We start from the raw sequence: 55,828 nt of genomic DNA on the forward strand, positions 1-55,828 counted from the left end.
TTCCAGAAGTCGCGCACGTCGTCGCGGAACTTCCCGTTCCACTCGGACCAGCTCGCGGGGAAGCCACCGACCTGGTAGCCGGCGGTGTCCCACGGCTCGGCGATCATCTTGATCGGGGCGAGCACCGGGTCCTGCTCGATGAGCGAGAGGAACGCACTGTGGATCTCGGCGGAACCGTCCTGGCGGGTCAGCGTCGTCGCGAGGTCGAAGCGGAAGCCGTCGACGTGCATCTCGGTCACCCAGTAGCGCAGGGAGTCCATGATGAGGCCGAGCGCCGCGGGGTGGCCGACGTTGACGCTGTTGCCCGTGCCCGTGGTATCGAAGTAGTGCTCGCGGTCCTCGTCGACGAGACGGTAGTAGGCCGCGTTGTCGATGCCCTTGAACGACAGGGTCGGGCCCATGTGGTTGCCCTCGGCCGTGTGGTTGTAGACGACGTCGAGGATGACCTCGAGGCCGGCGGCGTGCATCGCCTTGACCATGGCCTTGAACTCGTCGACCTGCCCACCGGTGTCGCCGGCGGCCGCGTACTCGCCGTGCGGGGCGAAGAAGCCGATGGAGTTGTAGCCCCAGTAGTTGCGGAGCCCCTTCTCCTCGAGGTGGCTGTCCTGCACGAACTGGTGCACCGGGAGGAGTTCGACCGCGGTCACGCCGAGGTCGGTGAGGTAGCGGATGGCTGCCGGGTGGGCGAGGCCGGCGTAGGTGCCGCGGATCTCCTCGGGCACCTCGGCGAGCTGCTTGGTGAAGCCTTTCACGTGAACCTCGTACACGATCGTCTCGGCGAGCGGGATGCGCGGGGCGACGTCCTGTCCGTCGGCGTCCCAGTCGAACGAGGACGGGTCGGTGACCACGCCGAGCGCGACGTGGCCCGCGGAGTCGGTGTCGTCCATCGACTCCGGCGCGTCGAGACGGTGGCTGAACTGCGCCTGGCCGAGGTCGTATCGCCCCGTGACCGCCGTCGCGTGCGGATCGAGCAGCACCTTGGCCGGGTTGTGACGGAGACCGTTCGCCGGATCCCAGGGGCCGTCGACGCGGATGCCGTACCGCGTCCCGGGGACGAGGCCCTCGACCAGCCCGTGGAACACGTGTCCGGTGCGCTGTTCGAGGCGCGTCTGCTGCTCCTCCCCGCCCTCGGGGAAGATGCACACGGTGACGGCGTCGGCGGTCTCCGAGTAGATGGCGACGTTCGCACCATCGCCCCGAAGGGTGACGCCGAGCGGATAGGGGGTCGAGAGCGTCATGGCGCCCTTTCACTCGAAGGGATCGATCGTTGTTGAGACGGTACACCGGCCGGATGACTTCCCCGGTTCCGGACGAAACGTGGTAATGGGCCGATCAGAACGCGAAGATGCCGACCGCGACGCCGATGGCGAGCCCCGCGGCGGCCGTCGCGGCGGCGAGGAGCAATGCGATCCGGGGGTCGACGCCCTGGTCGACGACGAGACCGAGGCGCGCACGCACCCGGCGGACCCGGCGCACGCGCGACTCCGACCAGATCTCGCGCAGGCTGGCCGCGACCTCGTGGGCGGCGGGTCGGTCCTCCGGCTTGCGGGCGGTCATCGACCGCAGCAGCGGGTGCCAGGCGGCGGGGAGCTCGGGCGGGATCACCGGGTCACGGTGCAGGCGTGCGATGGCGGCCTCGACGAGACCGCCGTCGAACTCCCGGCGACCGGTCACGGCCTCGAGCAGGACGAGGCCGAGCGAGTAGATGTCCGTCTCGGTGCCGACGGTGTCGCCGAGCGCCTGCTCGGGCGAGAGGTAGGACGCCGTGCCGGAGATGGCCTCGGTGTTCGTGAGGCGCGACCCGCCCACGAAGTGCGCGATCCCGAAGTCGGACAGCTTCACGAGGTTCGCATGGCCGAACGCGGCGATGTCGCTGAAGAGCATGTTGTCGGGCTTGATGTCGCGGTGCACGATCGACCGCGTGTGGATGAAGGACAGCGCGTCGGCGACCTGCGCACCGAGGGCGGCTGCGTCACGCGGGAGCATCGGGCCGGCCTGCAGCTTGTCGGTGAGCGTGGCGCCCGGGATGTACTCCATGACGAGGAACCGGTGCTCGACGCCGCGGTGGACGACGGAACCGGAGTCGTAGAGCTCGACGAGGCCCGGGTGGCGGAGTTCCCCGAGCAGACGGATCTCCCGCTCCTGACGCAGCCGGTCGTTCGCGGTCGCGGCCTCGTCGCGGAAGAGCTTCACGGCGACGGGGCGCGAGAGCAGCTCGTCGCGTGCGCGGTAGACGTTGGCGGACCCGCCGGAGCCGAGCTGCTCACCGATGCTGTAACGCCCGTTCGACAGGCTGACGCCGGTGACGACCGTCTCGGTGTGCTCGGTGAACATCGCAGCTGGATCGGTGATCGATCCGGCGTGTGCCGGCGGTCGGTGCAGGGAGTCGCTCACGGCCGCCCCCTTCACGGTGCAGTCGATGTTGGCCGCGCCACCGTGTTCTCGGCAGGCTGTTCCAGCAACCACGTTACAAGGCGTTCGTCGTTCAGGCGGATTCGTGTCGGAGTGTTGAGAACGGCTAGCGCACCTGGTAGGCGTCTGCAAGACCCCGATGCTCCCTTGCGGGCCCCGAACCGCGACGAGGACCATGGAGAGGGCCGGGGAACCCGGGCCGAGTCGTCTGCTGCGAGGAGCACCCATGTCCACTGTCGCTGAAACCGTCGTCGCCACCCTCCAGGCCAGCGGTGTACAACGCGTCTACGGCCTCCCCGGCGACTCCCTGAACGGCTTCACCGATGCTCTCCGCTCCTCCGGCGGCATCGACTGGGTGCACGTGCGCCACGAGGAGGCGGCCGCCTTCGCCGCGGCGGCGGAAGCGGAGCTGACCGGCGAGCTGGCGGTCGTCGCGGCGAGCTGCGGCCCCGGCAACCTGCACCTCATCAACGGCCTCTTCGACGCGAACCGCTCACGGGTACCGGTGCTCGCGATCGCCGCCCACATCCCGAGCTCCGAGATCGGGACCACCTACTTCCAGGAGACCCACCCGCAGGAGCTGTTCCGTGAGTGCAGCGTCTACGTGGAACTCGTCTCCCAGCCGGAGCAACTGCCGCGGGTGCTCGAGATCGCGATGCGCACCGCGGTCGAGCGCCGCGGCGTGGCCGTCGTGGTCGTCCCGGGCGACGTCATGCTCCAGCACGCGGTCTCGGAGCACGTCGCCGCCATCCGGGCGACGCGACCCCGGATCCTGCCGTCGGAGCACGAACTCGACGAGGCCGCTCGCCTGCTCAACGGCGGCAAGCGGGTCACCATCCTTGCCGGAGCCGGAGTCGCCGGAGCGCACGAGCAGCTCATCGCGACCGCGGACGCGCTCGGCGCCCCCATCGTCCACGCCCTGCGCGGCAAGGAGCACGTCGAGTACGACAACCCGTTCGACGTCGGCATGACCGGCCTCCTCGGATTCGCCAGCGGCTACCACGCCATGCTCTCGTGCGACGTCCTCCTCATGCTGGGCACCGACTTCCCCTATCCGCAGTTCTTCCCCGAGCACGCGACCGTCATCCAGGTCGACATCCGCGGTGAGCAGATCGGCCGGCGGCACCCGGTCGACCTGCCGCTCGTCGGGACCGTCCGGGACACGCTCGACGCGCTGCTGCCGAAGCTCGAGCGCAAGACGCACCGCAAGCACCTGGAGGAGTCGCTCAAGCACTACCGCAGCTCGCGGAAGGGCCTCGACGACCTCGCGACCGCGGACCACGACGGCCAGGCGATCCACCCGCAGTACCTCGCGAAGGTCGTCGACCAGCTGGCGACGGACGACGCCGTGTTCATCCCCGACGTCGGCTCCCCCGTCGTCTGGGCCTCGCGCTACCTCACCATGAACGGGCGGCGTCGACTCATCGGTTCGTTCAGCCACGGCAGCATGGCGAACGCCGTCTCCCACGGGCTCGGCGCGCAAGCGTCCCACCCCGGCCGTCAGGTCATCGCGCTCGCTGGCGACGGCGGACTCACCATGCTGCTCGGCGAACTCATCTCGCTCACCCAGAACAAGCTGCCCGTGAAGATCATCGTCATCAACAACTCCTCGCTCAACTTCGTGGAGCTGGAGATGAAGGCCGCCGGGTTCGTCAACTTCGGCACCGACCTTGTGAACCCCGACTTCTCGCGTGTGGCGGAGGGCATGGGGATCCACGGCGAACGCGTCGAGCGGGCGAGCGAGTTGGAGGGCGCCATCCGTCGGGCCTTCGATCACGACGGTCCGGCGCTCGTCGACGTCGTGACCGCCAGGCAGGAACTGTCGATCCCGCCGACGATCACCGCCGAGCAGATGAAGGGGTTCACCCTGTACGCGCTCCGGACGGTCATGTCGGGCCGCGGCGACGAACTGCTCGACCTCGCGAACACGAACCTGCTGCGCCGCATCCTGCCCGGTCACTGAGCGACGGCCGGATTCCCCCGCGGTATCCAGAGACCGCCGGGTAGACTCGTCTACCGTGTCCAGACTTCTCGTTACCGGCGGCGCCGGATTCATCGGCTCGAACTTCGTCCACTACGTCCTGAACAACACCGATCACTCGGTGACCGTCCTCGACAAGATGACCTACGCGGGCAATCGCGCCTCACTCGACGGCCTCCCGGCCGATCGTTTCGAGCTCGTCGTCGGCGACATCCAGGACGCGACGCTCGTCGACGAGCTCTTCGCCCGTCACGACGCCGTCGTGCACTACGCGGCGGAGTCGCACAACGACAACTCCCTGCACGACCCGCGCCCGTTCCTCGACACGAACATCATCGGCACGTACACGCTGCTCGAGGCGGCTCGCAAGCATGGCACCCGGTTCCACCACATCTCGACCGACGAGGTCTACGGCGACCTCGAGCTCGACGACCCGGAGCGCTTCACCGAGCAGACGCCGTACAACCCGTCGAGCCCGTACTCCTCGACGAAGGCCGGCAGCGACCTCCTCGTCCGCGCGTGGGTGCGTTCCTTCGGCGTCAAGGCGACCATCTCGAACTGCTCCAACAACTACGGCCCGTACCAGCACGTGGAGAAGTTCATCCCGCGCCAGATCACGAACGTGCTCGGCGGGGAGCGCCCGAAGCTGTACGGCACGGGCGAGAACGTACGCGACTGGATCCACGCGAACGACCACTCGTCCGCCGTCCTCACGATCCTCGACAAGGGGGTCATCGGCGAGACGTACCTCATCGGTGCCGACGGCGAGAAGAACAACAAGGACGTCGTCGAGCTCATCCTCACCCAGCTCGGTCAGCCGGCGGACGCCTACGATCACGTGAACGACCGTCCGGGCCACGACCTCCGCTACGCGATCGACTCGTCGAAGCTGCGCACGGAGCTCGGATGGACCCCGGCGTTCAGCGACTTCGAGTCCGGCCTCGCCGACACGATCGCCTGGTACCGCGACAACGAGTCGTGGTGGAAGCCGCAGAAGGCCGCCACCGAGGCGAAGTACCAGGAGCAGGGTCAGTAGCCCTCAGACACCGTCACGAAGGCCCGTCCGGCATCAGCCGGGCGGGCCTTCGTCGTTCCGTGCCCCGACCCCCGAGCCCCAACCCCGGGTTCCCTGAGGCCCCGAGCCTGGAGACCCGGTCCCTGAGCCTGTCGAAGGGCGGCGTACCACGTGGGCACTTCGACAAGCTCAGTGACCGAAGGAAGTACGCCGCACCACACGAGAACCCCATCCGCAGTCTCGGACACCCACCCCGGTCCCTGAGCCTGTCGAAGGGCACCCGCCCTCGGGGTGAAAACACGACTGCCCCGCCCGGAGTCGGGCGAGGCAGTCAATTCACTGGGTTCCGTGGCGTCAGTCGACGTTCGCGTAGAGCCACTCGAGCGGGTCGACCCAGGTGACGCCGTCGAGTCGGATCTCGAAGTGGAGGTGCGGGCCCGTGGACATGCCCGTGCTGCCGGTGAGGCCGAGGATGGTGCCGACCTTGATCGCCTGCCCCTCGACGACGCGGACCGAGCCGTGCTGCATGTGCGCGTAGACGCTCGAGACGAGGCGGCCGTTGATGGTGTGGTCGACGATGACGTTGACGCCGAGCGAGCCTTCGCCGTCTTCGACGTGGCGGACGACGCCGTCGGCGATGACCTGGATGGGTGCGCCGTTGCCGGGGTTGAAGTCCTGGCCGTGGTGGTCGCTCGAGCAGCCGGCGCAGTCGCGGGCACCGAAGCGGTCACCGATGGTGACCCCGACCGCGAACGGCCATTGGATGGTCCCGTTCGGGTTGTTCGTGAAGGTGTTCGCGGGGCGGATGCCCATCGCGGCGGCGGCTTCCTCGACGGTGCTCGTCGTGTAGTCGTCGCGGGTGAAGGTCAGCTCAGCCGATCCCTCGCTGTCGAGCGACTGCGACGCCTGGTTGCTCAGCCCGTTGCCGTCGCCGAGCTCGGCCTGCGAGGCCTCGGCCACCGACGTCGCGACGTCTTCAGCGGTGAGCAGCGCGTTGGCGGGCACCGAGGTGGCCACGGCCATGAGGGCGACGAAGCCCATCGCGGCACCCGCGAAGATCTTGGTGGTGATGCGACGCTTGCGCGCGATGGTCGTCGGGCGGGGCGACGCCGGTGCGGCGGACGGACGGGACGATGCGCGGGGCTTCGAGGCCGGCTTCGGTGCAGCTGCGCGGCGTGCACGGGGAGCGTCGACGGTGGACGCGTCGACCGTCACCGTGATGGACTCGGTGGCCGGAGTGGTGTCGGAGGCCACGGCCGGTTCGGCGATGAGCGGCTCTGCCTCGACCGGCGCGATGTCGGCGACGTCGGGGGTGTGCACGGCGTCGATCGCCTCGGCGATCATCTGGTCGACCGGGTCGATGGCCGCGGCCGTCTCCTCCTGGTCGGCGCTGGCCTCATGCGTCGGCTCCTGCAGCACGGACTCCTGGTGCTCCAGGGCGGCCGCCGCCTGACGCTCACGTTCGCGGAGTTCACGGCGGCTGAGCGGCGGCGTCTGCACGGGTGCAGCGCTGTTCTCGACAGACGTGTTCTGCGGGTCCTGAGGGTCGGGGAGCACAGGGGTGTCCTCAGGGCTTGCATGGCGTGACAAGGGGGCGGGGGCCTTTCAATGGGCTAACAGGAAGATCTCGAGGTCCGTCCGCGCGGGGGAACGCGAAGGTAACGAATGCATAAATGCTAGCAACGGGAGGCTGAAAAAGCCATGGCAGTGCTCGGTTTTACCCACTAAATCCCTGGTCAGAGAGCATATGAGAGTTCTCTTATGAACGAGTCGCCACCGGAGCGCTACCGCGAGCGGCGGCAGCGCGCATGGAGTGTCACCCGATCGGCGTCGCGAAGCCCTGCTCGACGAGGAGCCGTTCGAGGACCGCGAGCAGCGGTGCATCGGCGGCCATGATGAGCTGCGTGGTGGCCGGAGCACCGTCGAAGCCGGCGACCGTCGCGCCCGCCTCGGCAGCGATGAGCGCGCCCGCGACCTGGTCCCACGGCTTCAGGCCGCTCTCGTAGTAGGCGTCGAGGCGGCCGGAGGCGACGCTGCAGAGGTCGAGTGCGGCGGAGCCGATCCGCCGGACGTCGCGGAAGGTCCCGAGGAGGGCGCCGAGCACGGCTGCCTGCTCCATGCGACGCGAGGCGGTGTAGGAGAAGCCCGTGCCGAGCAGCGCCACGTTCGGTGCCACGCCTCGGTTGACCTCGAGGGCGCGGCCGTTCAGTCGCGCTCCACCGCCGCGGGAGGCGGTGTAGTGCTCACCCAGGACCGGGTTCACCACAGCCCCGGCGAGGGCGGTCCAGGTGGCCGGGTCCGGTTCACCTTCGACGACCCCGATGCTGACGGCGTACGCGGGGATGTCGTAGAGGTAGTTGACGGTGCCGTCGATGGGGTCGACGACCCAGGTCAGGCCGGAGGTCCCCGTCGCGCCGCCTTCCTTGCCGGTCTCCTCGCCGAGGAATCCGTCGTCCGGTCGTGCAGCGTGGAGGCGGTCGCGGATGAACTGCTCGGACTCGCGGTCGGCTCGGGTCACGACGTCCTCGACCGACGACTTGCTCGCCGCGATCTCGACGCCCTCCCGGCGTCGGCGCAGGATCAGTTCGCCGGCCTCTGCGGCGATGTCGGTGGCGATCTGGAGGAGTTCTTCGTGTCCGGTCACCCCACCACCCTATGGCGGCCCCTCCTGCCCTTCGACACGTCGACCGCCTCAGTGCGCTGCAGCTCAGGGACCGGAGCGAACCCGGGCACACGTCCGCCGCAGACCGAGGCGGCACGACCTGAGTGCCCTTCGACAAGCTCAGGGACCGAATCGGTTCCGGGCACACCTCTCCCCGCTCACCGAGGCAGCGCAACCCGAGTGCCCTTCGACAAGCTCAGGGACCGGTGCCTCCCGGGCAAGCCTCTCCCGGTCACTGAGCCTGTCGAAGTGCCCACGAAGACGCCTCATCGTTCCGGTCATACCCCTCCCGGTCACTGAGCTTGTCGAAGTGCCCACGAGGAACCCTTCGACAAGCTCAGGGACCGGCGGGGATCAGAACGGCGCGGGGTCCGGTTCGGTCCGGTGGTGTTTGCCGTCGGGTGTGGTCCAGTCGAGGACCCCGCCGGGCCCGTGGTCGAGGTTCCATCCCGGGAGGTGTTTCATGCGGTGATGATGTCGGCAGAGACAGGCGAGATTGCCGACATCCGTTGCCCCGCCGTCTTCCCACGCGACCGAGTGGTCGAGGTCGCACGCTCTGGCTCGCCTGCCGCAACCGGGTGCGCGACAGGTGCCGTCCCGAAGGCGGACTGCCCGTTGCAGATCGGCCGGGACCCGGTACTGGCTGCGCCCGACGGAGAGCACCGCACCCGTCTCTCGCTGGACGAGGATCCGGGTGAAGCTCGGGGCGTTCACCGCGATGCGCGACGCGATCTCAGGATCGATCGGGCCGTACCCGTCGAGCGTCGCCGGGGCATCGCTCACACCGGCCATGCTCAACGCCGGGACCGTGATCTGGACGGTCGGCTTGATGTGCTCCTGCACCTCGATCGGATGCGGGAGCACCGAGCTCGACATCACGTCTTCCGGGGTCACGCCGGTCAGGGCGAGCGCCGCCAGGGCGTCCGCCTGCAGCTGTCCGCAGGCGCGAGTGTCGCCAGCTGCGCGTGACTCCACTGCCGCGGCCTCGACGCGCTCCATGATGCCCTGCGCGATCGGCGCCGTGGTGAACAAGTGCACCCACGCCATGCCGTCCGCGGCGGGCTCGAACTCGACCCGGCGGTCCGCTTCTGAGCGGGTTGCGCGCGCCGTGATGGACTCGGGGTGGAGGCGCTCGCAGAGCACACGGGCGCGCCTGCGGAGGTTCGCGTTGGTCAGCTGCTCCGCGGCCGGCAACACAGCCTCCAGGAACGCCGCCCGCCCCGCGGTCGGCACGTCACTGAGTTGGTCGATGATCGTCTGCGCGTGCCGGGCCGAGATGCGACCGGCCTTGAGGGACTCGAGCACGGCGGGTGCGTCGTTCACGAGACGCTCGGCGTCGTTCGTCGCCCGCTGCACGGTCCGCTCGGGCGTGCGGGTCGCCATCGCGAGGGCTGCGCAGGTCGACCGGCGGGAGAGCGCCTGCCGTTCCGAGGGTGGGAAGACGGCCGGAACCGTGACGTCCGCGAAGGCGTCCGCGTAGGCGGCAGAGCGAGCGAGCAACCGAGCCTCCTCGGCGTCCAGAGCAGCACGCCGTCGCTGGATGTCCGCGTAGTGGTCCGAGAACTCCGCGAGCTGCGCGGCGTACTCGTCGCTCGCGCGGATCGCGGTGAGGGTGGTCTCGGTCATGGAACAAGTCCACCATGGACCACTGACATTCCAGATGGTGAGTCTTCTCGGATGTGGGAGCCTCCTCGTGTGCCCTTCGACAGGCTCAGGGACCGGAGAAGGCGTGCCGCAGCGAGATGTTCCTCGTGGCCCTTCGACAAGCTCAGGGACCGGAGAAGGCGTGCCGCAGCGAGATGTTCCTCGTGGCCCTTCGACAGGCTCAGGGACCGGAGAGGGGTGGTCAGGGACCGGAGAGGGGTGGTCAGGGTCCGGAGGAGGCATCTCTGGTCCGTGGGGTTCTCCGTGGGTACTGCGACACTTCGACAGGCTCAGTGCGACGCAGCCCAGGGACCGGCAGTCCACTCCCGCCCGGCTCTCCGGCACGACGAAAAATCGCCCCATCCTGAGGATGAGGCGATTTGTCCGTGGCGAGTGAGGGATTCGAACCCCCGAAGGCTGAGCCGTCTGATTTACAGTCAGATCCCTTTGGCCGCTAGGGTAACTCGCCAAGCGCGCCCGACCGACTTTCGAACAGCCAACCGAAAGCGCTTGACCAATATAGCCGTCAGACCGCCGGACGCGAAATCAGCATCGGCATCCGTCACCGGGCCGCTCAGCGCTCGTCGGACGGCACGGCCTCGGCGTACTCGTTCGCTGCGGCGGCGACCCGGCGAAGGTACTCGGGTGACGAGTTGTACGCCCGGATCCCGCTCAGCCAGCCGTCCTCCGTCCGCATGTCGTAGTCGCTCGCCCGGCAGAGGTAGTTCGCGGCCGCCATCGCCGCGTCGTCGAGGTTCTGCGGGTCGAGCACGCCGTCACCACTCGCGTCGGTCCCCCAGTTCTCCCACGACTGCGGGATGAACTGGAACGGCCCGACGGCACGGTCGTGGACCGGATCACCGTCGATGACCCCCTGGTCGGTGTCGGTGATCTCCTCGGTCTCGCCACCCTTCAGTGGCACACCGAAGATCGGCGGCGTCACGACACCGTCCTCGCCGAGCTTCGACCCGTCGTGGCGACCGTGGTCGCTCTCGGCGAACCCGACGGCCGCGATCGTCGTCCAGCCGATGCCGCACTCCGGCGTCAGCTCGGCCTTGCGGATGGCGGCACCGGCATAGGACCGCAGGGCTCGCTCGGGGATGCCACTCGCCTCGGCGACCTCGGTGATCCACTGGGGATCGGCGAGGTCGACATTCGCGACACCGCCGTCAGGGGCGTCGCTCTTCGGCGGGAGCTCGACGGGAACCGCATACGGAACGGGGTCCGGCTCGGGAGCGCAACCGCTCAACACGAGCACACCGATCGCCAGGGTCGCTCCGGCGAGCGCCCCTCGTCGTCCGACGATGGTCCGCTGGTCCTGCTTCACCGGGCTGCGCATCGCATCCAGCCAACCACACCTGCCTGAGCGGCACCGGCGCTACCATGGTCCACATGGCAGATTCATCGTTTGACGTCGTGAGCAAGGTCGACAAGATGGAGGCGGACAACGCCCTCAACCAGGCGCACAAGGAGGTCGAGCAGCGGTACGACTTCAAGAACGTCGGTGCCTCGATCGCCTGGAGCGGCGAGAAGATCCTCATGAAGGCCAACACCGAGGAGCGCGTGAAGGCGATCCTCGACGTCTTCGAATCCAAGCTCATCAAGCGCGGCATCTCGCTCAAGAGCCTCGAGGTCGGCGACCCGTTCGCGAGCGGCAAGGAGTACCGGATCGAGGCGACCCTCAAGGAGGGCATCAGCCAGGAGATCGCGAAGAAGGCCAACAAGCTCATCCGCGACGAGGGCCCGAAGTCGGTCAAGTCGCAGATCCAGGGCGACGAGCTCCGCGTCTCGTCGAAGAGTCGTGACGATCTCCAGGCCACCATGGCGCTGCTCAAGGGTGCCGACCTCGACATCGACCTCCAGTTCGTCAACTACCGCTAGCGGGTCGGACGCGGTCGATCACCTCGATCGCGTCATGATCGGCCCCCGCACCACTCTCTTCACCGGAGCACCCGATCCAGCGTGCTCCCGTTCGGCACAGTGCCGGACGAACCGTACCCGCACGAGCGGGCTCGATGGTTGGAGTGGAGCAGTGGATCACCAGAGACCCGCGGACGGGTCGCATCTCGAACTCTTCCGGACCTCGCGCGCCGGCCAGGAGGTCGGTGTCCCGTGCTGGTGCGCCATCGGCGCGAATCACAGCTACGCCGACTGGCTCGCCGCCGGGCGACCGGATCCGCGGCGACCGATGGGCTCGCGACGTCACCTCCCGCCCGCTGAACGCTAGCGGTCGGCGGGCGGCGGCTTCGTGAGGTAGCCACGTCCCCACGCGACGATCTGCTCGAACGCGCGCTGTCGGACCGGCGCCTCGGACAGGAAGACGTCGTGCAAAGCGCCGTCGAGGCGCACGATCGTGACGGTCTCGCCGAGGTCGAGTGCGCGTTCCGCGACCGCATCGACGTCGAGCGCCGTATCACTCCGCATCATCGCGTCGTTCCACCGCGGCAGCAGGACACTCCGCGCCGACAGCAGCGTGAGTGCCGGCACACGCAGCTGCAGGCCCGCGTCGACGAGCCGATGCCCCCGCAGGATCGCGTTCAACCACCCGGGATGCAGCGGGAAGCCGTGGAGCGGACGCCAGGCGAAGTCGTAGTCCCAGGCGCCGTCCATCGTGCTCGACACGGAGCGGGTGTAGAACCCGAGGTCGACGACAGGGAGCTGCGCACGTGGGTCGATCCGCGATCCGGCTTGGACGAGTGGGGCGATCGCGAGTCGCCCGAGCTGCCTCGCCTGGAATTCGAGCCACGGACTGTTCAGGACGAGACCGGCGACGCGATCCTGGTTCCTGGCCGTCCAGAGACTCAGGGTGAGCCCGCCGGTCGAATGGCCGAGGAGGACGAGTCGGCGCCGGGTCCGTCGCCCGGCGGCGTGCTCCTCGGAGCCGTGCCCCATCACCGCGAGCGCGGCCTCGATGTCCTCGTCGTAGGTGCGGAGGTCGTCGACGTATCCCGGCGTCTGGTGCGGACGGAGACTCCGGCCGTACTTGCGCAGGTCGAGCGCGTAGAACCGCGCACCGAGCCTGGCCCAGAATCGCGCGAGGTGACGTTGGAAGAAGTAGTCGGACCAGCCGTGGACGTAGAGGACGTCGATACCGTCCGCGACGTCCGGCAGGAGGAACTCGCCCAGCTGTTCGAGGGGCGGCATCCGGTAGCGGACGAGGGTCGCGACGACGTCGCCCTCGTCATCCGGTTCGAGCGTCAGCGTGCGCTGCTGGAAGCCCTCGCCGAGGATGTCGGCGGTCCACCCTCGAGATCCGGCCATACCGTCACGTTACCGCGCCCGGTGATCGGTGGTCGGATGGTCGGGCTCGCGCGCCGACCACCCGACCCTCCGACTACTGCTGGTACGGGTTGTGCTGCTGCGGAGCCTGCGGCTGCTGTCCGTAGGGCTGCTGCGCCTGACCGTGCTGCTGCGAGCCCTGGTCGTGCTGACCCTGCTGGTGCTGCCCCTGCTGCTCGTGCTGACCCTGCTGGAACTGCTGTCCGTGCTGCTGACCACTGTGCTGCTCGTGCGGAGCGTCGGCGAGGCCCTCGGGCGCGACGAACCGCGTCACGAGTACGGCGCCGATCGTGAGGAAGCCCGCGAGGGTGACCCCGTAGAGGATCGGCGAGAGGAAGCCCTGGTTGACGAAGAACGCCGGCGTACCGTACTGCTCGACCACGCCGCGCACGATGGTGACGATGAGCACGACGAGCAGCATGACGCCGGTGCCGACGGCCGCAGCGATGCCGACCGACTGGATCAGGTCGCGAGCAGTGCGGACGCGGGTGAGCGGACGGACCATGATGAGGATGAGTGCGGCTCCCGCACCCCAGAGGGCGATGTTGACGAGGTTCGCGCCGAAGCTCAGCAGGACGTCGCCGACGGGGAAGTACTCCGAGATGCTGAAGAAGGACCCGATGAGGCTCACCAGGGCGACGGCTGCGGCGATACCCGCTGCGATGCCGACCGACACGAGCGCGAGACGCGTCTCGCGTGCACGGGGGTTCGGCGCCTTCGGAGCCTGCGCGTACTGCTGCGGCTGACCGTACTGCCCCTGCTGCGGCTGACCGTACTGGCCCTGGGGGGCTCCGTACTGACCCTGGGGGGCGCCGTACTGACCGGTCTGCTGCGGCTGGCCGTACTGACCGGTGTCCTGGCCGTACTGGCCGGTGTGCTGCGGCTGGCCGTACTGGCCCTGCTGCGGCTGGCCCCACTGGCCCGCCTGCTCACCGGTCTGCGGCTGGCCCCACTGGCCACCCTGCTGCGGAGCCGGGGTCTGCTGACCCGTCTGGTCCCACTGCTGCTGCACGGGGTCCGGGTGCATCTCGCCGTAGCGCGGCTGCTGCTGTTGCTGGCCGTCGGCGACGAATGCCGGCGGCTCGGACGGCGGTACGGACGTCGGCTGCTCCGACGGGACGTTCTGGGGCGCGTTGGGGTCGGTCATCCGTCCAGCATAGTGACCGACTCGCGCCGAAACCGGGTTCCGTGAAGCGGCTTGACTCGCGGCGATCGGCCGGATTGCGACCGTCGCCGGTGCGACTCAGGCGGACGGTGTCCCGTCATCCGACGACTGCGCCCGCGAGATCGCCACCATCTCCTCGCGCGGCACCACCTTGATGCGGGCACGACCCTGTGGTTCACCGAGCGCGATCTCGTGCTGGTCGAGGAGGTGCCAGCCCTCGAGGTCCGTGTAGGCGACGCCACGCGACTCGAGCAGCGCGACGACGGCCTCCTCCTCGGGTTCCGCGGGCGCCCACCAGTCCGCCTGATCGTTGATGACGTGACTGATGGTCTCCATCGCGTCCGACTTCGTGTGGCCGATGAGGCCGACCGGACCACGCTTGATCCACCCGGTCGCGTAGACGCCGGGGACGCGCTCGTTGCTCTCGGGGTGGAGGACCTTGCCCTCGTGGTTGGGGATGACGCCGTGCCGCGAGTCGAACGGCACGCCGGGCAGCGGGCTTCCGAAGTACCCCACCGCGCGGTAGAGCGCCTGGATCGGGACCTCGCGGATCTCACCCGTGCCCTCGACCCCGCCCTGACCGTCTGGTCTCGTCCGCTCGTACCGGAAGGCGGCGACCTTGCCGGAACCGTCGTCGACGACTTCGAGCGGCTTCGCGTAGAAGTGCAGGTGCAGTCGGCGCGAGGCCTGGCCGGTCTCGCGCTTGCGCCACTGCTGCAGGACGCGGTCGATGACCATGACCTGCTTGTTGCTCGCCACCGCCGCCTTCGACGCCTCGTCGTAGTCGAAGTCCTCGTCGGCCAGGATCATGTCGACGTCGTTGAGTTCCCCGAGCTCGCGGAGCTCCAGCGGTGTGAACTTCACCTGCGCGGGCCCGCGACGCCCGAAGACGTGCACGTCGGTCACGGGCGACTGCTGCAGCCCCTCGTGAACGTTGGCCGGGATCTCGGTCGGGAGCAGGTCCTCCGGGTGCTTCGCGAGCATACGGGCGACGTCGAGCGCGACGTTGCCGTTGCCGATCACGGCGATCGACTCCGCCTCGAGCGGCCAGGTGCGGGGGACGTCGGGGTGTCCGTCGAACCAGCTCACGAACTCGGCGGCGCCGTACGACCCGTCGAGGTCGATGCCCGGGATGTCGAGCGGGGCGTCCTCGACGGCACCCGTGGAGAAGATCACGGCGTTGTAGTGGTGCTTGAGGTCGTCGAGCGTGATGTCAACGCCGAAGCGGACGTTGCCGAAGATCCGGATGTCGCCTCGGTCGAGGACGTCGCGGAGCGCGTTGATGATCCCCTTGATACGCGGGTGGTCGGGCGCGACGCCGTAGCGGACCAGGCCGTACGGGGCCGGAAGCTGCTCGAAGAGGTCGATGGAGACGTCGAACTTCCGTTCCGCCTTCAGGAGGATGTCCGCCGCGTAGATGCCTGCGGGTCCTGCGCCGACGATGGCCAGCCTGAGCTTGGTCACGGTGGTTCCTTTCGTGTCCCCGTGCGGGGTTCCGGGTGCGGCCGGTGGAGCGCTCCGGCCGTCATGCATGCGCGTCTGGGATGCCGTGCCGCCCCGGTGGAGCGGCGCCGCCATCAGCTCCTTCGGTCGACGATCGCCTTCGCGAAGTGCACGAGCGCCTTCTTGACCGAGCCGTCGGGCAGCGGTGCCAGTGCCGCGATCGCTTCGTCGGCCCACTGCCGCGCCTCGGCGAAGGTCCGTGTGGTCACGGCGTGGTCGCGCAGGGTGGCGACGAGCGCGGCGAACCGGACGGGGTCGTGGTCCGTCTCCGTGACCTCGGCGTCGAGACGGGCGACGAGGGCCGCGGCTTCGGGGTCGGCGACGGCCTCGCGGCGCAGGTAGAGCATGGGGAGGGTGACGACGCCGGCCCGCAGGTCGGTGCCGGGGACCTTGCCGGTCTCCTCGGGTTGCGGCGACAGGTCGATGACGTCGTCGATGAGCTGGAAGGCGATGCCGACCTTCTCGCCGAACTCGACGACCGCACTCTCGTACGCCTCGGGGGCATTGGAGAAGATGACGCCGCTCCGGGCCGCGGCGGCGATGAGCGACCCGGTCTTGTCGGCGAGGACCTGGATGTAGTGCTCGACCTCGTCCTGACCCTCGCGAGGACCGGTGGTCTCGTGCAGCTGCCCCAGCACGAGGCGCTCGAACGTGGCGGCCTGGATCCGGATCGCCCGCTCGCCGAGGTCGGCCATGATCTGGCTGGCGCGGGCGAACAGCAGGTCGCCGGTGAGGATGGCGGTGTTGTTGCCGAACACCTGGTGGGCGCTGGGGACGCCGCGACGCTTGTCGGCGTCGTCCATGACATCGTCGTGGTACAGCGAGCCGAGGTGGGTGATCTCGATCGCCTCGGCCGCCCGCAGGACGTTGTCGGTGATGCCGTCGCCGAGCTGGGCGATGAGCATCGTGAGTAGCGGGCGGACCCGCTTGCCACCGGCCTCGAGCAGGTAGCGTGCGGTGACGTCGACGAGGTCGTCGGTGAACCCGAGCTGCTCCTCCAGACCGATCTCGAGGCGGGCCACGCCGTCGTCGATGGTCTTGGCGAGCTTGCGGTCTGCACCGGTCGCGAACATGCGTTCGGCAAGCCCGGCCTGGCTGGCCAGGTTGCTGACACGGCGGGTCGCGCTGGGATTCACAGCTCTAGCCTAGCCGGGGCAGCCCGTCACCTGTGCCGGAGGACCGGAATCCACGGGCGCGATCAGGCGATTGGCAGCTGTGGTCGGACCACATGACTCGATTCAGCGGAGTCGCACGCCCTCAGCGTCGTAGAACGCCAGATGGGCGAACTCATGCGCGAGGTCGAGCAGCATCGAGTATCCGTCGGTGTTGAGCGGCGGCCACGTCCAGGCGTCGACGCCTTGGGCGGTCGGCAACGCGGCGCGGAAGAGGCCGGCTTCGACGCCGGTCCCGAGGTGTTTCGGCGGCACGACGACGAGGGCGATCCTGGCCGACGGCCCGGACACCACGAACTGGAGCCGCGCACCGGTCGCGTCGTCTCGCACGATGAACTCGCGGGTACCCGGGGTGTCCGGCGGGATCTCGGTGGTGTCGTATCGCTCGTACGGCTTCGCGAACGCGGACTTCGCCCGCCTGGCGTTCAGGAGGATGACGACGAGCACGAGACCGACGATCGCGACGCCCCAGATCCACGGGCCGCCTGGCAGGGTGTCCAACATCCCACCAGTATGCCCGGCCCGCCTGGACGACCCCGGGAGATGTGCCCTTCGACAGGCTCAGGGACCGGAAGGGGTGGCTCAGGGACCGGAGGGGAGATTCAGGGACCGGAGTGAGACTCAGGGACCGGAGGGGAGATTCAGGGACCGGAGTGAGGCTCAGGGACCGGAGGTCAGGCGAGACCGCCGTCGACGGAACGGCCGTACTCGATCGGCTCGTCTGGCACGAGGACCTCGGTGTCGCGGTTGAGGCTCTCCCCGCGGAAGAAGGGCCGCGAGGACTTCCGGCTGTACCAGAGCAGCATGAGCACGAAACCGAAGGCCAGCGAACCGACACCGATGACGAACGTGCCGCCGACGCCGAACAGGACCGTGTAGCCGTAGTCGACGTCGAACATGTCGATGCAGCTCTGCACGAAGGCGAAGGTGAGCATGAGCGCCCCGAGGAGCGGGAAGAGGCCCTTGAAGAAGAAGTCCTGCGCTGAGCGGAAGAGCACCTTCCGGAAGTACCAGACGCAGGCGTACCCGGTGATGCCGTAGTAGAAGGCGATCGCGAGTCCGAGGGAGAGGATCGAGTCTGCCAGGATATTCTCGCTCACGAGCGTCATGCCGACGTAGTAGACGATGGCGACGATGCCCATGACGAGCGTCGAGAAGGACGGCGTCTTGAACGTCGGGTGGACGGTCGCGAACCGTTTCGGCAGCGCCTTATAGGCCGCCATCGCGAGCGTGCCACGCGCCGTCGGGAGGATCGTCGTCTGCGTCGACGACACCGCCGAGATGAGCACGGCGACGACGAGGATCCACGCCCACGGTCCGAGCACGAGATCCTTCAGCGCCAGGAAGATGTCGTTCGCGTTGTCCTCGTTGGCGAGGCCGGTGCCCGTGGTCCCGAGTCCGGCGTAGACCATGGCGGCGACCGTGACGGTGACGTAGGTGACCAGCAGGATGACCGTGGAGATGACCGCCGCGCGGCCCGGGATCTTCTGCGGGTCCTTCGTCTCCTCGTTCAGGGCGAGGCAGGTGTCCCAACCCCAGTAGATGAAGAGTGCGAGCAGCACCGCCTCGATGAAGCCGTGGTAGTCGGTGAACGCGAACGGGTTGAACCAGTCGAGCGAGATCGGCGTCGCGTCGGGCGCGCTGCCGTTCGACGCTCCGATGAAGGCGAACACGGCGAACAGCACGAGTGCGAGGTACTGGACCGCCAGGAGGATGTTCTGGATCCGCTCCCCCAGCTCGATGCCGCGGTACGACACCCACGTCATGAGGGCGATGAACACGACACCGGTCGCGGTGACGAGCGGGACGTTCGAGGCGAGGGAACCGTCACCGATGAGCAACCACAGGTACTGCCCCGCGATCTGTGCGAGGTTCGCGAGCACCACGATGCCGGCGAGCGCGACGCCCCACCCGCCGATCCAGCCGGTGACCGGGCCGAAGGCCTTCGTCGCCCAGGTGAAGGTGGTGCCGCAGTCCGGCACGTCGCGGTTCAGCTCGCGGTAGGCGAACGCGATGAACAGCATCGGGATGAAGGCGACGATGAAGGCGATCGGCGCCTGGGCACCCACGGCGAGCACCACGAAGCCGAGCGTCGCGACGAGCGAGTACACCGGCGCGGTCGAGGCCAGGCCGATGATCACGGAGCCGAAGAGGCCGAGGGTGCCGGTGGCGAGACCCTTACCGCCGGTGGGTGATGCCGGCTGCGACCCGCGGGCCGTGTCCTGAGCTGTCATGACGGAACGGTAGGGCCGGGCGCACCCGTGTGTCAATGCTCCCGTTCGGGACCGGGCTACGGAATCAGTCGCGCCGACTCGCGGGAAGTGACGGGATCAACAGGTTCCACCCCTCGGGAATGCCGAGACGAACCCCGATGGTGACGGGACTCAGGCCGGCTTGAGTCCCCGGTGCAGGGCGACGATCCCGCCGGTGAGGTTGCGGTACGCGACGTGCTCGTAGCCCGCTTCGCGCAACCATGCGGCCAGCTCAGGCTGGCTCGGCCACGCGCGGATCGAGTCGTTCAGGTAGGTGTACGCCTCGGCGTTCGACGATGCGACGCCGGCGACGAGCGGCATGACCCGCTCGAGGTAGAGGTTGTACGCGGCGCGCATCGGCCCGAACGTCGGCGTGGAGAACTCGCAGATGACGATGCGGCCGCCGGGCTTCGTGACCCGGAGCATCTCGGCGAGGGCGTCCTTCGGGCGGACGACGTTGCGGAGGCCGAAGGAGATCGTCGTGGCGTCGAACTCCTCGTCGGCGAAGGGGAGGTCGGTCGCGTCGGCCTCGACGAACTGGATGTCGGAGCGGTCGGCGTACTTGTCGCGACCCACGGCGATCATGCCGGGCGAGAAGTCGGCGGCCACGACCTGCGCACCGTTGCGTGCCAGCGCCGCGGAGGACGTGCCCGTGCCGGCCGCGAGGTCGAGGATGCGCTCACCGGCGGCCGGACCGACCGCACGAGTGGTCGCGATGCGCCACAGGGCGTCGTTCCCGACGGAGAGGACCGCGTTCATGCGGTCGTACTTCGTCGAGACGTCGTCGAACATGGCCGAGACCTGCTCGGGCTGCTTGGAGAGGTCGGCGCGGTTCACCCGTCCATCCTACGTCCGCGCCGCTGGGAGCCGGCCGTCCGAGCACGGCTCCCAGGCTCGCGCTCAGTAGTCGATGCGTCCGTGCCGGTTGTGGAACTCGCCGGTGGGACCGTCCGGACCGAGCAGGGCGAGCGCGACGGTCGCGTCCGTCCCCTCGGTCACCGTCTGATGGCCTCCGTGTCCGTTGAAGTCGGTCGCGGTGTAGCCCGGGTCGCTCACGTTCACCCGGAACCCGGGCAGGTTCTTCGCCTACTGCACGGTGAGCGTGATGACGGCCGCCTTCGACGCGGCGTACGGGATCGTCGGCACCGCGAACTCGTCGGCCCCCTCGGAGGTGAGGAAGCGCGGCCATCCCACTCCCGAGGCGACGTTCACGATGACGGGTCGGGACGAACGGCGCAGGAGGGGCAACGCAGCCTGGGTGACGCGGACGAGACCGACGACGTTCGTGTCGAGGACATCCTGCATCGTCTCCGGGGTGAGGTCGTCCACACCGAAGGACGTACCGAGCACGCCGGCGTTGTTGACGAGCACGTCGAGCTCCGGAAGCGCGGCGAGCGCCGCGTCGACGCTCGCCTGATCGGTGACGTCGAGCTGGACGGGGTGGGCGCCGAGCGCGGCCACGGCATCGCCGCGGCCCAGGTCGCGCATGCCGGCGTAGACGGTGTGGCCGGCGTCGATCAGTCGGCGCGCGGTCTCGAGTCCGAGGCTCTTGTTGGCCCCGGTGATGAGTGTGGTGGTCATGGGTCCATGCTCCGCCCGGCATGGTCGGTCCGCCAGGCCCCGGTCGACAGGGGGACCGGCAGTACCAGGATGCGGACCGACACCGGGGGGACAATGGCCGGATGGACGAATTCGCCGGTGTGCTCCGGGCCTGGCGCGAACGGGTCTCCCCTGCCGAGGTCGGTCTCCCCGCCGGCCCAGGGAGACGGACGGCCGGCCTGCGCCGCGAGGAGCTCTCCGCCCTCGCCGGCATCAGCGTGGACTACATCGTCAGGCTCGAGCAGGGCCGCGCGAAGAACCCGTCGCCGCAGCTGCTCCGCGCCCTCGCGGTCGCACTGCGACTGACGGATCAGGAGCGCGACCACCTCTACCGGGTCGCCGGAGCCGCTCCACCACCGCCCGGGGTCGTCCCCCGGCACATCGGTCCGGGCGTGCAGCGCATCGTCGACCGGCTCGGCGACGTGCCGCTGGCGGTCTTCTCCGCCGCCCACGACATCCTGCTCTGGAACCCGCTGTGGGCCGCGGTGAACGGCGATCCCTCCGCCCTCGTCGGCGACGATCGCAACCTGGTGTGGCGGCACTTCACCGCGGGGCACGACGGCACGGACTTCGACGAGCAGCATGAGGAGGAGTTCGCGAGCGACCTCGCCGCAGACCTCCGGGCCGCGGTCGGGCGCTACCCGCGGGACGACGAGCTCGCACGACTCGTGGCCCGGCTGCGATCGGTGTCACCCGAGTTCGAGCGGCGCTGGGCGGAGGCTAGAGTCGCGGAGCACCGGGCGAGCCGGAAGACGGTCACACGGACACCGGTCGGACCGATCACCGTCGACTGCGACGTCCTGTCCACGCCGGGCGGCGACCTGCGCATCGTCGTGTACACGGCGGCACCGGGCACCGAGGACGCGGCGAAACTCGCACTGCTCGGGGTCACCGGGTTGCAGACGATCGGGACGTCCGGCCGGTGAACGCCCCGCCGACGAGGCGGTGACCGACCCTCCACCCGTCGGGCTGCGGCGGGGAGGGACCCCTCCTGCGCGGGCGTAGGGTTGAACGGTGACCATTCCCCTGACCTCGTCACTGGTCGCCCAGACCGTCGCCATCGACGACCCGCGCCAGCTCCTCCCGTTCGCCGACCAGACCTCGCCGCTCCTCTGGGTGCGGAAGGGACACGGGCTGGTCGGACTGGGTGAGGCGCTCCGCCTGGAGTTCTCGGGCCCCGACCGGTTCACGCGTGCCGCGGCGGCCTGGCGGGACGTCTGCGCCGCAGCAGTGGTGACGGACGAGGTGCGTCGGCCCGGGACCGGCCTGGTCGCGTTCGGCACGTTCGCCTTCGACGACGAGTCCTCCGCGACGAGCGTCCTCATCGTGCCGCGCACGATCATCGGCCGGTACCCCGACGCGAGCTTCATCACGCGGGTCTCCCTCGGCGACGGCGCGGAGGACGTCGATCCCGTGACCACGGCCTACGGGCCCGAGTACCGCATCCAGCTGACCCCCGGTGTGCAGAGCCGCGACGGCTACCTCGACTCGGCCGAGCGCGCAATCGCCCGCATCCAGGCCGGCGGCCTGAGCAAGGTCGTGCTCGCACGCGACCTGGCCGGGCACCTCCCCGCGGAAGCGGACCGCCGCCGAGTGCTCCACGACCTCGCCCTCGGCTACCCCGACTGCTGGACCTACGCGGTCGACGGCTTCATCGGCTCGAGCCCGGAGACGCTCGTCCGAGTGGATCGGGGTGCCGTCTCGGCGCGCGTCCTCGCCGGCACGATCTCGCGCGGTCCCGACGCCGAGAGCGACCACGACCAGGCCGTCGCACTCATGACGAGCGCGAAGGACCAGGGTGAGCACCAGTTCGCCGTGCAGTCGGTGCTGACCGCCCTGCAGGCACACAGCCCCCAGTTGCGCCGCAGCGAGGCCCCATTCACCCTCAAGCTGCCGAACCTCTGGCACCTCGCGACCGACATCGACGGTCGGCTCTCGGACGGCTCGTCTTCGCTCGACCTCATGGACGGCCTGCACCCGACGGCCGCCGTCGCCGGGACCCCGACGCGCGACGCCGTCGCCCTCATCCGCGAGCTGGAACCGTTCGACCGCGGTCGCTACGCCGGTCCGGTCGGGTGGGTGGACGCCTCAGGTGACGGCGAGTGGGCGGTGGCCCTCCGCTGTGCGCAGATCGCGCCGGACGGTGACATCACCGCCTACGCCGGCTGTGGCATCGTCGCCGACTCGGACGCTGCGACGGAGCTCGTCGAGACGAAGATGAAGTTCCGTCCGATCGTGGAAGCCTTCGGCTGAGCCGAAGAACCTCGGCTCAGCTCGCCGCGAGTCGTGCCTGCTCGACGGCGATGTCGTAGTCGGCCGCCGGCCACTGCGGATCGATGTCCTCGAGGGCGTCGAGCAGCAGCCGTTGGACCGCGATGCGCGCGTACCACTTGCGGTCCGCCGGCACGACGAACCAGGGGGCGGCCTCGGTGCTCGTCCGCTCGAACGCCACCTGGTAGGCGTCCTGATAGGCCGGCCACAGCTCGCGTTCGTCCACATCGCCCGGGTTGTACTTCCAGTGCTTGTCCGGACGCGCGAGCCGGTCGGCGAGCCGTTCCTTCTGCTCGTCGGCGCTGATCTGCAGCATCACCTTGACGATGCGGGTCCCGCTCGCGACGATGCCCGCCTCGAAGTCGTTGATCGCCCCGTACCGACGCTCGATCTCGTCCGGCGCGGCGAGCTGACGCACCCGACCGATGAGGACGTCCTCGTAGTGCGAACGGTCGAAGACGCCGATCTGACCGGGCTTCGGCAGGTGCGGCTCAACCCGCCAGAGGAAGTCGTGGGAGCGCTCCTCCTCCGTGGGCTTCTTGAAGGCGTGGTGGTGCACGCCCTGCGGGTCGACCGAGCCGACGACGTGCTTGACGATGCCACCCTTGCCCGCCGTGTCCATCGCCTGCAGGACGAGGAGCACCGCTTCCGGGGCTCCCTGCGTGCTCGCCGCGAAGAGTCGCTCCTGCAGCTCGGACAGCGCGGGCACCCCCGCGTCGAGCTCGACCCGGCCCTGCTGCTTGTCACCGTCGAAGCCCGGCGTCGATGAGGGATCGACGTCGGCGAGGCTGAACCCCTCCCCCACGCGCAGCGTGTCTCGGGGTGGTGCCGTCCAGGTCGATGCGTGCTTCGATGCCGTCATCCGCCCATTCTGGCCGCAGGTCGCGTCGGAAGTCGACCCCTGGCAGGACCGGCGGATCAGGCTCGCGGCAGCGGGACCTCGATGAGGACGGGACCGGTCACCGGCGCGGTGAACGCCTGGTCGAGTTCCGTGCGCGTGCGGGCCGAGCGGTACTCCCACCCGTAGGCGGTCGCGAGCGACTCCAGCCGGACGTGCTGTGGCGTGTACTGGACGCGGTCGAAGAGCGCTCCAGGGCCACTCTGGGCGACCTCGAGCGCGTCGAAGATGGTGCCGCCCCCGTCGTTGCCGACGATCACCTGGAGACGCGGCGCGACACCGTCGTCCAGGAGCATCGCGCCGACGTCGTGGAGGAAGGCGAGGTCGCCGAGGAGCACCCGCGTCACACCTGGGCCTCCGTCGGCCTGGCTCGCCAGCGCGATCCCCGTGGCGGTGGCGATGGTGCCGTCGATACCCGCGAGTCCGCGGTTGGCGTGCACGCTGATCTTGCGGCCGGGGACGAGACCGTCGGCCACGCGGATGAGCCTCGACGCGCCGACGACGAGGCGGTCGTGCGGCCAGGTGGCACGCCAGACCGCGTCGACGAGGACCTCGCGGGTGACCGGGAGGCGGACGGCGTCGAGCTCTGCCCGGACGGAGGCCAGTCGCTCGGCGGGAGTCGTCGAGTGCAGCCCCTCGAGATCGGGGGCTGCAGGCGAGGGGTCCACCACCCGTTCGCGGGATCCGACGACCCAGGCTCCGAGCCAAGCGCGATCCGCGGGCCCCACCTCGACGGAGACGGAGGACACGATCCGGTCGGCCCGTCGTCCGGGGTTGTAGACCTCGGCTCCGGCCGGGGCGACGACGATCGTCTCGACCTGCGGCTGCTGGAGCAGGAGCGGGACCTCGCGACTGAGGGTCGGGTGGCCGAAGACGACGACGCGCTCGACGGCCTCGCGGTAGTCGTCCTCGCGGAGCAGCTCCCGGTAGGCGGCGATGACGTTCCGCCCGAACCGGGATCCGCTCGACACCTCCGCGATCAGCGGCCATCCGCCGTCCGCCGCGAGCTGCTCGGCGGCCGGGCCGGCATGGTGCCCGGCGACGACGAGGGTCCTGGGTCCGCGCTCGAGGACGAGATGCGGTCGCCCCGGGTAGAGCGGTGCTTCCGCGGTGGCGTCCGTCTCGACCGGGACGTCGGGGTTCGCCCCGGCGACGACCGGGTCGAAGCTGCCCGAGAGCGGCTCCCGGAAGGCGAGGTTCAGGTGCACCGGGCCCGGATCGAGGACGTCCGTCGCGGCGCGGTACGCCCGCTGGGCGAGATCGCGGGCGGCGTCCTGCTCACCGTCGGCACCGGTCGGGGCCTCGACGACCACGGCGAGGCGCGCGGCGAACCCGTAGAGGTCGTCCTGCTTCGTCGTCTGGTTCGCGCGGATGCCGTGCGCCTCGGCCGGCCGGTCGGCGGTGAGGACGATGAGCGGGACGCGCGAGTGATGCGCCTCGAGGACCGCTGGATGCAGGTTCGCGGTCGCCGTCCCCGAGGTTGTGATCACGACGGCCGGGCGGTCGGTCTCGACGCCGAGGCCCAAGGCGAGGAAGCCGGCGACCCGCTCGTCGATGCGCACATGCAGGGTGATCTGTCCGGAGGCCGCCAGCTCGGCAGCGGCGAGCGCGAGCGCCTGCGACCGGGAACCTGGGCAGACGACGACGTCGGAGACACCCACGGCGACGAGCGCGTCGAGGAGTGCCCACGCGGACGCGCTGGCCGGGCTCGACGAGGGAGCCGAGCCGACGGGCTCGGGAGCGGCGGACGGGTTCACGAGGCGCTCGGGGCGCCAGGCGGTCTGCGGCCGGAACCGTCGTCGGGCGTGTCGGATCCCGGGGCGGGGTCGTCGTGCGTCGTCGCATCCGGGCTGTCGCCCGACTCGTCGTCGAAGCGGTTGAGCTCGTCCTCGAGGTCGCGGATGCGCTTCGTCTGCGCACGGTCGGCGTCGAGCTTCTTGAGGAAGTCGGGGTCGTCGTCCGGCGCTGAGCCGCGGGGCACGGCCTTCGGAGCGCGGACCCGACCGATGATCCACCAGAGGACTCCGCCGATGACCGGCAGGAGGAGGATGGCGATGATCCACGAGGTCTTGCTGATCCCTCGGACGCGGTCGCGCGGCATCGTGGCGCAGTCAACCACCGAATACACGATGAAGACGACTGCCGCGACGGCGAGGCCGATCCAGAGACGAACCATGTCTCCATCGTAAACGCCAGGTGACGTGATTACCTGGGGTTGCCTTCAGGCGGGACGCCTAGACTTATCTGGTGAAACGCGTTCCCGCCGCCGTCCGGTACACCATCCTCCGCCTGTTGGCTTTCGTGGTGCCGCTCCTGCTCCTCGTCTTCCTCACGGGTCTGCAGCCCTGGGTCGCCGCGATCATCGCCGCGATCATCGGACTCTGCGTGTCCTACATCTTCCTGCGCACCCCGCGGGAGACCGTCGCGCAGGAGCTCTACGCCCGTCGGCACGGCGACAAGCCGACGCCGCACGACGACGAGGACTCCGAGGACGCGGCGCTCGATGCGAGCGCGGCGGCATCGGAAGCGTCGTCAGCCGGCGATGCCGGGCGTGTAGAAGAACGCCAGACCGAGGATCACCCCGAACGCTAGCTGCACGAGCCCCGTCAGCTTGAGCACCAGGATCTGCTCCCTGGCCGTCGTGGAGAACAGCACGATCACGCACGCCGGGATGGCGGCGAGCAGCGCAAACATGGTGAACCAGGCGATCGGGTAGAAGAGCGCGAGGAACGCGGCGATGCCGAACGGCACGAGCAGCAGGACGCAGTAGAGCACCTTCGACGCGATCCGGCCGATGAACGTCGACAGGGTGCGCTTGCCGACCGCCTTGTCCTGTTCGAGGTCGCGGAGGTTGTTGACGACGAGCGCCGCGCAGGCGATGAGGCCGGCGCCGATCGCGCCGAACCATGCCTCCTGGTTCACGGTCCCGACCTGGACGAAGGTCGTGCCGAGCGTGGCGACGAGGCCGAAGAACACGAAGACGAAGACCTCGCCGAGCGCGAAGTACCCGTAGGGGCGCTTCCCGCCCGTGTAGAACCAGGCGGCGACGATCGCGACCGCCCCGACGAGGAGCAGCCACCAGAACTGGGTGAGGATCGTGAGGACGATGCCGGCCACCGCCGCGATACCGAAGAACACGAGCGCGACGGTCAGGACCGTCTTGGGCTTCGCCGCGCCGGAACCGGTCAGTCGGCTCGGGCCGACCCGTAGGTCGTCCGTTCCGCGGATGCCGTCGGAGTAGTCGTTGGCGTAGTTGACACCGATCTGCAGCGCGAGCGCGACGACGAGGCAGAGCAGCGCGCGGACCGGGTGGTAGACCCCGGGGCCCGCGATGATCGTCGCGGCACCGGTGCCGATGAGCACGGGGGCGACGGCCATCGGCAGCGTACGGATCCGGGCCGCACCGACCCAGTCGCCGAAGGTCGCCGGCTTCGCGAGCGGGACCTTGCGACCGCCACCGCGTGCGGGGTTGCCGGATCGTCCACCGTTCGCGCCACGACCCGCCGTGCTGCGCGGTGCGGACGTCTTGTGCTGTTTCGGCGCTGCCGGCCGTGCTCCATGTGCCACGACGGCGAGTCTACCCGCGGAGCCTCGGGGCGGACGGCGTCACAGGGCCCCGGCGGCCTGGAGCGTCTGGAGGATCGCCGGAGCGATGTGCTCGGCGAACGCCGGGGTGAGATGCACGCTGTCGTACTTCGTCGGCGTTGTCCCGGCGAACGCCGGGCAGACGCCATCCGCGCAGCTGAACGGGAGCGACGAGACGAAGCGTTCCCCGGCTGCTCCCGCCGCCGACTCGGTCGCCGCGGCGAAGTCGTTCCAGGCGGCGTCGACGCCGACGGCGCAGTCCTGCGGAATGGACACCCGCGAGTAGCAGGAACCGAGATCCGCACCGAGCGGCGGCGGCGCGAGGAACACGACGCGGCCCGGGACCTGATACCCCGCCGTCTCGGCGAGCGCCGACGCGACCATCGACGTCGTGTCGAGCGATCGGCCGTCGGTGGTGCGGCCCGCGGCGAACGCGTTCGAGACGATCACGAGGTCGGGCTGGTCCGCGGCGATGCGTTCGGCGATGTCGTGCTTGCGCGTCGGGCAGTCGTCCATGACCCCGGCGCCGCTGTTCTGGATGAGGTCCTGCGTGAAGCGGCACCCGTAGAGGCCGATGGTGGTGATCCGCACCGCCCCACCGCTCTGATCCGCGATCGCGCGGAACGCCGGCGCGTAGGCGAGCGCGGTCGAGTCGCCGACGAGGTAGACGTGCTTCGGCGCGGACGCATCGCCCCAGGTGCACGAACCGTCGTCGGGCGTCGAACCCAGGTCGAAACAGGACCGGGCGGGGTTGGTGCTCGAGGTCGCGCGGATCGCGTCGTCGAGGCTCGGCGAGAGGTTGTCGGGCCACGCCGAGGCCTGGCTCGCGACTTGCAGCTCGGCGGCGATGCCCTGGAGCGGGTCTCCGGCCGGAGCCGCGACGGCCGCCGGTCCGCCGGTGGTCACCGGCATGCGGAGCGCGGGGCCGATGGCGATCACCGCGAGCCCGGCGACGATCACGAGTCCGACCGCCGAGTAGAGGAACTGGGAGGCGAACCGCTCGCGCCAGGCGGCCCAGGCGGCGTCCCTGGCGTCGCGGTCGCCGTGGAAGGAACCCACGAGTGGCGTGCGGTGCAACGGCTGTTCGATGAGCAGGAAGGAGAGCACCGAGACCCCGAGGATGAGCCCGAGCATCCCCGGGACCGTGCTGAGGGCGGTGTCGGGGACGAGCATCGGTACGAACACGAGGATCGGGAGGTGCCAGAGGTAGAGCGAATAGGAGATCGCTCCGACGCCACGGCTCAGCGGGTTCGCGAGCGGGAAGATCCAGCGCGGGTACGCCGGGCCGGCTCCGGTCCCGGCGGCGATGAGCAGCATCGCGGCGACGACGGGGGCGACCGCCCAGGGGCCGGGGAACCCGATCGACCCGGTGATGAGCAGCGCGGATGCGACGATGCCGACGAGCCCCGCCCATCCGGCGACCACCCGGAGCGCCAGCGGCAGCCGGCCGAGGAGCGGCGCGGACACGGCCAGGAGTGCGCCCGCCCCCAGCTCCCAGACCCGCGCGCCGGTCGCGAAGTAGGCGGCCTGCGGGGCCGCCCCCGACTGCCACACGGCGACGGCGAACGAGGCCGCGATGAGGACGACGAGGACGCCACCGACGACGAGGCGCGAGCGCAGCACGGGTCTGGCTCCGCGGGCCGCGACGGCGAGCAGGACGACGAGCAGCACCGGCCACACGAGGTAGAACTGCTCCTCGATCGAGAGGGACCAGAAGTGCTGCAGCGGTGACGCGGCGTCCGTCGCGTGGAAGTAGTCGGTGCCCGACGCCTCGAAACGCCAGTTCGAGACGAGCAGTGCGGCCGAAACCGCGTCCCACCAGGTCGCGAGCGCCCGCGGGGCGTTGAACAGCCACGACGCCAGCGCGACGGTCGCGGCCAGGACGACGAGCGACGCGGGCAGGATCCGCTTGATCCGCCGCCCGAAGAAGGCCGGCAGGGAGATGCGTCCGGAACGCTCGTGCTCGCGCAGGAGCAACCCGGTGATGAGGAAGCCGGAGATCACGAAGAACACGTCCACGCCCACGAAGCCGCCGGCCGGCCAGCCGGTCGCATGGGCGAGGATCACCGCGGTCACGGCGAGCGCCCGCATCCCCTGGATGTCGGCGCGGAACGCCGTGGTCGGCCTCGTGGGCGCAGCGCCCGTGTCGGTCCCCGTTGTCACCTGTCGTCGTCCCCCGGCTGCGGTCGCTCGTCGACACGCATGGGAGAGCATGCCCTATGCGACAACCGCCTGCAAACCGGCCCTCGCGGTCACTCGGAGGACGGGCTCAACCCAATCGTGAGCGGAGTGCGACGAGGTCGGGTTTGCCGCTCGCGAGCAGCGGCAGCTCGACCAGACGGACCAGTCGGGCGGGGCGCGCCGGGCGGCCGAGCGCCTCCGCGACGGCGTCTCGGGCGGTCTGCAGCAGCGCGTCGTCCGGGCGCTGGTCCGAGGAGGTCCCGACCCCCGTCACGATCACGGACGCCTGGCCGAACCGCTCGTCGGGAACGGCGACGACGACGGCCTCGGCCAGCCCCGGCACCGACCGGACGACCGCTTGCACCCGGTCGAGGGAGATGTTCACCCCGCCGCTGATGATCACGTTGTCGGCCCGCCCGGTCACCCGGACGACGCCCTCGACGAGCTCGGCGGTGTCGCCGGTGCGGTACCACCGGCGGCCGCCGTCGTCCGGGAAGGCGGTCGCCGTGCGGTCCGGTTCGCCGAGGTAGCCCTCGGCAAGGACCGGTCCGGCGATGAGGAGCTCCCCGTTCACCAGCCGGGGTTCGACACCGGCGAACGGCACGCCGTCGTACAGACAGCCGCCGGAGGTCTCGCTCGAGCCGTAACTCCGCACGACGCGGATGCCGAGCGCCGCGGACCGCTCGAGCAGCGGAGCGGGGGTGGCCTGTCCCCCGACGAGCAGCCCGGCGAGTCCGGCGAGCGCGTCACGCACGGAGGTGCTCGTCTCGGCGGCGTCGACGAGCATGCGCAGTTGTGCCGGTACGAGGGCGGCGAATCCGGCATCGGCGTCGAGCCGCTCGACGAGTCCGCAGAACGCCTGGGCGTCGAACGACCCTGTCGGTGCCTCAAGCGGCCTGGTCCCGGCGACGACCGACCGGAGTAGCACGTTGACGCCGGCGATGTAGTGCGTCGGGAGCGCCAGGATCCACTGGGACGAACGGCGATGGGCCTCAGGGCCGCCCAGAGCCACCGCGGAACCCGCCGCGCTGGCCAGGAGGGCCGCAGCCGAGAGGGCGACCCGCTTCGGCACGCCCGTCGAGCCGGACGTCTCGATCACGAGGGCCACCCGGTCGTCGACCACGGCCGGTGCCGCGGACGATCCGGGTTGCATCGGGAGGACCGCGGGTCCGGAGCCGTCGAGCGCCGTCTCCAGGGCTGCGAGCATCGCCGAGGCGGACGCGTCGACGGGGAGCAGCTGACGAGTCATGGATTCAGCGTACGCCGGGTGCGTCGGCGCTCCGCCGACTCCTCGCGGTCAGGCAGCTCAGAACTGCCAGGGGAACGGAGCCCAGTCCGGCTTGCGCTTCTCCAGGAAGGCGTCGCGCCCCTCCACCGCCTCGTCGGTGCCGTAGGCGAGGCGGGTGGCCTCGCCCGCGAAGACCTGCTGGCCGACGAGACCGTCGTCGACGGCGTTGAAGGCGAACTTCAGCATGCGGATGGCGGTCGGTGACTTGCCGAGGATGGTGCGGGCCCAGGCGACGCCCGTCTGCTCGAGCTCGGCGTGCGGGACGACCGCGTTGATCGCGCCCGCCTGCAGCGCGCGCTCCGCGTCGTACTCCTGGGCGAGGAAGAACACCTCGCGGGCGAACTTCTGACCCACCTGCTTGGCGAAGTACGCGCTCCCGTACCCCGCGTCGAAGGAACCGACGTCGGCGTCGGTCTGCTTGAACCGCGCGTGTTCCCGACTCGCGATCGACAGGTCGCACACGACGCCGAGGGAGTGCCCACCGCCCGCGGACCACCCGGGAACGAGGTTGATGACGACCTTCGGCATGAAGCGGATGAGGCGCTGGACCTCGAGGATGTGCAGGCGACCGTTGCGCGCGGCGTCGATGCCGCTCGCCGTCTCGTCGTCCGCGGCGTCGTCGCTCGCGTACCGGTAGCCGTCGCGACCACGGATGCGCTGGTCGCCGCCCGAGCAGAACGCCCAGCCGCCGTCCTTCGCGCTCGGACCGTTGCCGGTGAGCAGCACCACTCCGACCGTCGGGCTCTGGCGAGCGTGGTCGAGCGCGCGGTACAGCTCGTCGACGGTGTGCGGGCGGAAGGCGTTGCGCACCTCGGGGCGGTCGAACGCGATGCGCACGAAGCCGCCCTCGCGCGCGACGTGGTACGTCAGATCGGTGAGGTCCTCGAACCCCGGTACGACGTCCCAGATCTCCGGGTCGAACAGTTCGGACACTCGATCGCTCATGCGTCCAGCCTAGGCACTACTTCGGCTTGTCGAGGTCCGCGTAGGGCTTGAGCGCCTCCAGGTAGTCGGCGCGGTCCGCCTCCTTCAGGAGCGCATACGAGTCGAGGTGCAGCTCGATGCCCTCCGCCGCCATGTCGTAGTAGTCGACGTCGAACTCGCGGTCCTTCGCGACCGTGCCGGCCGAGTCGAGCGTGAGGTCGACGATGCTCGTCCGGAAGTCGCCGGCCCCCGTGATGGCGTTGTAGGTGTGCAGGTCCCACAGCGCCTGGGTGTCGAGGGTCTCGCCGCCGTACCGCTCGGTGAGCTCGCCCGGTTCACGCCAGGAGGACGGTGCGTTCTGCATGTCGAGGTTCGCGATGCCGTAGCGGAGCAGGACCTGCCGGATCAGCTCGACCACCCGCGACTTCTCCTCGAAGGTCCGCACGGTCGTCGTCGTCTGCCACACCGGTGCCGTGTACTCGAAGAGCATGGAGTCCCCGCCGTACCCGTTCTGATCGACCTCCGTCTCGGCAGGCTGTCGCTCCACCCAGTCGAAGCCGAACTCGGCGGTCAGGGCCGTCCGGATCTCCGCGAGCATCTCGTCGGACGTCCCGACGAAGTCCTCGTAGCTCGGCCCGTCGAGGGTCTCCTTCGCGTCGACGTAGGCGGACCCCGGGTAGGTGTCCCAGATCGGGTCGTGCTCCTCGTCGCCGCTGCCACCGGCGGAGGCACCATTCCCGGCCCGATCCGGGGAGAGACCGCCGACCGCCATCGCCGTGACGGGGTTGACGACGAGGATGAGCACCAGCGCCAGCACGCCCCAGCGGCGCCGCACCTTCCGGCGGATGACGATGACACTCCCGATGAGCAGCACGATCTGCACCACGACGACGAGGGCGAACGCCACGAGGATGGCCCATGCCCCCTCGCCGGGCCGGTAACTCACGGCCAGCAGGACGGTGAAGAGGGTGACGGCCACGACCGCGCCGAGCAGGGCGAGCGGGGAGAAGGAGGCGACGACACCCCGACTCCGCGCGCCGAGTTCGTCCCGACCCGTCGGGGATGCACCGGCGGCAGGCGGGTGGGCCGCCGGAGTCCGCTCGCCGTCGTCGGCCGGGATCGCCGCAGACTTGGGTTGCGAGGCAGCCGCGCGCTCCGCCGCCTTCCGCTGACGACGCGACGACGGCTTCCGTGATGCGGGCTGCCGTGGCGTCCGTCGTCCTCGGGACCCCGGACGACGGAACCGGGCGGTCTCCGCCTCCAGCTCCTCGGGCGTGCGTTCCGGGGCGGCAGGCGCTTGCGCGGTCGAGGACGCGGCTGCCGGCGGCGCCCCGGGGATCGGCGGGGCGTTCGGATCGCGCGGTTCGTCGGAGGATCCGCCGGGCGATTCCTCGATCACCGGGAGCACCTCGGCCTCGGGGCTCGGCTCGAAGATCGGCTCGGGCACCGAGAAGGCGGCGGGTTCGTCCGCGGGCACGCTTCGCCGATCGCCGGGCGTCGGCTTGCGTCGGGAGAACAGCGGCACGGGATCGATTGTGTCACGGGCGTCCCGCGACGGCTTCCGACGTCCGGGTGCAGGATGGGGTCATGCAAGCGAACCTCGACGACGTCCTCGCCACCGCCCGCGTGGTCTCCATCCCCCTCCGCGTCCGGTTCCGGGGCATCGACACCCGCGAGGCCGTCCTCTTCCGCGGGCCCGCCGGGTGGACGGAGTTCTCCCCCTTCGTCGAGTACGACGACCAGGAGTCAGCCGCGTGGCTGCGGGCCGCCATCGACTTCGGCTGGTCGGACCTCCCGCCCCTCCACCGGGATCGCATCCTCGTGAACGCGACGGTCCCGGCGGTAGACGCGGCGGACGTGCCGTCGATCCTCTCCCGCTTCCCGGGCTGCCGGACCGCGAAGGTGAAGGTGGCCGAGCGCGGGCAGGTGCTGGCCGACGACGTCGCGCGCGTCGCCGCCGTCCGGCGGGCCATCGGACCCGAGGGTCGACTCCGCGTGGACGCCAACACCAACTGGAACGTCGACGAGGCCGAACACGCCATCCGCGCTCTCGAACCCTTCGACCTCGAGTACGTCGAGCAACCCTGCGCGACCGTCGCGGAACTCGCCGAGATCCGTGAACGGGTCTCCTCCCTGGACGTCGCCATCGCGGCGGACGAGAGCGTCCGCAAAGCCGAGGACCCCCTCGCCGTGGCTCGCGCCGGCGCCGCCGACCTGCTCGTCGTGAAGGCGCAGCCGCTCGGCGGCGTGCACGCCGCGCTCCGCATCGCGGGCGAGGCCGGCCTGCCGATCGTCGTCTCGAGCGCGCTGGACACCTCCGTCGGCATCTCCATGGGGGCCCACCTCGCGGCGGCCCTGCCGGAACTCGACTACGACTGCGGGCTCGCCACCACCGCGCTCCTCGGCGGCGACGTGACGACCGCACCGCTCGATCCCGTGGACGGCGGCATCGCCGTTCGGCGAGTCGAGGTGGACGTCGATCTCCTCGAGCACTTCACGGCGTCACCGGAGCGGACCGCCTGGTGGCTCGACCGGCTCCGCCGCACGCACGCACTGCTGGGCTGAGGGCCGGCGCAGGGGCTTACAGGCCGCTGTAGGCGTGCAGACCCTTGAAGAACACGTTGACCACGACGAAGTTGAACATCACGGCACTGAAGCCGATGATGGCGAGCGTGGCCGCGCGTGATCCGCGCCAGCCGCGCGTCGCCCTGGCATGGATGTACCCGGCGAAGATCACCCAGATGATGAAGGTCCACACCTCTTTGGTGTCCCAGCCCCAGTACCGACCCCAGGCGCGCTCAGCCCAGATGGCACCGGCCATGAGCGTGAACGTCCAGAAGATGAAGCCGATGATGTTGACGCGGTAGGCGAGGTTCTCGAGACGCTCCGCGTTCGGGAGGGTGAGCAGGAAGCGGAGACGCCCGGAGCTCTGGGTGGGCTGCACGAGCCCGAGCCGTCGCTCGCGACGCCCCTGCAGGAGCTGCACGACGCTCAACGCGAAGCCGATGGCGAAGAACGCCGTGCCGAGGCTCGCGACGAACACGTGGATGACGAGCCATGCCGACTGCAGCGCCGGCGGCAGCGGGACGACCTCGACGTAGAAGTTCGCGGTCGCGAGGCCGAGGAGCACGGTCACGAGGCCGATCACGAAGCTGCCGAGGAACCGGAGGTCCACGCGCGCGATGACCACGAGGAACACCGCGACGATGAGCAGCGTGCCCGTCATCGCGAACTCGTACATGTTCGCCCACGGGACACGACCGGCGGCGATACCGCGCGTCACGTCCGCGACGAGGTGGAGGAGGAAGGCGATGACGGTGAGCGAGACTCCGACCCGGAGGCTCGGCGACTTGCGCGACGCCTGTTGCTCGGGCTCGTCCGAGGGACGGCGGGTCTTGCGCGGGACACCGTCGCTCGTGACGATCGGTGCGGCGGTCCGCGCCGCGGCGGAGGCGAGTGCACCGACGCGTTCCTCGGCGGCTGCCGACCGTTCCAGCTCAGCCCGCTCGGCCGCGTCGATCGCCGCGGTGACCTCGGCGCTGCGGCGCGCGAGGTCGAACGTGAAGGCGATGAACGCCAGCGCGTAGACGGCGACGGCCGACCAGAGGCAGAGGTTCGAGATTTCGACGAGGGTCACGGGGTGATTCTACCTTCGGGTTCGGACGGGACAGGCGTTGGACTGTGCGCTTCGGCGATCGCCGCGACGGCCGCTTCGAGGCCGGGGTCCTCGCCGCGGGCGAGCCCGGCGTATTCGAGGGAGACGGTGCCGTCGCTCCCGGTCACGGCCTTCACCCAGACGCGGCGTCTGGCGACGAAGAGTGAGGTGATGAGACCGGACAGGGCGAGGATGGCGAACGCGAGCACCCACAGCTGGGTCGGGTCGTGGTGGACGTCGAACGAGGCGAACCGCTTGACGGAGCCGGCGTAGTTCTCGGTCGACGGGTTGGCGGCGACGTTGTCGAAGGACACCGTGCCGAGTCCGTTCGGCAGGTCCGTGATCTGGCCGGGCGTGAGTTCGATCGACTCGACGCCGGTGTCGCCGCCCGTGAGCTGCTTCATGTCGTCGACGTCGAGCGCGTAGACCGACTTCGGAGCACCGGCGTTGATCCCAAGGTCGCCGGAGTAGACGTTGAGCGTCAGCACCGGGTAGGCGAGGTCGGGGTAGGACGAGAAGAACGGCGGCTTGGACGCGGCCTGCGTCGGGTAGAAGAACCCGATCATGCCGAGCTGCTCCGCCAGGCCGTCCGGGACCTTGACGATGCCGAGCGAGGTGAGCTGGGCGTCCTGCGGCAGGAACGGGATGGAGTCGCTGAACACGACCTTGCCCTCGGGATCGCGGACGGTGATCGTCGGCGCGTAGCCGTTGCCGAGCAGGTAGACGTCGGTGCCCTCGAACCGGAGCGGATCGTTGACCTTGATCGTCGCGTCCTGCGGCTTCCCGCCGGGCGAGGTCGTCGTGACCTTCGCGCGGTAGTCGATCGCCTGCCCGTACGCGTCGAGGTTCTCGGTCTCGTAGGTGACGCCGAACTCGTCGAGCGTCAACTTGTAGGGGGCCAGCTCCGACTCGTTGAAGAAGCGGCCGGGGTTGAACGAGTCGTAGTCGAGCAGGGTGTTGACGAAGGTCTGACCCTCGACGAGCACGCGCTGACCGGAGAAGCCGAAACCGCCGCCGAAACCGACCGTCACGAGGATGCCGACGAGTGCCGAGTGGAAGACGAGGTTGCCGGTCTCGCGGAGGAAGCCGCGCTCGGCGGACACCGATGCGGACCCCTCGGCGTCGTAGCGTTCGACTCGGTAGCCCTGGCGCTTCAACTGCTTCGTCGCGTCGTCGATGAGCTCGGTGGCGGTCGCGCCGCTGTCGTCGCTGCGACGCTCGAACGCGGAGAGCCGCGACAGGCGCGCGGGCGTCCGCGGCGGGCGGGAGCGCAGGGCGAGCCAGTGGTGCTTCGTCCGCGGGATCACGCAGCCGATGAGCGAGATGAACAGCAGCAGGTAGATCGCGGAGAACCAGGCCGAGCTGTAGACGTCGAACGCCTGCACCTTGTCGAGGATGGGCGCGAGGTCCGGGTTGTCGGTGAAGTACTGGGTGACTCCGTTCGGGTCGCTCGACCGTTGCGGGACGAGCGAACCGGGCACCGCGGCGATGGCGAGGAGCAGCAGCAGGAAGAGCGCCGTGCGCATGCTCGTGAGCTGACGCCAGAAGAAGCGGAGCCAACCCACGAACCCGAGCTTCGGCTGGTTGATGCCGTCGGCCGGAGCCGGTGCGGCGGAATCGATGTGATCAGAGGGGCGTGACAAGGCCGCTCATCACCCCCTGCAACGAGTACATCCAAGCGGACCAGAGACCAGACACCATCAACACACCGATCACGATGAGGAGCACGCCGCCGATGATGTTGATCGTGCGGATGTGCCGTTTGAGGAACGCCAACGACCCCGTGACCCAACCGAGTCCGAGCGCGACGAGCAGGAAGGGGATGCCGAGACCGAGGCAGTAGAACAGCCCGAGGAGGGCCCCGCGCCAGGCGGAGCCGCCCGAGAGGGAGAGCGCGCTGATCGCGGTGAGGGTCGGGCCGAGGCAGGGCGTCCAGCCGATGGCGAAGACGAAGCCGAGCAGTGGCGCGCCGGCGAGGCCGGTGGCGGGTGCCCAGTTGGTGCGCACCGTGCGCTGCAGCCGCGAGAACTGTCCGATGAAGATGAGCCCCATGAGGATGACGACGGCGCCGAGGACGCGGGTGATGACGCCCTCCCACTCGACGAACCAGGCGCCGATCGTTCCGACGAACGCCGCGATCGCCACGAACACGACGGTGAAGCCGAGGATGAAGAGGCTGACGCCGAGCAGCACGCGCCGGCGACCCGCACCGGAGCGCCCCTCCTCGACCGTCGTCATGCCGCCGACGTATCCGAGGTAGCCGGGGACGAGTGGCAGGACGCACGGCGAGAGGAAGGACAGCAGACCGGCCGCGATGGCGATCGGGATCGCCACGAGGAGCTGGCCGCCGTAGACGAGCTCGCCGGGGCTCACTCTGGGGCGCTCTCGGCGATCGTGTCGCGGATGAGGGTGTCGAGGATGGTGCGGTCCTGCAGCTGCCCGAGGATGCGTGCGGCGACCCGACCTTCGGCGTCGAGGACGATGGTGGTCGGCACCGCGTTCGGCGGGACACTGCCCGTGAAGGCGAGCTTCGCCTCCCCGCTGTCGACGTCGAGGATGGAGGGGTAGGTGATGCCGAAGGTGCCGTTGAACGCCTTCGCGGTGTCGGCGGTGTCGCGGACGTTGACGCCGATGAAGGTGGCGCCCTTGTCGGTGTAGGCCTCGTTGAGCGCCTGCAGGTCCTTCGCCTCCGCGCGGCAGGGGGCGCAGGCGGCGTACCAGAAGTTCACGACGAGGACCTGGCCCGCGTGGTCGGCGGAGGAGATCTGCTCGCCGTCCTCGCCGACGCCTGAGAAGCTGATCGACTCACCGCGGTCGTCGAGCGCGACCTCGGTCACGCTGCCGTCGCCCGCGACGTACCCCTTGCTGCTGCCCTCGCGGTACTGCTCGGCGAGCGGATCGCTCCCGCACGCCGTGAGCAGGAGCGCCCCGACGGCCAACACGGCGGCGACGGCGGACGTCCTCGATCGGCGGGCCATCAGACGGCCCCGACATCGGTCGCGCCGGACGACAGACGGGCGGCCGGATCGACGTAGCCGACCTCGACGAAGCCCTGCTCGGTCCGCTCGAAGGTGGTGATGCTCGACAGGGCGCACCGCCGCTTCCGCGGGTCGTGACGATACGGCGCCCCGACGACGGAGCTGTGCAGCATCCAGATCGGCAGCTGGTGACTGACGATGACGACGTCGCCCGACGGCGTCGCGCGCCAGGCGTCCTCGACGGCAGCCGTCATGCGGTTGACGATCGATGCGTACGGCTCGCCCCAGCTCGGACGGGACGGGTTGCGGAGCTTGGACCAGTTGAGCGGGTTCTTCAAGGCGCGGCTCATGCGCTTGCCCTCGAACTCGTTGAACGGTTCGATCACGCGCGGCTCGGAGACGACGGCGAGCCCGAACGCGGCGGCGACCGGCGCTGCGGACTCCTCGGTGCGCTGCAGCGGGGACGCGTAGAGCGCGCCCACTGTGCGATCACGGCTCACGAGGTCGTCCGCGGCGGCCTGCGCCATGCGCTCGCCGAGCTCCGACAGTCGGAATGCGGGGAGTCGACCGTAGAGCACACGAGAAGGATTGTGCACCTCGCCGTGACGCACGAGATGGATCTGGTCGGCTACCACCCTTCAAGTGTACGTTTCCCCAAGCTGCGGATTCACCGTGACCTCCGTCCAGGTCCGAGCCACGAGCGACGGCTAAGCTGTCGGGGTGAGTGAACGCGTCGTTGTGAAGAACCTGGCCGCCCTGTCCGACGGTCCCGTCACCGTCTCCGGATGGGTCGAGACCGTCCGCGACCAGAAGAAGGTGCAGTTCGTCGTCCTCCGCGACGAGAGCGGCGCCGTCCAGCTGGTGAACCCGGCTGTCCGCGAGGTCGACCCGGAGGTCGAGGGCTCCGCCGAGCGTCTCGCCACCACTGAGGCGATCTCCGCCCTCGCGCACGGCTCCTTCATCACCGTCACCGGCGAGCTCAAGCACGACGAGCGCGTCAAGCTCGGCGGCATCGAGGTCAAGGTCGCCACGCTCGAGGTCGTCACGGCCGCCAACCCCGAGACGCCGATCGCTGCGGACTCCTCGCTCGACAAGCGGCTCGACTGGCGTTTCCTCGACCTGCGCCAGCCGAAGCAGGCCCTGATCTTCCGCATCCAGACGACGTTCGAGCACGCACTGCGCCAGTACTGGATCGACAACGACTTCATCGAGATCCACACCCCGAAGCTCATGGCGAGCGCGAGCGAGTCGCGCGCCGAGCTCTTCGAGGTCGACTACTTCGAGGGCAAGGCGTACCTCGCGCAGTCCCCACAGTTCTTCAAGCAGATGGCGCAGTCCGCCGGCTTCGGCAAGGTGTTCGAGGTCGGACCCGCATTCCGCGCCGACCCGTCGTTCACCAGCCGACACGCGACCGAGTTCACGAGCGTCGACGCCGAGATCAGCTGGATCGAGTCCCACGAGGACGTCATGCAGCTGCACGAGGAGCTCCTCGTCGCCGGCTTCACGGCGGTCAAGGACAAGCACGGCGAGCAGATCTCCGAGCTCTTCGGCATCGAGCTCGAGGTCCCGTCGCGTCCGTTCCCGCGCATCCCGCTGGCCGAGGCCAAGCGCATCGTCGCCGAGCGCGGCTACGAGATCCCCCGCGCCGACGACGACATGGACCCCGAGGGCGAGCGTCAGATCGCGGCCTACGTCAAGGAGACCTTCGGTCACGACTTCGTCTTTCTGACCGACTACGCGTCGAGCATCCGGCCGTTCTACCACATGCGCAACGCCGAGGACGGCTCGCTCACCAACAGCTACGACCTCATCTACAACGGCGTCGAGATCTCCACGGGCGCGCAGCGCGAGCACCGCGTCGACGTCCTCGTCGAGCAGGCCAAGGAGAAGGGCCTGGAGCCCGAGGAACTCGAGTTCTACCTCGACTTCTTCCGCTACGGCGTCCCGGCGCACGGCGGCTTCGGGATGGGCCTCGCCCGCGTGCTCATGCTCATGCTGCACGAGACCTCCATCCGCGAGGTCACCTACCTGTTCCGCGGCCCGACCCGCCTCGCCCCGTAACCCCGCAAGAAGGACGCCATGCAGATCGTCATCCTGTACGGGACCGAATCCGGCAACGCCGAACGCCTCGCCGGCGACATCGGCAAGGCCATCGGCTCACAGCACCAGTGGCGCGTCGCCGACCTCGGCGACGTCGACCCCGCCGAGTTGTCGACCGACGAGATCCACATCTTCATCACGTCGACGTACGGCGACGGCCTCCTCGGTGAGACCGGCCAGATCTTCTACGAGGCGCTCGAGGAGTCCGACGTCGAGCTCGACGGGCTCCGGTACGCCATCTTCGGGCTGGGCGACAGCAGCTACGAGGACACGTACAACCAGGGCAGCTCGCTGCTCGACGCCATCCTCACCGAGCACGGCGCGACCCGCTTCGGTGAGTTCGGTCTACACGACGACGGCGGGTTCGAGCGGAAGAAGGACGTCGCGCTCGCCTGGCTGCCCGGCGTGCTCGCCGCAGCACAACAGCTCTGACCTCCGCCCTGGTGCGTGCCAGGACGCGACGGTAGCGTGACTCGCACCGGCCGTGCGGCGTCCTCGCACGTGAGCGAGGGGTGAGCCAGATGAACGCGACCGCCGAATCCGTGGTCCTGCGCCTTCGTGCGGCGGGGTGCGTCTTCGCCGAGGACGAGGCGGCGCTGCTCCTCGCCGAGTCGGATGATCCGGATCGACTCGAACGGATGGTCGCGGCACGGGTCGCCGGCCGGCCGCTCGAACACGTCCTCGGCTGGGTCGCGTTCCGAGGACGCCGGGTCGTCGTCGAGAACGGGGTCTTCGTGCCGCGGCGACGGACCGAGCTCCTGGTCGACGCCGCCCTCCCGCGCCTCCGGAACGGTTCGGTGGTCGTCGAGCTCTGCTGCGGTGCCGCGGCTGTCGGGAGTGCCCTCCTCACCGAGGCACCCGGCCCCATCGACGTCTGGGCGTCGGACATCGACCTCGCCGCGGTGGAGTGCGCACGGCGCAATCTCGAGCCACTCGGTGGGCATGCCCTGCCCGGAGACCTGTTCGACGGGCTGCCCCGGTCGCTCGCGGGTCGCGTCGACCTCCTGCTCGCGAACGCCCCCTACGTCCCGACGGCGTCGATGGCGACGATGCCACCGGAGGCTCGGGAGCACGAGGCCGTGATCGCGCTCGACGGCGGTGCCGACGGGCTCGACGTGCAGCGTCGGATCATCGCGCAGGCCCCGGACTGGCTCGCGCCGACCGGTTCCCTCCTGATCGAGACGAGCGAACGTCAGGCCCCCGAGACCGCCGCGCTCATGCGGGCGGCGGGCCTCACGGCGTCGATCGTCCGCGACGACGAGCTCGACGGCACCGTCGCCGTCGGCGTCATGCCCTGAATCCTCCGGGCGCCAGGCTCAGTCGAGCTGGAAGTCGACCGCGGAGCGCTCGACGACGAGCTGACGGACGATCTGCACCACGCGGACGTGCTCCGGGTGGACCTGGTAGCGCTCCAGGGCTTCGAGGCTCGGGTAGTCGCCGACCAGCACGACGTCCCAGTTGCTCTCGGGGTAGGCGATGTTGCGTCCGACCTGGAGGTACTCGATGTCGTCCGGCATGAACCCGGCGAGTGCCTCGAGTTCGGACTGCATGGTGGCGAACGCCGCGTCGCGCTCGGCGTCGTCCGTTGCTGCCAGCTTCCAACTGACGATGTGGCGGATGGTCACTGGGCCCCCAAGGCTCGATGTGGATGGATGGACGTGCGGATCAGTCGGCGAGCAACGCGGACCGCAGGCGTTCGGGGTCGATGCGCCAGTAGTTGTGGACCCTGCCGTCGATGAGGACGACGGGGATCTCCTCCCAGTGGCGGTCGTGGAGCGCGGGATCGTCGAGGATCGAGAGCTCCTCGCGTTCGATCGTCGGGCCGTCGGACGGGAGGCCTGCGACCACCTCGTCGATCACGGCGCGGGCGTCGTCGCAGAGGTGACAGCCGGGCTTGCCGATGAGCGTGACGTGCAGAGTGGACACCTCCTCAACTGTACGGGGTGCCCGAGGTCGGAGCACATCCAAGGAACCGACACGTGTGGTGTTTCACCGAGACATCTGGCACGATGCCGGAATGATGATGCCGTTGAACCCAGGGCTGAGAACCATGCGTGTTGAGTTCACCAGGCTCAGACACTCTGGCATGCGCCGGTCGAGGTCCGTTGTCATTGTGTGATGCCTACACATTCGGAAGCCGCGACGATCCTCGGCGAGCGGCTGCGTGCCGCCCGCAACGAGCGACAGCTGACCCTCGAGGACCTGGGCGTGCTGGCCGGGATGCACTGGACGAACATCGGCAAGATCGAGCGAGGGCAGGTGCACCCGAGCGTGGAGACGCTCGTCAGGCTGAGTACCGCGCTCGACCTCGACCCGGCCCCGTTCATCACGGGCCTCAACGCCGACATGTACCCGGGGCGGGCGCACAAGCTGACGGCACGCGATCTGCTGGCCGCTCGCCGCGACCAGGAACGCTGACCCGCCCGCCGGAGACCACTCCCCTCCACCCGCCGGCGCCCATCAGAAGGTGACCCGCCAGAGGTACTGGTGACCACCGGGACGGAACCAGGACACCTGCACACTGGTCGCGCGGGCCAGCTCGGTGCCCAACACCTCGAACTCCAGGGCGCTCCCCGGCGTCAGGCGACACGGTTCCAGTGGAGCGAGGAATCCGGGTCCGATCAGGCTCAGCACGACCCAGTGGACGGCTTCGTCACCGACGTTCCGGAGCCGATAGCGAGGTGCGTCGTCTCGTTCGACGACGAACGGCACCCGGTACGCGAGCTCGCGTCGGTTGCGGTGGACAGTTGGCGGGAGATCGCGGGTCATGCGAAGAACCTACGAAGGACCGCCGACGATCTCGGGGCGACGGACCGCGTGCCGCGACGCGCTGTGGATCAGTCCCGTCCGGCCTCGCCTGTGGAGGAACCTCGACGCCGCTCGACCCGCGGAGACCACACGCTCTGACCGACCAACGAGACGATCACCTCGACAACGCCAGAAAGCGCCGTACCCCAATGGGCAGGCGCTTCCGGTGGACGAAGAGTCGTCAGGCGCTCCGAACGGAGCAGCCGGCTACTTCTTGTTGCGGCGCTGGTGACGGGTCTTGCGAAGCAGCTTGCGGTGCTTCTTCTTCGCCATACGCTTGCGGCGCTTCTTGATAACAGAACCCACGGATTTACCTCACAGAATTGGGGGGCTTGGCCGCAGGGATCGCGACCGAAGAGAACAAGTCTTGTTGCCAGTCTAGCCGATTGCAGCGCGCGTCGTTCACACGCCGTACGCCTGCAGGCTGCTAGGAGCGGGAAACGCCTCAGCCGACGTCGGCGACCGGGCGCTGCCGAACGGCGTCGACGGCGGTCTCCGGCACTCGGAACGACTTCCCGAACCGGATGGCCGGGAGCTCCCCCGAATGCACCAGGCGATACACGGTCATCTTGGACACCCGCATCATCTCGGCGACTTCGGCCACGGTGAGGAAGCGGACGTCGGCAGTGTCCTGCGTCATCGAACCCCTCCTGCGCCTCTGGAAACCCGCTTGAACGGCGCCCCGAGGACCGGAACGCCGCATGGCAACTCTAGAGGGCCCACGCCCGCCCTGTACATCCCCTGTGTGAACGGTATGGGGGCCGGGCTACGGGCGGAGCTTCTTCGTGACCGACTGCACCGCGTGGGTCACGTCCGCAGCGACCTTGCCGACCGATCCGGCGACCGCCTTGGCCTGGTCCGGGAGTGACAGCGCCGCGAAATCGACACCGTCGTCCTGGTAGTCGACGCTGAGGAACGGGATCAGCCAGTCCTCCACGTCCTCGAGCGGCGCCGAGTCCAGGCTGTAGTAGCGGTGCTGGCCCTCCTCGCGCACCTCCACGAGCTCTGCTTCGCGCAGGACCTTGAGGTGCTTGGACACCGTCGGCTGACTGAGGCCGAGCTGCGCGACGATCTCGGAGACGCTCGTCCCGGTGCCACCGTGCCGTTCGAGCAGCAGCGCGAGGATGTCCCGCCTGGTGGTGTCAGCGATCACGTCGAAAATGTCGGCCATGCTCCAACGATAGTGATGGAGCGCACGGAGTACCATTGCCTCCGGCGCAGTCCTGAGGTGTTGAGGGGTCAGATGAGCGGCAATGCCATGGGGCGTCGTCCCTCGATCACCGTTCGTCACGGACTCGCGAGGGTCAGGGAGGCCGTCAGCGACTTCGCCGCGAAGTCGACCTCGCGGTTCGCCATCCTCGTGTTCAGCTTCCTGATCTTCGTCTTCACGATGCTGTTCTCGCTCCCCATCGCGAGCGCCGACCGCCAGGTGACCCCGATCGCTGACGCCCTCTTCACCGCCGTCTCCGTCATCTGCGTCACCGGGCTCTCGACCGTCGACATGGCCACGCACTGGTCGCTCTTCGGTCACGTGCTCGTGTTCATCGGCGTCCAGATCGGCGCGCTCGGCGTCCTGACCCTGGCCTCGATCCTCGGGTTCGTGATCGCCCGACGACTCGGGCTCCGCCAGAAGCTCATGGCGGCGAGCGACACGAACCCCCTGCGGTCGCACCACGGCCCCGTCGCCGAGGGTCAGGCGGTCCGCCTCGGGGAGATCGGCAACCTGCTCGTCACCGTCGCCGTCAGCGCCCTCGTGATCGAGGCGGCCCTGGCGGTCCTGCTCTTCCCTCGCATGCTGCTCGACGGCATCAACCCCTGGGACGCCGCCTGGAACAGCGTCTACTACGCGGCCATGGCCTTCACCAACACCGGCTTCACGCCGAACGCCGAGGGGCTCGCGGCCTTCGAGAACGACTACTGGTTCCTCAGCATCCTCATGCTCGGGGTCTTCCTCGGCAGCATCGGCTTCCCGGTCATCTACGCACTGAGCCGCAACTTCCGTCGGCCGAGCCGCTGGTCGCTGCACGTCAAGCTCACGCTCGTCACGACGATCATCCTGTTCTTCGCCGGGGCGCTCGCCTTCATCCTGCTCGAGTTCAACAACCCCGAGACCTGGAACAAGTGGAACCTCTGGGACACGATCTTCCAGGGGTTCTTCCTGTCGGCCATGACGCGGTCGGGCGGCTTCTCCACCGTGGACATCGGCGACCTCAACGGTTCGACCTTGCTCGTCGCCGACATGCTCATGTTCATCGGCGGTGGTTCCGCCTCGACCGCCGGCGGGATCAAGGTCACGACGCTCGCCGTCTTGTTCCTGGCGGCGTTCGCCGAGGCCCGCGGACGCGAGGGCGTGGAGGTCTTCCGCCGCCGGATCCCGCAGGACGTGCTCCGCGTCGCGGTGAGCGTCGTCCTCTGGGGTGCGACGATCGTCGCCCTGTCGACGATCGTCATCCTGCAGATGACGAAGGCTCCGCTCGACCACGTGCTGTTCGACGTCATCTCCGCCTTCGCGACGGTCGGGCTGAGCACCGGCCTCGTCGCGGACCTGCCCGACGCCGGGGTGTACGTCCTCGCCGTCACCATGTTCCTGGGCCGCGTTGGTACAGTGACACTCGCTGCAGCCGTGGCCGCGAGTCAGAGCGGCCAGCTGTTCAAACGACCCGAAGAGAGGCCCATCGTTGGTTGACCGCATCAAGCACGACGCCCCGGTCCTCGTCATCGGACTCGGTCGGTTCGGTGCGGCCTGCGCCGGCGAACTCGACCGACTCGACCGCGAGGTGCTCGCGATCGACGACAACTCCGACCTCGTGCAGAAGTGGTCCGACCGGGTCACGCACACCGTGCAGGCCGACGCGAAGAACATCGAGGCGCTCCGGCAGATCGGCGCGCAGGACTTCTCGGTCGCGGTCGTCGCGGTCGGATCCTCCATCGAGGCGAGCGTGCTCATCACCGCCAACCTCGTCGACCTCAAGATCCCGCAGATCTGGGCCAAGGCCGTCTCGCAGTCGCACGGCAAGATCCTCGCCCGGGTGGGGGCGAGCCATGTCATCTACCCCGAGCGCGAGGCCGGCGAACGCGTCGCCCACCTCGTGTCGGGCCGCATGCTCGACTTCATCCAGTTCGACGACGACTTCGCGCTCGTCAAGATGTACCCGCCGAAGCCCATCCGCGGGCTGAACCTGACGGAGTCGGGCGTCCGGACGAAGTACCGGATCACGGTCGTCGGGGTGAAGTCACCGGGGAAGCCCTTCACGTACGCGACCGCCGACACCGTCGTGTCGAACCACGACCTCATCATCGTCTCCGGCACGTCGGCCGACATCGAACGCTTCGCCTCACTCGAGGGCTGAAGCCTCCTCAGGTGAGGCTACGCGCGTAGCAGCGCGACTGCGGCTCGTCGACGTACGGCCCGAACGCCTCGATCGGGTGGTACCCCTCGCGCTCGTAGAAGCGCATCGCATCCGGCTGCTCCGTGCCGGTCTCGAGGAGGAGCTCTGCGAGACCGAGCGACCGCGCTTCGTCCTCCAGTGCCCGCAGGAGCGCGGTGGCGACGCCGGTCCCCCGGGCCTGCTGTACGACGAACATGCGTTTGATCTCAGCCCGGTCCGCGCCGAGCATCCGCAGGCCGCCGCAGCCGAGCGGGGTGTCGTCGACGTCGCTGGCGAGCAGGAAGAGCGTGATGTCGGCTGCGGTCGGCGGTGTCCCGGGTTCGTGATCGTCGCTTCCGTACCGCGCATCGAGTTCGCGGCGTTGGGCGGCCCGCAGCGCGGTTCCCGCCTCGTCGTCCCAGGCCACCCGGCTGATCCTGATCGTCATGCGTGTCCTCCAGTCATTCCGTAACAAGCATTACGGTAACATCGGTTCCGAGGTGATCACGACATGGCAAGAACCAAGGACCCAGCGGCCCAGGCGCGGATCTCGCACGCGGTCTGGGAGGTCCTGGGCGAGCACGGCCCGCACGGGTTGACCCTCCGCGCGGTCGCGGAGCGGGCCGGTTGCACGACGGGCCTCGTCCTGCATCGCTTCCCCGACAAGCGCGCGCTCCTGCTGCACGCTCGCGACCTGCTCCACGAACGGACGGCGGCGCGGACCGAGGCGCTCGAAGCCGCAGCCGAGACCCCGCGTGACGCTCTGCGCGCCGTCCTCCGGCAGGCCCTGTCCCTCACCGACGAGACGCGCCAGGAGGCCCGGGTCTGGCTCGGCTACCTCGCGGCGGCGCTCGACGACGAGGTGCTGGCCGAACGGCACCGTGCGGGTCATGGCGTGTTCGTCGCGCGCACCCGCCGCCTCGTGGCCGAGATCCGCCCCGAGCTCACCCAGGCCGAGGTCGCCGCGACGGCCACCGTCGTCGTCGGATTCATCGAGGGCGTCAGCACCCTGAGCACGGCCGACGACGACTACTACGACGCCGCGGCCCAGCTCGCCGCGCTGGACCGACTGCTGCTCGTCCTCGGGCTCGACGAGACGAGCGACGCGTGATCGTCGTGGAACGGTGGGCGGATGCTCCGGCTCATCGTCGCGAGCGATTCGCCGAGCTCCTCGAGGAGTACCACCGCCGGACCGAGCATGAGAAACTCCTCGGCCGAGCGCCGGGTTTGGACGAGCTCACTCCGACGATCGCTCTCCCCGACCGCTACCGGGTCGAGATCGCCGACCCGGGTACCGCCTTCGCCTCCGAGGAGATCCTCCTGGCCGTCGAGGACGACCAGGTGCTCGGCTGCGTCGTCCTGACGGACGGCCCGTCGCCGGAGCTCAAGCGACTCTGGGTCGCCCCCGACGCTCGTCGCCGGGGCGTGGCCGCAACCCTGCTCGAGGCCGCGACGACCGTCTCGCGACTGCGGGGTGACGACACCGTGCGTCTCTCCGTGTGGCATTGGCGATCCGCCGCGATCGCGCTCTACCGGCGGTCCGGCTTTGTGGCGGTCGCTTCCTGGGACGACAGACCCGGCCTCGACTGCTTCGTGCGTTCCTTCGACTGATCCAGCCGCCGTCGGGTCAGGACGCCGACAGCTCCTCGGCGCGTGCGATGGCGGCTGCCGCGGCGCGGTCGAACGTCTCGCTGAAGCCCGCCTCGGCGAGCACGGCGAGCGCCTGCTCCGTCGTCCCCTTCGGGCTCGTGACGTTGATCCGCAGCTGCTCGGCGCTCTCCCCCGTCGTCGCGAGGAGTTCCGTCGCGCCGCGGAAGGTTCCGTTGACCATCACGGCCGCCTGCTCGGGGGTGAACCCGAGGCCGATCGCCGTGCGGGTCAGTTCCTCGATGAGGTAGTAGACGTACGCCGGACCGGAACCGGAGATGGCGCTGAGGGCGTCGATCTTCGATTCGGGGATGACGACCACTTCGCCGACGGTCTCGAAGAGCGCGGTGACGACGGCGAGGTCGTCCTCGCTCGACCGGGTACCCGGCGCGAGCCCGGTGACGCCGAGCCCGACGTAGGACGGGGTGTTCGGCATGGAGCGGAGGACCGACACCGACTCCGGCAGGGCGGCCTCGAAGGCCGCACCGCGGATGCCGGCCGCAAGGCTCACGACGATCGTGCCCGGCTGCAACGCGTCGGCGATCTCGGCGAGGAGGTCGGCGACCAGGTAGGGCTTCACGCCGATCAGGACGATCTTCGCCGCGGCCGCCGCGCGACGATTGCCGTCGGCGTCCTGCTCGAGGGCGATCGAGGTGACGCCTGGCAGCTCGGCGAGAGCCTCCGCCTTGGCGATGGTCCGGTTCGTCACCGTGATGCCACCGTCGACCTCGACACGCGGCTGGACGAGACCGCGAAGGACGGCCCCTCCCATCGAACCGGCTCCGAGGATGGCGATGCTGGGCAGGCTGATCGTTTCACTCACCCTGCGAGTCTAGGCACCTGCATGCTCGGCGGCACCTGCCCGGCCGGGTCAGTCGGCGAGACAGGCGCCCGACGGGACCGCGGACTGCAGCGACCCGGCGAGCGCGACGACGGGCAGGACCTCGTCCATCGCGAGCGCGTACCCGACCGGCGCGGAGTTCGCGTCGCGGGCGAAGATCACGCCGGCCACCTCACCGGACTCGGTGAGGAGCGGGCCACCCGAGTTGCCCGGCTGCACCGTCCCGGACAGCGTCACGACCTGACGGCTCGTCGGGTTGTTCCCGCCGATGTCGGCGACGAGGCTCGGCCCCACCACGATGACCTGCGCGCCACCGGCCGTGTACGGGCCACCGAACGGATACCCGGCGACGACGGCGTTCGAACCGGGCGCCGGATTCGGTGCGAGCGGCAGCGATCGGGCGCCGAGGTCGTCGACGCGGATGACGGCGAGGTCGTCGACCGGATCGAAGTAGACGATCCGTCCTTCCCTGGGCATGGCTCCCGGGACCTCGACGACCGGGTTCGTCACGCCGGCGAGAACGTGCGCGTTCGTCATGACCAGGTCGTCCGCGAAGACGAATCCGCTTCCGGTGAGGCTCCGAGAGCAGGACTCGGCCGTGCCGCTGATGCGGACCACGGACGCGGAGGCCGTCTGCAGGGCCGGCGTCGAGGTGTCGAGCTGCGGGGCGGCGGGGACGTCCGCGGTTCCGCCGAACGCCTCGATGACGCGCTGGGCCCCGCCGTCGACCACCGTGGAGCGGAGCTGCGCGAGCGTGCTCTTCACCTGCACGGGCGTGACGCGGTCGATCGTGCCGATCACCGCGGACGACCCGACCGCCTGGGCGAGCAGCGGGATGCCGAGGGAGCCGACACCGAGTGCCGCGGTCACGAGGACGAGCGCGGTGACGACGAGGTTGAGGGCGGCACCGAGCAGGCGTTCCAGACCGCGCAGGGGGGTCTTGCGGACGACGGAGCCGATGGCCCCGCCGATGAACGCACCGATCGTGTAGCCGACGGCGAGGACGACCACCGCCGCCGCGACCGCCGCCCAGCCACGCCAGGCCGCATCCGGCACCCACGAGGCGACGAGCGGGATCGCGAAGAAGGCGCCGACCCCGCCGGCCGCCAGCCCGACGAGCCCGCCGAGGCTCCCGAGGAGCCCCGCACGCCACCCGCGGATCAGGAAGCCGATCAGGACGACGACGAGGATGATGTCGAGGATCACGCCGGGTTGCATCCTGCGATCCTGCCATCACCCGCCGACAACGGGCTCCGGAAGTGCTGGGAGCAGCCGCATCCGGTCATCGAGTCTGTCGAGGCGCGGCGACCTCCGGGGCCGTGTGCGCCCTCAGGGGGCTCCGACGCCGCCCGCGCCCCGGAAGAAGTCGGTGAGGAGCGCCGAGCAGCGCTCGGCCTCTACCCCCGCATAGACCTCGACACGGTGCTGCAGGCGCCGGTCGCGCAGGACGTCGTAGACGGAACCGACCGCACCGGCCTTCTCGTCCCAGGCCCCGAAGACGACCCGCGGGATCCGGGCGGCGAGGATCGCGCCGGCGCACATGACGCAGGGTTCGAGCGTGACGACGAGCGTCAGCTCCGTGAGGTGCCAGTCGGCCAGCGCGGCCGCTGCGGCGCGGATGGCGACCACCTCGGCGTGGGCGGTCGGATCGGCGTGCAGCTCGCGCTCGTTGCGTCCGACGGAGACCACCGTGCCGTCCGGGGCGACGAGCACCGCGCCCACCGGGACGTCGTCACTGGCCAGTGCCGCCTCGGCCTCGGCGATGGCTATCTCCATCCACACGGCGAACTCGGCCGGTGCGTGCATCCGTCATCTCCCCGAAATCCTGGTCGCCGCGCGAGCGACTAGATTGATCGTATGCGAGTGCACGTAGCCGACCACCCCCTCATCACCCACAAGCTCACGGTGCTCCGCGACAAGACGACACCGTCGCCGGTGTTCCGTGCCCTCACCGAGGAGCTCGTCACGCTGCTCGCCTACGAGGCGACGCGCGGCGTCACGGTCGAGGAGATCACGATCCAGACGCCCGTCACCGAGACGGTCGGCGTCAAGATCAGCGAGCCGCGTCCGCTCGTGGTCCCGATCCTGCGGGCCGGCCTCGGCATGCTCGAGGGCATGGTGAAGCTGCTCCCCACCGCCGAGGTCGGCTTCCTCGGCATGGTGCGCAACGAGGAGACCCTCGAACCCACCACGTACGCGGAGCGTCTCCCCGACGACCTGTCCGACCGTCAGTGCTTCGTGCTCGACCCGATGCTCGCGACCGGTGGCTCGCTCGCAGCTGCCATCGACTTCCTGTTCAAGCGTGGGGCGATGCACGTCACCGCCATCTGCCTGCTCGCCGCCCCCGAGGGTCTCGAGCGCCTCGAGGCCGAGACGGCCGGCAAGGACGTCACCATCGTCCTGGGCGCCCTCGACGAGAAGCTCGACGAGAACGGCTACATCGTCCCCGGGCTCGGCGACGCCGGCGACCGCCTCTACGGCGTCGTCTGACCCCTGCTCCCGCCGACATGAGGCGGATCGTCGTCCATCCCCGCGATGGACGACGATCCGCCTCATCTCAGTTGTGCCGCCAGCTGACAATCCCCGAGTAACAGAACGTCATCTTCCGCTCGCACTTGACAGGATCCGGGAGATTCCTGTTGTATTGCGGACTATGACGACCAACGCGCCCACCCCGACCTCCTTCGAGGCCCCTGGGAACGCCGGCATGATGATGCCCGGCCGCGCTGTCATGTGCTGTCGAATGTGTCGCTGATCCGACTCCTCCAGCACCGGTAGCGATCCACACGGATCCGCTCCACTGCTCCCAGCACCTCCGAGTCCGCCGCTCCCCCACCAGGTGAGCCGACTCCCGGACGTACCCCGTCCGTACCCGGCCGACGCGCCACTTCCCGGATCGCGGGACCGCAACTGCCCACCGGCAGGCGGGATCACCCCGAGCGCACCGCGCACGATCCGTCGTAGCATCATCACTCCCGAGGACCTCGCACTCATGTCTCTTGCAGCCGTTCAGACCACCCGCCCCACCCGCCAGCTCACCGCCGTCGAGGACGCACCTCGGGCCGCGACCCCGCACGTCCGCGCCGTTCCGGCCGGCCCTGAAGCCCGAGGCTTCGTCCTCTACGTCGGTCTCGACGAGGCGAAGGCGGCGGCCGCCGGCACGAGCCTCGGTGAGATCGTCGAGGCCATCAAGGCCCTGACTGCCCAGTTCGCTCCGGAGGCTGAGACGCACGCGGCCGTCGCCCTCGCCCCCCGCGGTGCCGGCGGACGCGACCTCGACGTCGTCCGGCTCGCCCTCCAGGACCCCTCGGCACTCGCGGCCCACCGCGACGAGGTCGACGAGGAGGAGCAGGACCGCGCGCACGCCGGTGTCGTCGTCGACATCTCCCGGAAGCGCCTCGTCCTCGACAACGAGGCTGCGCCGCTCACGTACAAGGAGTTCGAGCTCCTCCAGTACCTCGTCCTCCGCGAAGGACGCACGATCGAGCGCGCCGAGCTCATCTCATCGCTGTGGCGCGCCGGCGACGACGAAGAGGTCCCGAACGAGCGGACCATCGACGTCCACGTGCGTCGCCTGCGCGCCAAGCTCGGCCGCTACGAGGACATCGTCCGCACCGTGCGCGGTGTCGGCTACCGCTTCGACCGCCACGCGGACGTCTCCATCCGCTACGCCAGCACCCCGTCGCCCGACCTGTTCTAAGCCGGTTCGGTGGCCCCACCGACGAAACGACGGGCCCGGTGAGTGGGTGTTCCACTCGCCGGGCCCGTCGGACGTCCTGCGTCAGATGACGCGCGGTTTCTTCGGCTTCTCGCCCGGTGCCGGGACCGGGCGCATCGCGAGCTTCCACACGCCGAAGACGGCGATCGCGCCGGCGACGACGAAGAGCACGAGCGCGAACCAGGGCGCACTGGCCGCCTCACCGAGCACGACGATTCCGATGCCGACGGCGACGAGTGGGTCGACGACGGTGAGGCCCGCGACCACCAGGTCTGGCTGTCCGCTCTGGTGGGCCTTCTGGACGAAGAACCCGCCCACCCCGGCGGCGACGAGCAATGCGATGATGCCGACGACCGTGAGACCCTCGAAGTTCTGCGTGATGACCCGGTTGATGACGACCTTCGCGAGGGTCACGACGAAGCCGTACAGGACGCCTGCCGCGACCACGTAGAACACCGTGTGCAGCTTCCGGCGCCACAGGGCATAGGCACCCGCGAGGGCGAGGGTCACCACGGTCAGCATGATGAGGATGATGATGAGCTGCGGCTGACGGATCGGCTCTTCGACCGCATAGAGTGCGGCGACGATCACGAAGAGGCCGATACCGGCGACGCACAGCACCATCGCGCGGGTCTGCTCCTTGGTGATCTTGACCCGGGTGACCCTGGCGTTCAACAGTGCCGTGATCACGAGGGCGATCGCCCCGAGCGGCTGCACGACGATGAGCGGCGCGAAGGCCAGCGCGACGAGCTGGAAGACGATGGCCAGGCCGAGCAGCAGGGTGCCGATGAGCCAGGACGGGCGACCGAGCAGCTGCGGGAGCTGCTTCAGCCCGAACGCCGACGAGGCCGCCTCGACCTTCCCGACGCCTCGGGACTGGAGCTGGGTCCCCACCGCCAGGAAGAAGGCGCCGACGAGGGCGATCGGGATGCCGATCGCCTGGTACGGCGTCACGCTGATCGTCGGGATGTCGAGATCGACCGCGGCCCGAGCGGACTGCGCGACGACACCGGCCGTACCTGACAGCAGCAGGGCGCCGGCCGCGAGGACCGGGAACGACGTCGCCGCCATCACTTCGCCGCCGCGCTCGTGCCGACGGCCGCCGTCTCGGCGTCACCGAGTTTGTTCTCCGGTACAACCTTGGAGTCCTGGCTCGGGAAGACGACCTTCTGCACGATGATGATGATCGACGCGGCGACCGGGATCGCGACGAGGGCGCCGAGGATGCCGCCGAGGGCACCGCCACCGAAGGCCGCGATGACGACGAGGGCGCCGGGGACGGCGACCGCCTTGTTCATGATGCGCGGGCTCAGGACGTACGCCTCGATCTGCATGTAGATCAGGTAGTAGATGATCGCGATGAGCGCGGTGACCGGGGAGACGAAGAGGCAGAGCGCGCTGTTCACGATCGAGGCGCTCAGCGTTCCGACGAGCGGGATCATCGAGCCGATGAACGCCAGCAGGGCGAGCAGCGGCGGGAAGGGCGCTCCGATGATGCTGAGGAAGATGAAGCTCAGCACACCGTTGACGAGAGCGAGCCCGACTTGTCCGACGACGTAGCGTCCGACGGCCTGCGTGATCTCCTCGAGCACCTGCGCGAAGCCCTCGCGGCGGTAGGCGGGGAGGAAGCGGTACGTGACGGCCTTCATCGAGCGCAGCGACGCGAGGAAGTACAGGGTCAAGATGAGGACGATGATCGAGCCGGTGATGCCCGATGCGACGCCCGCACCGACCGCGACGATGCCGCCACCGATGTTCAGGAGGTTGTTGGGGTCCTTGAGGAAGGAGAACGCGTCGTTGAGCGCCGAGTCGATGTCGAGGGTGTTCCCGATCGTGTTCTGGACCCACGCGACGAAGTCGCTGTTGAGGAACTGCTGCGAGATCCGGGGGTAGTCGCTCACGAAGTTCGAGATCTGCGTCACGAGCAGGGGCACGATGGCGAAGATGATGCCGACGAACGCGCCGATCACGGCGAGGAAGACGACGGCGATGGCGAGGCCACGCGGCAGCTTCTGCTCGAGCCAGGAGACGAGCGGGTCCAGGCCGAGCGCGATGAACAGTGCGACGCCGACGTAGATGAGCGTGGTGCTCAGCTGCGTGACGATGCTGCCGATCACGAGCGCGACGAGCACGCCGATACCACCGACGAGGCCGATGCGGAACGCGTTGATGCGCACGCTCGGAGCCGAGGGCTGGAGGGCCGCGACCACGGCGGCCGACGGCGGTGAGGAGGCTGCGGCCTTCGCCGCGCGCTCCTGCTTGGCCTCCTGGTGCTTGGCGCGCCTGGCCTCGCGCTCCTCCGGGGTGGAGGAGAACCCGGGCAACCGGAGTTTGGGGGTCTTCATCGTGCGGTCTCCTCGGTGGTGATGCGATCGTGGTGCTGGGGGCGTTCACATGGATCGCCGCTCTGTGCCTACAGTAGTGAGACGGAGCCCGGCTCGCAGATGTCACGGTCGGGTGTGACGAAACCGCCGGAAGTTGTCTCGGCCGGTACAGAGAGGTGGCAGGCGGTGGGTGTCGATCCAGTGCGCAGGTCGGGCGGCCTCCTCGAGCAGGCGACCGACCGGACCCTCGTGGAGCGGTGCGTCGACGGCGACACCCGCGCGTTCCAGGTGCTCATCACGCGCTACGGCCGGATGATGAAGGCGTATGCCGTGCGACTCACGCGCTCCTCGGCGGACGGCGACGACGTCGTCCAGGAGGCGCTCATCTCGGCCTGGAAGCGGATCGACACGCTCGAGGACGGCGCGATGGTGAAGAGCTGGTTGATGCGCATCGTCAGCCGCCGGGCGATCGACCTGATGCGGCAGCGCAAGGACACCGAGTCGACGGACGACGCCATCATCGAGGCCCCGGAGCGCGACGGACCCGAACGGCGAGCC

At 69.5% G+C, this 55,828-nt stretch carries 56 protein-coding genes, 1 tRNA gene and 1 pseudogene (2 of these 58 running past the window's edge); 18 read left to right on the top strand and 40 right to left on the bottom strand.

What is annotated here, in order from left to right; all coding sequences use genetic code 11:
- Together glgX and ACQ3HE_RS18305 are read right to left on the bottom strand one after the other, a co-directional pair.
- Window positions 1-1,238, bottom strand: partial view of a glycogen debranching protein GlgX gene (glgX, locus tag ACQ3HE_RS18300; RefSeq protein WP_137243947.1) — the 5' portion only. It extends 811 nt beyond the left edge of the window; 1,238 of the gene's 2,049 nt are visible here — the first part of the coding sequence; its start codon is at window positions 1,236-1,238; its stop codon lies off the left edge, out of view.
- Window positions 1,239-1,332: 94 nt separating this feature from the next.
- A complete protein-coding gene (locus ACQ3HE_RS18305; protein ID WP_192005920.1) occupies window positions 1,333-2,394 on the bottom strand; it encodes a protein kinase domain-containing protein in 1,062 nt (353 codons plus the stop codon).
- Window positions 2,395-2,638: 244 nt separating this feature from the next.
- Here ACQ3HE_RS18305 and poxB point away from each other — a divergent pair, with 244 nt between their 5' ends.
- Complete coding sequence (gene poxB / locus ACQ3HE_RS18310; protein WP_411556900.1) at window positions 2,639-4,375, top strand: ubiquinone-dependent pyruvate dehydrogenase; 1,737 nt, start codon at window positions 2,639-2,641, stop codon at window positions 4,373-4,375.
- Between the two features lie 55 nt (window positions 4,376-4,430).
- Entirely contained in the window at window positions 4,431-5,429 is a 999-nt protein-coding gene (rfbB, locus tag ACQ3HE_RS18315; RefSeq protein WP_430893748.1) for a dTDP-glucose 4,6-dehydratase, read from the top strand.
- 333 nt (window positions 5,430-5,762) lie between these two features.
- Here the strand turns inward: rfbB and ACQ3HE_RS18320 are convergent, their stop codons facing one another.
- From ACQ3HE_RS18320 to ACQ3HE_RS18340, 5 genes are all read right to left on the bottom strand, one after another.
- Window positions 5,763-6,965 (bottom strand): M23 family metallopeptidase, encoded by a 1,203-nt coding sequence (locus ACQ3HE_RS18320; RefSeq protein WP_159875709.1) that lies wholly within the window; start codon window positions 6,963-6,965, stop codon window positions 5,763-5,765.
- Between the two features lie 259 nt (window positions 6,966-7,224).
- Window positions 7,225-8,052, bottom strand: coding sequence for an inositol monophosphatase family protein (locus ACQ3HE_RS18325; RefSeq protein WP_430893750.1), 828 nt, complete (start codon window positions 8,050-8,052; stop codon window positions 7,225-7,227).
- Window positions 8,053-8,424: 372 nt separating this feature from the next.
- Window positions 8,425-9,696 carry an HNH endonuclease signature motif containing protein gene (locus ACQ3HE_RS18330; protein WP_430893752.1) on the bottom strand — a complete coding sequence of 424 codons (1,272 nt, stop codon included), beginning with the start codon at window positions 9,694-9,696 and terminating at the stop codon, window positions 8,425-8,427.
- A 405-nt stretch (window positions 9,697-10,101) separates the two neighbouring features.
- Window positions 10,102-10,183 (bottom strand) — tRNA-Tyr (locus ACQ3HE_RS18335).
- A gap of 105 nt (window positions 10,184-10,288) precedes the next feature.
- Window positions 10,289-11,053, bottom strand: coding sequence for a lytic transglycosylase domain-containing protein (locus ACQ3HE_RS18340; protein ID WP_430893754.1), 765 nt, complete (start codon window positions 11,051-11,053; stop codon window positions 10,289-10,291).
- A gap of 53 nt (window positions 11,054-11,106) precedes the next feature.
- On the opposite strand from ACQ3HE_RS18340, the gene ACQ3HE_RS18345 reads away from it, so the two are divergent.
- The gene (locus tag ACQ3HE_RS18345; RefSeq protein WP_056014685.1) at window positions 11,107-11,595 is read left to right on the top strand and encodes a YajQ family cyclic di-GMP-binding protein; all 489 of its coding nucleotides are present in this window, start codon (window positions 11,107-11,109) and stop codon (window positions 11,593-11,595) included.
- A gap of 342 nt (window positions 11,596-11,937) precedes the next feature.
- On the opposite strand, the gene ACQ3HE_RS18350 is transcribed toward ACQ3HE_RS18345, so the two are convergent.
- The 8 genes and pseudogenes from ACQ3HE_RS18350 to ACQ3HE_RS18385 form a co-directional block, all read right to left on the bottom strand.
- Window positions 11,938-12,975, bottom strand: coding sequence for an alpha/beta hydrolase (locus ACQ3HE_RS18350; protein WP_430893756.1), 1,038 nt, complete (start codon window positions 12,973-12,975; stop codon window positions 11,938-11,940).
- A gap of 73 nt (window positions 12,976-13,048) precedes the next feature.
- A complete protein-coding gene (locus tag ACQ3HE_RS18355; RefSeq protein ID WP_430893758.1) occupies window positions 13,049-14,140 on the bottom strand; it encodes a hypothetical protein in 1,092 nt (363 codons plus the stop codon).
- A gap of 96 nt (window positions 14,141-14,236) precedes the next feature.
- The gene (locus ACQ3HE_RS18360) at window positions 14,237-15,622 is read right to left on the bottom strand and encodes an FAD-dependent oxidoreductase (protein WP_079707009.1); all 1,386 of its coding nucleotides are present in this window, start codon (window positions 15,620-15,622) and stop codon (window positions 14,237-14,239) included.
- A gap of 113 nt (window positions 15,623-15,735) precedes the next feature.
- Window positions 15,736-16,797 carry a polyprenyl synthetase family protein gene (locus ACQ3HE_RS18365; protein WP_430893760.1) on the bottom strand — a complete coding sequence of 354 codons (1,062 nt, stop codon included), beginning with the start codon at window positions 16,795-16,797 and terminating at the stop codon, window positions 15,736-15,738.
- 102 nt (window positions 16,798-16,899) lie between these two features.
- Window positions 16,900-17,337, bottom strand: a complete 438-nt coding sequence (locus ACQ3HE_RS18370; RefSeq protein ID WP_430893762.1) for a hypothetical protein — start codon at window positions 17,335-17,337, stop codon at window positions 16,900-16,902.
- Between the two features lie 170 nt (window positions 17,338-17,507).
- The gene (locus tag ACQ3HE_RS18375) at window positions 17,508-19,067 is read right to left on the bottom strand and encodes an APC family permease (RefSeq protein WP_430893764.1); all 1,560 of its coding nucleotides are present in this window, start codon (window positions 19,065-19,067) and stop codon (window positions 17,508-17,510) included.
- A 150-nt stretch (window positions 19,068-19,217) separates the two neighbouring features.
- On the bottom strand, window positions 19,218-19,922 hold the full coding sequence (locus ACQ3HE_RS18380) for a demethylmenaquinone methyltransferase (protein WP_079003281.1): 705 nt from the start codon (window positions 19,920-19,922) through the stop codon (window positions 19,218-19,220).
- Between the two features lie 63 nt (window positions 19,923-19,985).
- Window positions 19,986-20,666, bottom strand: a pseudogene (locus ACQ3HE_RS18385) (SDR family NAD(P)-dependent oxidoreductase).
- Between the two features lie 101 nt (window positions 20,667-20,767).
- Here ACQ3HE_RS18385 and ACQ3HE_RS18390 point away from each other — a divergent pair.
- Entirely contained in the window at window positions 20,768-21,610 is an 843-nt protein-coding gene (locus ACQ3HE_RS18390) for a helix-turn-helix transcriptional regulator (protein WP_194603580.1), read from the top strand.
- A gap of 88 nt (window positions 21,611-21,698) precedes the next feature.
- Complete coding sequence (locus ACQ3HE_RS18395) at window positions 21,699-22,937, top strand: isochorismate synthase (protein ID WP_274500354.1); 1,239 nt, start codon at window positions 21,699-21,701, stop codon at window positions 22,935-22,937.
- Window positions 22,938-22,953: 16 nt separating this feature from the next.
- Here the strand turns inward: ACQ3HE_RS18395 and ACQ3HE_RS18400 are convergent, their stop codons facing one another.
- The 3 genes from ACQ3HE_RS18400 to ACQ3HE_RS18410 are packed head-to-tail and all read right to left on the bottom strand — an operon-like array spanning window position 22,954 to window position 26,029.
- On the bottom strand, window positions 22,954-23,817 hold the full coding sequence (locus ACQ3HE_RS18400; protein WP_159875725.1) for a polyphosphate kinase 2 family protein: 864 nt from the start codon (window positions 23,815-23,817) through the stop codon (window positions 22,954-22,956).
- A gap of 56 nt (window positions 23,818-23,873) precedes the next feature.
- The gene (menD, locus tag ACQ3HE_RS18405; protein WP_430893766.1) at window positions 23,874-25,610 is read right to left on the bottom strand and encodes a 2-succinyl-5-enolpyruvyl-6-hydroxy-3-cyclohexene-1-carboxylic-acid synthase; all 1,737 of its coding nucleotides are present in this window, start codon (window positions 25,608-25,610) and stop codon (window positions 23,874-23,876) included.
- The gene (locus ACQ3HE_RS18410) at window positions 25,607-26,029 is read right to left on the bottom strand and encodes a PLD nuclease N-terminal domain-containing protein (RefSeq protein WP_124767392.1); all 423 of its coding nucleotides are present in this window, start codon (window positions 26,027-26,029) and stop codon (window positions 25,607-25,609) included. The genes menD and ACQ3HE_RS18410 overlap by 4 nt, the downstream gene beginning before the upstream one ends.
- 71 nt (window positions 26,030-26,100) lie before the next feature.
- Between ACQ3HE_RS18410 and ACQ3HE_RS18415 the strand changes: the two genes are divergently transcribed.
- The gene (locus ACQ3HE_RS18415) at window positions 26,101-26,445 is read left to right on the top strand and encodes a DUF4229 domain-containing protein (protein ID WP_430893768.1); all 345 of its coding nucleotides are present in this window, start codon (window positions 26,101-26,103) and stop codon (window positions 26,443-26,445) included.
- Here the strand turns inward: ACQ3HE_RS18415 and ACQ3HE_RS18420 are convergent.
- The 5 genes from ACQ3HE_RS18420 to ACQ3HE_RS18440 all read right to left on the bottom strand — a co-directional run bounded on the left by ACQ3HE_RS18420 (window position 26,386) and on the right by ACQ3HE_RS18440 (window position 33,356).
- Window positions 26,386-27,420: a 1,4-dihydroxy-2-naphthoate polyprenyltransferase gene (locus ACQ3HE_RS18420; RefSeq protein ID WP_430893770.1), complete on the bottom strand. Its 1,035-nt coding sequence runs from the start codon at window positions 27,418-27,420 to the stop codon at window positions 26,386-26,388. The two genes, ACQ3HE_RS18415 and ACQ3HE_RS18420, sit on opposite strands and share 60 nt — an antisense overlap.
- A gap of 39 nt (window positions 27,421-27,459) precedes the next feature.
- Entirely contained in the window at window positions 27,460-29,601 is a 2,142-nt protein-coding gene (locus ACQ3HE_RS18425) for an acyltransferase family protein (RefSeq protein WP_430893772.1), read from the bottom strand.
- A 106-nt stretch (window positions 29,602-29,707) separates the two neighbouring features.
- Window positions 29,708-30,868: an AMP-binding protein gene (locus ACQ3HE_RS18430; protein WP_430893774.1), complete on the bottom strand. Its 1,161-nt coding sequence runs from the start codon at window positions 30,866-30,868 to the stop codon at window positions 29,708-29,710.
- 57 nt (window positions 30,869-30,925) lie between these two features.
- The gene (locus ACQ3HE_RS18435; RefSeq protein WP_064294597.1) at window positions 30,926-31,852 is read right to left on the bottom strand and encodes a 1,4-dihydroxy-2-naphthoyl-CoA synthase; all 927 of its coding nucleotides are present in this window, start codon (window positions 31,850-31,852) and stop codon (window positions 30,926-30,928) included.
- A 16-nt stretch (window positions 31,853-31,868) separates the two neighbouring features.
- The gene (locus ACQ3HE_RS18440) at window positions 31,869-33,356 is read right to left on the bottom strand and encodes a hypothetical protein (protein ID WP_430893776.1); all 1,488 of its coding nucleotides are present in this window, start codon (window positions 33,354-33,356) and stop codon (window positions 31,869-31,871) included.
- A 62-nt stretch (window positions 33,357-33,418) separates the two neighbouring features.
- Between ACQ3HE_RS18440 and ACQ3HE_RS18445 the strand changes: the two genes are divergently transcribed.
- Entirely contained in the window at window positions 33,419-34,396 is a 978-nt protein-coding gene (locus tag ACQ3HE_RS18445; protein WP_124767396.1) for an o-succinylbenzoate synthase, read from the top strand.
- A 16-nt stretch (window positions 34,397-34,412) separates the two neighbouring features.
- Here ACQ3HE_RS18445 and ccsB read toward each other — a convergent pair whose 3' ends face one another.
- The 5 genes from ccsB to ACQ3HE_RS18470 are packed head-to-tail and all read right to left on the bottom strand — an operon-like array spanning window position 34,413 to window position 39,099.
- Window positions 34,413-35,468, bottom strand: a complete 1,056-nt coding sequence (gene ccsB / locus ACQ3HE_RS18450) for a c-type cytochrome biogenesis protein CcsB (RefSeq protein WP_079706648.1) — start codon at window positions 35,466-35,468, stop codon at window positions 34,413-34,415.
- Complete coding sequence (gene resB / locus ACQ3HE_RS18455) at window positions 35,465-37,129, bottom strand: cytochrome c biogenesis protein ResB (RefSeq protein ID WP_079003290.1); 1,665 nt, start codon at window positions 37,127-37,129, stop codon at window positions 35,465-35,467. Before resB ends, ccsB begins: the two co-directional genes overlap by 4 nt.
- Window positions 37,113-37,859 carry a cytochrome c biogenesis CcdA family protein gene (locus tag ACQ3HE_RS18460; protein ID WP_124767397.1) on the bottom strand — a complete coding sequence of 249 codons (747 nt, stop codon included), beginning with the start codon at window positions 37,857-37,859 and terminating at the stop codon, window positions 37,113-37,115. Before ACQ3HE_RS18460 ends, resB begins: the two co-directional genes overlap by 17 nt.
- On the bottom strand, window positions 37,856-38,464 hold the full coding sequence (locus tag ACQ3HE_RS18465; protein WP_138945214.1) for a TlpA family protein disulfide reductase: 609 nt from the start codon (window positions 38,462-38,464) through the stop codon (window positions 37,856-37,858). Before ACQ3HE_RS18465 ends, ACQ3HE_RS18460 begins: the two co-directional genes overlap by 4 nt.
- Window positions 38,464-39,099 (bottom strand): histidine phosphatase family protein, encoded by a 636-nt coding sequence (locus ACQ3HE_RS18470; protein WP_430893778.1) that lies wholly within the window; start codon window positions 39,097-39,099, stop codon window positions 38,464-38,466. Before ACQ3HE_RS18470 ends, ACQ3HE_RS18465 begins: the two co-directional genes overlap by 1 nt.
- Before the next feature lie 85 nt (window positions 39,100-39,184).
- Here ACQ3HE_RS18470 and aspS point away from each other — a divergent pair, with 85 nt between their 5' ends.
- The 3 genes from aspS (at window position 39,185) to ACQ3HE_RS18485 (ending at window position 41,862) form a co-directional block, all read left to right on the top strand.
- Window positions 39,185-40,525 (top strand): aspartate--tRNA(Asn) ligase, encoded by a 1,341-nt coding sequence (aspS, locus tag ACQ3HE_RS18475; protein WP_085514014.1) that lies wholly within the window; start codon window positions 39,185-39,187, stop codon window positions 40,523-40,525.
- A gap of 18 nt (window positions 40,526-40,543) precedes the next feature.
- Window positions 40,544-40,996, top strand: coding sequence for a flavodoxin domain-containing protein (locus ACQ3HE_RS18480; protein WP_079706643.1), 453 nt, complete (start codon window positions 40,544-40,546; stop codon window positions 40,994-40,996).
- Between the two features lie 89 nt (window positions 40,997-41,085).
- On the top strand, window positions 41,086-41,862 hold the full coding sequence (locus ACQ3HE_RS18485; RefSeq protein ID WP_430893780.1) for a putative protein N(5)-glutamine methyltransferase: 777 nt from the start codon (window positions 41,086-41,088) through the stop codon (window positions 41,860-41,862).
- 18 nt (window positions 41,863-41,880) lie between these two features.
- Here the strand turns inward: ACQ3HE_RS18485 and ACQ3HE_RS18490 are convergent, their stop codons facing one another.
- Together ACQ3HE_RS18490 and ACQ3HE_RS18495 are read right to left on the bottom strand one after the other, a co-directional pair.
- Window positions 41,881-42,189, bottom strand: coding sequence for a Dabb family protein (locus ACQ3HE_RS18490; RefSeq protein WP_430893782.1), 309 nt, complete (start codon window positions 42,187-42,189; stop codon window positions 41,881-41,883).
- Between the two features lie 40 nt (window positions 42,190-42,229).
- Complete coding sequence (locus ACQ3HE_RS18495; RefSeq protein ID WP_430893784.1) at window positions 42,230-42,490, bottom strand: glutaredoxin family protein; 261 nt, start codon at window positions 42,488-42,490, stop codon at window positions 42,230-42,232.
- A 192-nt stretch (window positions 42,491-42,682) separates the two neighbouring features.
- Here ACQ3HE_RS18495 and ACQ3HE_RS18500 point away from each other — a divergent pair, with 192 nt between their 5' ends.
- On the top strand, window positions 42,683-42,982 hold the full coding sequence (locus tag ACQ3HE_RS18500; RefSeq protein ID WP_064294610.1) for a helix-turn-helix domain-containing protein: 300 nt from the start codon (window positions 42,683-42,685) through the stop codon (window positions 42,980-42,982).
- A gap of 42 nt (window positions 42,983-43,024) precedes the next feature.
- Here the strand turns inward: ACQ3HE_RS18500 and ACQ3HE_RS18505 are convergent, their stop codons facing one another.
- The 4 genes from ACQ3HE_RS18505 to ACQ3HE_RS18520 form a co-directional block, all read right to left on the bottom strand.
- A complete protein-coding gene (locus tag ACQ3HE_RS18505) occupies window positions 43,025-43,333 on the bottom strand; it encodes a hypothetical protein (RefSeq protein WP_430893786.1) in 309 nt (102 codons plus the stop codon).
- 246 nt (window positions 43,334-43,579) lie between these two features.
- Window positions 43,580-43,678, bottom strand: coding sequence for a 30S ribosomal protein bS22 (locus tag ACQ3HE_RS18510; RefSeq protein WP_003792170.1), 99 nt, complete (start codon window positions 43,676-43,678; stop codon window positions 43,580-43,582).
- Window positions 43,679-43,817: 139 nt separating this feature from the next.
- Complete coding sequence (locus tag ACQ3HE_RS18515) at window positions 43,818-44,012, bottom strand: helix-turn-helix domain-containing protein (RefSeq protein ID WP_079706638.1); 195 nt, start codon at window positions 44,010-44,012, stop codon at window positions 43,818-43,820.
- Window positions 44,013-44,138: 126 nt separating this feature from the next.
- A complete protein-coding gene (locus tag ACQ3HE_RS18520) occupies window positions 44,139-44,543 on the bottom strand; it encodes an ArsR/SmtB family transcription factor (RefSeq protein WP_064294613.1) in 405 nt (134 codons plus the stop codon).
- Window positions 44,544-44,615: 72 nt separating this feature from the next.
- Here ACQ3HE_RS18520 and ACQ3HE_RS18525 point away from each other — a divergent pair, with 72 nt between their 5' ends.
- A complete protein-coding gene (locus tag ACQ3HE_RS18525) occupies window positions 44,616-46,058 on the top strand; it encodes a TrkH family potassium uptake protein (RefSeq protein WP_079706637.1) in 1,443 nt (480 codons plus the stop codon).
- Entirely contained in the window at window positions 46,051-46,722 is a 672-nt protein-coding gene (locus ACQ3HE_RS18530) for a potassium channel family protein (protein ID WP_056013885.1), read from the top strand. The genes ACQ3HE_RS18525 and ACQ3HE_RS18530 overlap by 8 nt, the downstream gene beginning before the upstream one ends.
- A gap of 7 nt (window positions 46,723-46,729) precedes the next feature.
- Here ACQ3HE_RS18530 and ACQ3HE_RS18535 read toward each other — a convergent pair whose 3' ends face one another.
- Window positions 46,730-47,188, bottom strand: coding sequence for a GNAT family N-acetyltransferase (locus ACQ3HE_RS18535; RefSeq protein ID WP_430893788.1), 459 nt, complete (start codon window positions 47,186-47,188; stop codon window positions 46,730-46,732).
- 63 nt (window positions 47,189-47,251) lie between these two features.
- On the opposite strand from ACQ3HE_RS18535, the gene ACQ3HE_RS18540 reads away from it, so the two are divergent.
- Window positions 47,252-47,851: a TetR/AcrR family transcriptional regulator gene (locus tag ACQ3HE_RS18540; RefSeq protein WP_430893790.1), complete on the top strand. Its 600-nt coding sequence runs from the start codon at window positions 47,252-47,254 to the stop codon at window positions 47,849-47,851.
- Window positions 47,848-48,351, top strand: a complete 504-nt coding sequence (locus tag ACQ3HE_RS18545; RefSeq protein ID WP_430893792.1) for a GNAT family N-acetyltransferase — start codon at window positions 47,848-47,850, stop codon at window positions 48,349-48,351. The genes ACQ3HE_RS18540 and ACQ3HE_RS18545 overlap by 4 nt, the downstream gene beginning before the upstream one ends.
- A 16-nt stretch (window positions 48,352-48,367) precedes the next feature.
- Here the strand turns inward: ACQ3HE_RS18545 and proC are convergent, their stop codons facing one another.
- From proC to tadA, 3 genes are all read right to left on the bottom strand, one after another.
- A complete protein-coding gene (proC, locus tag ACQ3HE_RS18550) occupies window positions 48,368-49,210 on the bottom strand; it encodes a pyrroline-5-carboxylate reductase (RefSeq protein ID WP_430893794.1) in 843 nt (280 codons plus the stop codon).
- Between the two features lie 48 nt (window positions 49,211-49,258).
- Window positions 49,259-50,446, bottom strand: coding sequence for a MarP family serine protease (locus ACQ3HE_RS18555; RefSeq protein ID WP_274500340.1), 1,188 nt, complete (start codon window positions 50,444-50,446; stop codon window positions 49,259-49,261).
- Window positions 50,447-50,557: 111 nt separating this feature from the next.
- Window positions 50,558-51,034, bottom strand: a complete 477-nt coding sequence (gene tadA / locus ACQ3HE_RS18560) for a tRNA adenosine(34) deaminase TadA (RefSeq protein ID WP_430893796.1) — start codon at window positions 51,032-51,034, stop codon at window positions 50,558-50,560.
- Window positions 51,035-51,085: 51 nt separating this feature from the next.
- Here tadA and upp point away from each other — a divergent pair, with 51 nt between their 5' ends.
- Window positions 51,086-51,718: a uracil phosphoribosyltransferase gene (upp, locus tag ACQ3HE_RS18565; protein ID WP_079706630.1), complete on the top strand. Its 633-nt coding sequence runs from the start codon at window positions 51,086-51,088 to the stop codon at window positions 51,716-51,718.
- A gap of 502 nt (window positions 51,719-52,220) precedes the next feature.
- A complete protein-coding gene (locus ACQ3HE_RS18570) occupies window positions 52,221-52,928 on the top strand; it encodes a winged helix-turn-helix domain-containing protein (RefSeq protein WP_079706629.1) in 708 nt (235 codons plus the stop codon).
- A gap of 81 nt (window positions 52,929-53,009) precedes the next feature.
- Here ACQ3HE_RS18570 and ACQ3HE_RS18575 read toward each other — a convergent pair whose 3' ends face one another.
- Window positions 53,010-54,017 carry a DMT family transporter gene (locus ACQ3HE_RS18575; RefSeq protein WP_430893798.1) on the bottom strand — a complete coding sequence of 336 codons (1,008 nt, stop codon included), beginning with the start codon at window positions 54,015-54,017 and terminating at the stop codon, window positions 53,010-53,012.
- Entirely contained in the window at window positions 54,017-55,291 is a 1,275-nt protein-coding gene (locus tag ACQ3HE_RS18580; protein WP_079706627.1) for an AI-2E family transporter, read from the bottom strand. Before ACQ3HE_RS18580 ends, ACQ3HE_RS18575 begins: the two co-directional genes overlap by 1 nt.
- Window positions 55,292-55,456: 165 nt before the next feature.
- Here ACQ3HE_RS18580 and ACQ3HE_RS18585 point away from each other — a divergent pair, with 165 nt between their 5' ends.
- A protein-coding gene (locus ACQ3HE_RS18585) for an RNA polymerase sigma factor (protein WP_229940005.1) crosses the window boundary here: on the top strand, window positions 55,457-55,828 show its 5' portion. It continues 204 nt past the right edge of the window; 372 of the gene's 576 nt are visible here — the first part of the coding sequence; the start codon lies at window positions 55,457-55,459; its stop codon lies beyond the right edge, outside the window.

It is taken from the genome of Plantibacter auratus (assembly GCF_050587365.1).
In the GTDB taxonomy this organism is placed as follows: Bacteria; Actinomycetota; Actinomycetes; order Actinomycetales; family Microbacteriaceae; genus Plantibacter; species Plantibacter auratus.

Excerpts from the sequence above, each read along its gene's own strand:
- ACQ3HE_RS18570 (WP_079706629.1), top strand. The coding sequence starts at position 52,221 with ATGTCTCTTGCAGCCGTTCAGACCACCCGCCCCACCCGCCAGCTCACC.
- ACQ3HE_RS18480 (WP_079706643.1), top strand. The coding sequence starts at position 40,544 with ATGCAGATCGTCATCCTGTACGGGACCGAATCCGGCAACGCCGAACGC.
- ACQ3HE_RS18340 (WP_430893754.1), bottom strand. The coding sequence starts at position 11,053 with ATGCGCAGCCCGGTGAAGCAGGACCAGCGGACCATCGTCGGACGACGA.
- ACQ3HE_RS18500 (WP_064294610.1), top strand. The coding sequence starts at position 42,683 with ATGCCTACACATTCGGAAGCCGCGACGATCCTCGGCGAGCGGCTGCGT.
- ACQ3HE_RS18540 (WP_430893790.1), top strand. The coding sequence starts at position 47,252 with ATGGCAAGAACCAAGGACCCAGCGGCCCAGGCGCGGATCTCGCACGCG.
- ACQ3HE_RS18330 (WP_430893752.1), bottom strand. The coding sequence starts at position 9,696 with ATGACCGAGACCACCCTCACCGCGATCCGCGCGAGCGACGAGTACGCC.
- poxB (WP_411556900.1), top strand. The coding sequence starts at position 2,639 with ATGTCCACTGTCGCTGAAACCGTCGTCGCCACCCTCCAGGCCAGCGGT.
- ACQ3HE_RS18465 (WP_138945214.1), bottom strand. The coding sequence starts at position 38,464 with ATGGCCCGCCGATCGAGGACGTCCGCCGTCGCCGCCGTGTTGGCCGTC.
- ACQ3HE_RS18390 (WP_194603580.1), top strand. The coding sequence starts at position 20,768 with ATGGACGAATTCGCCGGTGTGCTCCGGGCCTGGCGCGAACGGGTCTCC.
- ACQ3HE_RS18445 (WP_124767396.1), top strand. The coding sequence starts at position 33,419 with ATGCAAGCGAACCTCGACGACGTCCTCGCCACCGCCCGCGTGGTCTCC.
- ACQ3HE_RS18525 (WP_079706637.1), top strand. The coding sequence starts at position 44,616 with ATGAGCGGCAATGCCATGGGGCGTCGTCCCTCGATCACCGTTCGTCAC.
- ACQ3HE_RS18575 (WP_430893798.1), bottom strand. The coding sequence starts at position 54,017 with ATGGCGGCGACGTCGTTCCCGGTCCTCGCGGCCGGCGCCCTGCTGCTG.
- ACQ3HE_RS18520 (WP_064294613.1), bottom strand. The coding sequence starts at position 44,543 with ATGGCCGACATTTTCGACGTGATCGCTGACACCACCAGGCGGGACATC.
- ACQ3HE_RS18345 (WP_056014685.1), top strand. The coding sequence starts at position 11,107 with ATGGCAGATTCATCGTTTGACGTCGTGAGCAAGGTCGACAAGATGGAG.
- ACQ3HE_RS18580 (WP_079706627.1), bottom strand. The coding sequence starts at position 55,291 with ATGAAGACCCCCAAACTCCGGTTGCCCGGGTTCTCCTCCACCCCGGAG.
- ACQ3HE_RS18355 (WP_430893758.1), bottom strand. The coding sequence starts at position 14,140 with ATGACCGACCCCAACGCGCCCCAGAACGTCCCGTCGGAGCAGCCGACG.
- ACQ3HE_RS18555 (WP_274500340.1), bottom strand. The coding sequence starts at position 50,446 with ATGCAACCCGGCGTGATCCTCGACATCATCCTCGTCGTCGTCCTGATC.
- tadA (WP_430893796.1), bottom strand. The coding sequence starts at position 51,034 with ATGCACGCACCGGCCGAGTTCGCCGTGTGGATGGAGATAGCCATCGCC.
- ACQ3HE_RS18485 (WP_430893780.1), top strand. The coding sequence starts at position 41,086 with ATGAACGCGACCGCCGAATCCGTGGTCCTGCGCCTTCGTGCGGCGGGG.
- ACQ3HE_RS18400 (WP_159875725.1), bottom strand. The coding sequence starts at position 23,817 with ATGACGGCATCGAAGCACGCATCGACCTGGACGGCACCACCCCGAGAC.
- ACQ3HE_RS18410 (WP_124767392.1), bottom strand. The coding sequence starts at position 26,029 with ATGGTTCGTCTCTGGATCGGCCTCGCCGTCGCGGCAGTCGTCTTCATC.
- ACQ3HE_RS18505 (WP_430893786.1), bottom strand. The coding sequence starts at position 43,333 with ATGACCCGCGATCTCCCGCCAACTGTCCACCGCAACCGACGCGAGCTC.
- ACQ3HE_RS18370 (WP_430893762.1), bottom strand. The coding sequence starts at position 17,337 with ATGTTGGACACCCTGCCAGGCGGCCCGTGGATCTGGGGCGTCGCGATC.
- ACQ3HE_RS18430 (WP_430893774.1), bottom strand. The coding sequence starts at position 30,868 with ATGACTCGTCAGCTGCTCCCCGTCGACGCGTCCGCCTCGGCGATGCTC.
- ACQ3HE_RS18375 (WP_430893764.1), bottom strand. The coding sequence starts at position 19,067 with ATGACAGCTCAGGACACGGCCCGCGGGTCGCAGCCGGCATCACCCACC.
- ACQ3HE_RS18350 (WP_430893756.1), bottom strand. The coding sequence starts at position 12,975 with ATGGCCGGATCTCGAGGGTGGACCGCCGACATCCTCGGCGAGGGCTTC.
- upp (WP_079706630.1), top strand. The coding sequence starts at position 51,086 with ATGCGAGTGCACGTAGCCGACCACCCCCTCATCACCCACAAGCTCACG.
- ACQ3HE_RS18435 (WP_064294597.1), bottom strand. The coding sequence starts at position 31,852 with ATGAGCGATCGAGTGTCCGAACTGTTCGACCCGGAGATCTGGGACGTC.
- ACQ3HE_RS18515 (WP_079706638.1), bottom strand. The coding sequence starts at position 44,012 with ATGACGCAGGACACTGCCGACGTCCGCTTCCTCACCGTGGCCGAAGTC.
- ACQ3HE_RS18535 (WP_430893788.1), bottom strand. The coding sequence starts at position 47,188 with ATGACGATCAGGATCAGCCGGGTGGCCTGGGACGACGAGGCGGGAACC.